General features: G+C 45.2%; 51 protein-coding genes, 3 tRNA genes, 2 rRNA genes and 1 other annotated feature (1 of these 57 running past the window's edge). Of the genes, 38 read left to right on the forward strand and 18 right to left on the reverse strand.

Annotated elements, in window-relative coordinates; genetic code table 11:
- The 3 genes from ACOMA8_RS12015 to ACOMA8_RS12025 form a co-directional block, all read left to right on the forward strand.
- Window positions 1-124: ribosomal RNA gene (locus ACOMA8_RS12015) — 23S ribosomal RNA — on the forward strand; the annotation flags it as partial.
- An 86-nt stretch (window positions 125-210) separates the two neighbouring features.
- Window positions 211-326: ribosomal RNA gene (gene rrf / locus ACOMA8_RS12020) — 5S ribosomal RNA — on the forward strand.
- 12 nt (window positions 327-338) lie between these two features.
- A tRNA-Asn gene (locus ACOMA8_RS12025) sits at window positions 339-412 on the forward strand.
- 193 nt (window positions 413-605) lie between these two features.
- Here the strand turns inward: ACOMA8_RS12025 and ACOMA8_RS12030 are convergent.
- The 3 genes from ACOMA8_RS12030 to ACOMA8_RS12040 all read right to left on the reverse strand — a co-directional run bounded on the left by ACOMA8_RS12030 (window position 606) and on the right by ACOMA8_RS12040 (window position 2822).
- The gene (locus ACOMA8_RS12030) at window positions 606-1073 is read right to left on the reverse strand and encodes a GNAT family N-acetyltransferase (protein ID WP_421371033.1); all 468 of its coding nucleotides are present in this window, start codon (window positions 1071-1073) and stop codon (window positions 606-608) included.
- A 19-nt stretch (window positions 1074-1092) separates the two neighbouring features.
- Window positions 1093-1752, reverse strand: coding sequence for a flavin reductase family protein (locus tag ACOMA8_RS12035; protein WP_421371035.1), 660 nt, complete (start codon window positions 1750-1752; stop codon window positions 1093-1095).
- Window positions 1753-1847: 95 nt separating this feature from the next.
- Window positions 1848-2822, reverse strand: coding sequence for a ring-cleaving dioxygenase (locus ACOMA8_RS12040; RefSeq protein ID WP_421371037.1), 975 nt, complete (start codon window positions 2820-2822; stop codon window positions 1848-1850).
- Window positions 2823-3038: 216 nt separating this feature from the next.
- On the opposite strand from ACOMA8_RS12040, the gene ACOMA8_RS12045 reads away from it, so the two are divergent.
- Entirely contained in the window at window positions 3039-3692 is a 654-nt protein-coding gene (locus ACOMA8_RS12045) for an HAD hydrolase-like protein (protein WP_421371040.1), read from the forward strand.
- Between the two features lie 251 nt (window positions 3693-3943).
- Window positions 3944-4016: transfer RNA gene (locus ACOMA8_RS12050), tRNA-Thr, on the forward strand.
- Between the two features lie 214 nt (window positions 4017-4230).
- On the opposite strand, the gene ACOMA8_RS12055 is transcribed toward ACOMA8_RS12050, so the two are convergent.
- Window positions 4231-5415: a serine hydrolase domain-containing protein gene (locus tag ACOMA8_RS12055; protein ID WP_421371043.1), complete on the reverse strand. Its 1185-nt coding sequence runs from the start codon at window positions 5413-5415 to the stop codon at window positions 4231-4233.
- Between the two features lie 315 nt (window positions 5416-5730).
- On the opposite strand from ACOMA8_RS12055, the gene ACOMA8_RS12060 reads away from it, so the two are divergent.
- Window positions 5731-5804 (forward strand) — tRNA-Asn (locus ACOMA8_RS12060).
- Between the two features lie 147 nt (window positions 5805-5951).
- Here the strand turns inward: ACOMA8_RS12060 and ACOMA8_RS12065 are convergent.
- The 6 genes from ACOMA8_RS12065 to ACOMA8_RS12090 form a co-directional block, all read right to left on the reverse strand.
- On the reverse strand, window positions 5952-6200 hold the full coding sequence (locus ACOMA8_RS12065) for a hypothetical protein (RefSeq protein ID WP_161899288.1): 249 nt from the start codon (window positions 6198-6200) through the stop codon (window positions 5952-5954).
- 90 nt (window positions 6201-6290) lie between these two features.
- Window positions 6291-7709: a hypothetical protein gene (locus ACOMA8_RS12070; RefSeq protein WP_421371045.1), complete on the reverse strand. Its 1419-nt coding sequence runs from the start codon at window positions 7707-7709 to the stop codon at window positions 6291-6293.
- 38 nt (window positions 7710-7747) lie between these two features.
- Entirely contained in the window at window positions 7748-8515 is a 768-nt protein-coding gene (locus ACOMA8_RS12075) for an ABC transporter permease (RefSeq protein ID WP_421371047.1), read from the reverse strand.
- Window positions 8512-9438 carry an ABC transporter ATP-binding protein gene (locus tag ACOMA8_RS12080; RefSeq protein WP_421371049.1) on the reverse strand — a complete coding sequence of 309 codons (927 nt, stop codon included), beginning with the start codon at window positions 9436-9438 and terminating at the stop codon, window positions 8512-8514. The genes ACOMA8_RS12075 and ACOMA8_RS12080 overlap by 4 nt, the downstream gene beginning before the upstream one ends.
- A complete protein-coding gene (locus ACOMA8_RS12085) occupies window positions 9435-9641 on the reverse strand; it encodes a PLD nuclease N-terminal domain-containing protein (protein WP_161899292.1) in 207 nt (68 codons plus the stop codon). Before ACOMA8_RS12085 ends, ACOMA8_RS12080 begins: the two co-directional genes overlap by 4 nt.
- 51 nt (window positions 9642-9692) lie before the next feature.
- Entirely contained in the window at window positions 9693-10088 is a 396-nt protein-coding gene (locus tag ACOMA8_RS12090) for a GntR family transcriptional regulator (RefSeq protein ID WP_421371052.1), read from the reverse strand.
- Between the two features lie 356 nt (window positions 10089-10444).
- Here ACOMA8_RS12090 and ACOMA8_RS12095 point away from each other — a divergent pair, with 356 nt between their 5' ends.
- The 5 genes from ACOMA8_RS12095 (at window position 10445) to ACOMA8_RS12115 (ending at window position 16836) form a co-directional block, all read left to right on the forward strand.
- Window positions 10445-11773, forward strand: coding sequence for a C1 family peptidase (locus tag ACOMA8_RS12095; RefSeq protein WP_421371054.1), 1329 nt, complete (start codon window positions 10445-10447; stop codon window positions 11771-11773).
- 548 nt (window positions 11774-12321) lie between these two features.
- On the forward strand, window positions 12322-13710 hold the full coding sequence (locus ACOMA8_RS12100) for an L-cystine transporter (protein WP_161899295.1): 1389 nt from the start codon (window positions 12322-12324) through the stop codon (window positions 13708-13710).
- Window positions 13711-14312: 602 nt separating this feature from the next.
- Window positions 14313-15104, forward strand: a complete 792-nt coding sequence (locus tag ACOMA8_RS12105; RefSeq protein WP_421371056.1) for a tyrosine-protein phosphatase — start codon at window positions 14313-14315, stop codon at window positions 15102-15104.
- Window positions 15105-15181: 77 nt separating this feature from the next.
- Window positions 15182-16015 (forward strand): fructosamine kinase family protein, encoded by an 834-nt coding sequence (locus tag ACOMA8_RS12110; protein ID WP_421371058.1) that lies wholly within the window; start codon window positions 15182-15184, stop codon window positions 16013-16015.
- Between the two features lie 65 nt (window positions 16016-16080).
- The gene (locus ACOMA8_RS12115; protein WP_421371060.1) at window positions 16081-16836 is read left to right on the forward strand and encodes an acyl-[acyl-carrier-protein] thioesterase; all 756 of its coding nucleotides are present in this window, start codon (window positions 16081-16083) and stop codon (window positions 16834-16836) included.
- A 273-nt stretch (window positions 16837-17109) separates the two neighbouring features.
- Here the strand turns inward: ACOMA8_RS12115 and ACOMA8_RS12120 are convergent, their stop codons facing one another.
- Entirely contained in the window at window positions 17110-18078 is a 969-nt protein-coding gene (locus ACOMA8_RS12120) for an asparaginase (protein ID WP_161899299.1), read from the reverse strand.
- A gap of 189 nt (window positions 18079-18267) precedes the next feature.
- On the opposite strand from ACOMA8_RS12120, the gene ACOMA8_RS12125 reads away from it, so the two are divergent.
- Together ACOMA8_RS12125 and ACOMA8_RS12130 are read left to right on the forward strand one after the other, a co-directional pair.
- Window positions 18268-19104, forward strand: coding sequence for a Cof-type HAD-IIB family hydrolase (locus tag ACOMA8_RS12125; protein ID WP_421371062.1), 837 nt, complete (start codon window positions 18268-18270; stop codon window positions 19102-19104).
- Between the two features lie 25 nt (window positions 19105-19129).
- Window positions 19130-19660, forward strand: coding sequence for a pyrophosphohydrolase domain-containing protein (locus tag ACOMA8_RS12130; RefSeq protein ID WP_421371064.1), 531 nt, complete (start codon window positions 19130-19132; stop codon window positions 19658-19660).
- A 142-nt stretch (window positions 19661-19802) separates the two neighbouring features.
- Here the strand turns inward: ACOMA8_RS12130 and ACOMA8_RS12135 are convergent, their stop codons facing one another.
- The gene (locus ACOMA8_RS12135) at window positions 19803-21152 is read right to left on the reverse strand and encodes an aspartate kinase (protein ID WP_161899301.1); all 1350 of its coding nucleotides are present in this window, start codon (window positions 21150-21152) and stop codon (window positions 19803-19805) included.
- Between the two features lie 417 nt (window positions 21153-21569).
- Here ACOMA8_RS12135 and ezrA point away from each other — a divergent pair, with 417 nt between their 5' ends.
- From ezrA to ACOMA8_RS12205, 14 genes are all read left to right on the forward strand, one after another.
- Window positions 21570-23291: a septation ring formation regulator EzrA gene (gene ezrA / locus ACOMA8_RS12140; protein ID WP_161899302.1), complete on the forward strand. Its 1722-nt coding sequence runs from the start codon at window positions 21570-21572 to the stop codon at window positions 23289-23291.
- A 290-nt stretch (window positions 23292-23581) separates the two neighbouring features.
- The gene (locus ACOMA8_RS12145) at window positions 23582-24724 is read left to right on the forward strand and encodes a cysteine desulfurase family protein (RefSeq protein WP_421371067.1); all 1143 of its coding nucleotides are present in this window, start codon (window positions 23582-23584) and stop codon (window positions 24722-24724) included.
- Between the two features lie 76 nt (window positions 24725-24800).
- On the forward strand, window positions 24801-26018 hold the full coding sequence (gene thiI, locus ACOMA8_RS12150; protein ID WP_161899865.1) for a tRNA uracil 4-sulfurtransferase ThiI: 1218 nt from the start codon (window positions 24801-24803) through the stop codon (window positions 26016-26018).
- 259 nt (window positions 26019-26277) lie between these two features.
- Complete coding sequence (locus ACOMA8_RS12155) at window positions 26278-26937, forward strand: redox-sensing transcriptional repressor Rex (RefSeq protein ID WP_421371069.1); 660 nt, start codon at window positions 26278-26280, stop codon at window positions 26935-26937.
- A gap of 39 nt (window positions 26938-26976) precedes the next feature.
- Window positions 26977-27204: a binding site (T-box leader), on the forward strand.
- Window positions 27205-27304: 100 nt separating this feature from the next.
- On the forward strand, window positions 27305-29944 hold the full coding sequence (locus tag ACOMA8_RS12160; protein ID WP_421371071.1) for a valine--tRNA ligase: 2640 nt from the start codon (window positions 27305-27307) through the stop codon (window positions 29942-29944).
- Window positions 29945-30424: 480 nt separating this feature from the next.
- Window positions 30425-30745 carry a PadR family transcriptional regulator gene (locus ACOMA8_RS12165; RefSeq protein WP_161899306.1) on the forward strand — a complete coding sequence of 107 codons (321 nt, stop codon included), beginning with the start codon at window positions 30425-30427 and terminating at the stop codon, window positions 30743-30745.
- Window positions 30738-31337 carry a DUF1700 domain-containing protein gene (locus ACOMA8_RS12170; protein ID WP_421371074.1) on the forward strand — a complete coding sequence of 200 codons (600 nt, stop codon included), beginning with the start codon at window positions 30738-30740 and terminating at the stop codon, window positions 31335-31337. The genes ACOMA8_RS12165 and ACOMA8_RS12170 overlap by 8 nt, the downstream gene beginning before the upstream one ends.
- A complete protein-coding gene (locus ACOMA8_RS12175) occupies window positions 31327-31476 on the forward strand; it encodes a hypothetical protein (protein ID WP_161899308.1) in 150 nt (49 codons plus the stop codon). Before ACOMA8_RS12170 ends, ACOMA8_RS12175 begins: the two co-directional genes overlap by 11 nt.
- A gap of 272 nt (window positions 31477-31748) precedes the next feature.
- Window positions 31749-33074, forward strand: coding sequence for a bifunctional folylpolyglutamate synthase/dihydrofolate synthase (locus tag ACOMA8_RS12180; protein WP_421371076.1), 1326 nt, complete (start codon window positions 31749-31751; stop codon window positions 33072-33074).
- A complete protein-coding gene (locus tag ACOMA8_RS12185; protein WP_421371078.1) occupies window positions 33064-33726 on the forward strand; it encodes an HAD family hydrolase in 663 nt (220 codons plus the stop codon). The genes ACOMA8_RS12180 and ACOMA8_RS12185 overlap by 11 nt, the downstream gene beginning before the upstream one ends.
- A 118-nt stretch (window positions 33727-33844) precedes the next feature.
- Complete coding sequence (gene radC / locus ACOMA8_RS12190) at window positions 33845-34531, forward strand: RadC family protein (RefSeq protein ID WP_421371080.1); 687 nt, start codon at window positions 33845-33847, stop codon at window positions 34529-34531.
- A gap of 238 nt (window positions 34532-34769) precedes the next feature.
- Window positions 34770-34970, forward strand: coding sequence for a cold-shock protein (locus ACOMA8_RS12195; RefSeq protein WP_161899312.1), 201 nt, complete (start codon window positions 34770-34772; stop codon window positions 34968-34970).
- A gap of 130 nt (window positions 34971-35100) precedes the next feature.
- Window positions 35101-35754, forward strand: coding sequence for an ABC transporter ATP-binding protein (locus ACOMA8_RS12200; protein WP_421371083.1), 654 nt, complete (start codon window positions 35101-35103; stop codon window positions 35752-35754).
- Window positions 35735-36499 (forward strand): ABC transporter permease, encoded by a 765-nt coding sequence (locus ACOMA8_RS12205; protein WP_421371085.1) that lies wholly within the window; start codon window positions 35735-35737, stop codon window positions 36497-36499. The genes ACOMA8_RS12200 and ACOMA8_RS12205 overlap by 20 nt, the downstream gene beginning before the upstream one ends.
- Before the next feature lie 363 nt (window positions 36500-36862).
- Here the strand turns inward: ACOMA8_RS12205 and rnjA are convergent, their stop codons facing one another.
- Both rnjA and ACOMA8_RS12215 read right to left on the reverse strand, forming a co-directional pair.
- Window positions 36863-38536 carry a ribonuclease J1 gene (rnjA, locus tag ACOMA8_RS12210; RefSeq protein WP_421371088.1) on the reverse strand — a complete coding sequence of 558 codons (1674 nt, stop codon included), beginning with the start codon at window positions 38534-38536 and terminating at the stop codon, window positions 36863-36865.
- Between the two features lie 3 nt (window positions 38537-38539).
- Window positions 38540-38752 (reverse strand): DNA-directed RNA polymerase subunit epsilon, encoded by a 213-nt coding sequence (locus ACOMA8_RS12215; protein WP_161899316.1) that lies wholly within the window; start codon window positions 38750-38752, stop codon window positions 38540-38542.
- A 697-nt stretch (window positions 38753-39449) separates the two neighbouring features.
- Here ACOMA8_RS12215 and ACOMA8_RS12220 point away from each other — a divergent pair.
- Window positions 39450-41183, forward strand: a complete 1734-nt coding sequence (locus tag ACOMA8_RS12220; protein WP_161899317.1) for an ABC transporter ATP-binding protein — start codon at window positions 39450-39452, stop codon at window positions 41181-41183.
- Window positions 41180-42943, forward strand: coding sequence for an ABC transporter ATP-binding protein (locus tag ACOMA8_RS12225; protein WP_421371091.1), 1764 nt, complete (start codon window positions 41180-41182; stop codon window positions 42941-42943). The genes ACOMA8_RS12220 and ACOMA8_RS12225 overlap by 4 nt, the downstream gene beginning before the upstream one ends.
- A 234-nt stretch (window positions 42944-43177) precedes the next feature.
- On the opposite strand, the gene ACOMA8_RS12230 is transcribed toward ACOMA8_RS12225, so the two are convergent.
- Entirely contained in the window at window positions 43178-43897 is a 720-nt protein-coding gene (locus ACOMA8_RS12230; protein ID WP_161899319.1) for a GntR family transcriptional regulator, read from the reverse strand.
- 413 nt (window positions 43898-44310) lie between these two features.
- Here ACOMA8_RS12230 and ACOMA8_RS12235 point away from each other — a divergent pair, with 413 nt between their 5' ends.
- Entirely contained in the window at window positions 44311-45705 is a 1395-nt protein-coding gene (locus tag ACOMA8_RS12235) for a glycoside hydrolase family 1 protein (RefSeq protein ID WP_421371093.1), read from the forward strand.
- Window positions 45706-45957: 252 nt separating this feature from the next.
- Window positions 45958-46446: a gamma carbonic anhydrase family protein gene (locus ACOMA8_RS12240; RefSeq protein ID WP_421371095.1), complete on the forward strand. Its 489-nt coding sequence runs from the start codon at window positions 45958-45960 to the stop codon at window positions 46444-46446.
- A 289-nt stretch (window positions 46447-46735) separates the two neighbouring features.
- Here ACOMA8_RS12240 and clpP read toward each other — a convergent pair whose 3' ends face one another.
- Window positions 46736-47332, reverse strand: coding sequence for an ATP-dependent Clp endopeptidase proteolytic subunit ClpP (clpP, locus tag ACOMA8_RS12245; RefSeq protein ID WP_161899322.1), 597 nt, complete (start codon window positions 47330-47332; stop codon window positions 46736-46738).
- 372 nt (window positions 47333-47704) lie between these two features.
- Here clpP and ACOMA8_RS12250 point away from each other — a divergent pair, with 372 nt between their 5' ends.
- The 5 genes from ACOMA8_RS12250 (at window position 47705) to ACOMA8_RS12270 (ending at window position 52614) form a co-directional block, all read left to right on the forward strand.
- Entirely contained in the window at window positions 47705-48217 is a 513-nt protein-coding gene (locus ACOMA8_RS12250) for a hypothetical protein (protein ID WP_161899866.1), read from the forward strand.
- Between the two features lie 174 nt (window positions 48218-48391).
- Window positions 48392-49135 (forward strand): glycerophosphodiester phosphodiesterase, encoded by a 744-nt coding sequence (locus ACOMA8_RS12255; protein WP_421371097.1) that lies wholly within the window; start codon window positions 48392-48394, stop codon window positions 49133-49135.
- Window positions 49132-50049 carry a tRNA (adenosine(37)-N6)-dimethylallyltransferase MiaA gene (miaA, locus tag ACOMA8_RS12260; protein ID WP_421371100.1) on the forward strand — a complete coding sequence of 306 codons (918 nt, stop codon included), beginning with the start codon at window positions 49132-49134 and terminating at the stop codon, window positions 50047-50049. Before ACOMA8_RS12255 ends, miaA begins: the two co-directional genes overlap by 4 nt.
- A 1-nt stretch (window position 50050) precedes the next feature.
- Window positions 50051-51277, forward strand: coding sequence for a GTPase HflX (gene hflX, locus ACOMA8_RS12265; RefSeq protein WP_421371102.1), 1227 nt, complete (start codon window positions 50051-50053; stop codon window positions 51275-51277).
- Window positions 51278-51357: 80 nt separating this feature from the next.
- Window positions 51358-52614 (forward strand): methionine gamma-lyase family protein, encoded by a 1257-nt coding sequence (locus ACOMA8_RS12270; protein WP_421371104.1) that lies wholly within the window; start codon window positions 51358-51360, stop codon window positions 52612-52614.
- 365 nt (window positions 52615-52979) lie between these two features.
- On the opposite strand, the gene glnA is transcribed toward ACOMA8_RS12270, so the two are convergent.
- Complete coding sequence (gene glnA / locus ACOMA8_RS12275; RefSeq protein WP_161899327.1) at window positions 52980-54320, reverse strand: type I glutamate--ammonia ligase; 1341 nt, start codon at window positions 54318-54320, stop codon at window positions 52980-52982.
- Window positions 54321-54364: 44 nt separating this feature from the next.
- The gene (locus ACOMA8_RS12280) at window positions 54365-54742 is read right to left on the reverse strand and encodes a MerR family transcriptional regulator (protein ID WP_161899328.1); all 378 of its coding nucleotides are present in this window, start codon (window positions 54740-54742) and stop codon (window positions 54365-54367) included.
- 445 nt (window positions 54743-55187) lie between these two features.
- Between ACOMA8_RS12280 and ACOMA8_RS12285 the strand changes: the two genes are divergently transcribed.
- Both ACOMA8_RS12285 and ACOMA8_RS12290 read left to right on the forward strand, forming a co-directional pair.
- Window positions 55188-56048, forward strand: a complete 861-nt coding sequence (locus tag ACOMA8_RS12285) for a metallophosphoesterase family protein (RefSeq protein ID WP_421371107.1) — start codon at window positions 55188-55190, stop codon at window positions 56046-56048.
- A gap of 285 nt (window positions 56049-56333) precedes the next feature.
- Window positions 56334-57671, forward strand: the 5' portion of a protein-coding gene (locus tag ACOMA8_RS12290; protein WP_161899330.1) for a CTP synthase. 273 nt of this gene lie beyond the right edge of the window; only the first 1338 of its 1611 coding nucleotides appear in the window; it begins with the start codon at window positions 56334-56336; the stop codon falls past the right edge of the window.

Here is a 57671-nt window from a genome sequence, read left to right on the forward strand (position 1 = left end):
GATGAGATTTCCCATTCTTTTAAAGAAGTAAGATCCCTGAGAGATGATCAGGTAGATAGGTCAGAAGTGGAAGGCCAGTGATGGTTGGAGCGGACTGATACTAATCGATCGAGGACTTAACCAAGAGAAAAGGAAGTAAGGTTTACGGTTTATGATGAGACTTCAAATCCAGTTTTGAGTGGGCAATGATTGAACACTCAGTAAGAATAGTGTGGTGGCGATAGCGGGAAGGATACACCTGTACCCATGTCGAACACAGAAGTTAAGCTTCTTAGCGCCGATTGTAGTGCCGGGTTGCCCGGTGTGAGAGTAGGACGTCGCCACGCTGTTTGTAATTTTCCGGCATAGCTCAGTTGGTAGTAGCGCATGACTGTTAATCATGATGTCGTAGGTTCGAGTCCTACTGCCGGAGTACTTTTAAGACAGTATAGGTACTGTCTTTTTTTTTATCTAAAATACGATTCAAAGGCTCTTTGTCAAATGGTGTTGATAGCTTCAAATCAAACTAGTAAAAAAGCTCAAGCAAGAGAAATTCTGGCTTGAGCTCTTTTTTTGCTCGTGCTTAAATGACAAGTAATAGGACTAGGACACAAGCTGACGAGATACTAGTACCGGTCTGTCCGCAGCAATACATAGATTCTTTCGCCGTTTTCAGGATCATAACGGCCACTGTCTTGAAAACCATGCTGTCGATAAAGAGCTGCGGCATTTGAATTTTCTTCATGGAGGCTGAGAAGAATTTTAGAGACGGGAAATTCAGAAAAGAGAAATGTCGTCAATAATTTTAGAAAGCTACTTCCAAGGCCCTTACCTTGAAAGTGATAATCTAACATAAAACGATCCAGCCAGACACTATGTTCACCGGCATCGTAAGCACCTACCATTGCAAATCCCACCGCAATGTCTCCGTTAAATAATGCCAAAGGACGCCACATCAAAGAATGGTCGTAAGCTGCTTCCAGTAAGGACTGCTGGTTACTCTCAATGAAATGGGATTGCTGAGGGGCAACTGTCAAGGCAGCAACTTCCCGCCAGTTGGTTTGATTAACAGGGTGAATCTTCAATTGGTTCATGGGTGTGACATCTCCTAGCTTAATCCGGGCGTCTCAACGTTTCTAAGAGGCCCAAGTGGCTGTAATCATTGCCGGCCAACCGAGCGACTGGCGCCAGCTTTTCTGTCAAAATATATTCTCGCTTAGCATCAAAGACAGTTTCATCGAAATAGAAATCAGTGACTTCTAAATAAAAGATATCAGTCATAGGCAGGTCACTGCGATCGGTTAGGAGCTGGTGTTGAAATGGGCGGACATTGAACCGAATCTTTGCATTTTCCACTGCCAGTGGAGCATCTTTTTCCTGAAGTAGTTGCAGCTCGTCGGGCAGCAACTCCAGCTCGCTATCTGTAAAAGAGAGGGAAGCCGCGGTTTGATTCATAGCCGACAATAGCTCCGGTGTCACGATGTGGATCACACCGGCTGTAGGCGCTGTTTCGTTTTTCGTTTCTTGAGCAGCTAGGAGATTACGGGCGGTATCTTTTGGTGTACCGTCTGGTCGGCGATTGACAGATAACATGACTAAGGGAATCCGACTACTGAGTATCGTAAAGAAACTAAACGGGGCCAAATTTGTCACACGGGTTTCGAGATTGTGGGTGCTGATCCAGGCAATGGGACGTGGGGCAATCGCTCCGGTGAGAAATTTGTAAGCCTGCTTCTGGCTGAGTTGGTCGGCGGAATAATGGTAATGGGACATAGCGATTCATCCTTTCAAATAGGCAAGACTACCTTTTCTCTATCATACACAAAAACAAGCCCCGCTGCGAAAGTAGGGCTTGTTGGAAGTGAATATTATTGCCGCTTTTGGTTGGCGTCAGAAGTGTCGAACTCGCGGACGTATTCTTCAATCTCTTGCCGCTTAGGTTCTAAGAATGGTGGCAAAGAGAGAATTTCGCCGGCAGTTTCGTAGGTTTCGTCTTGTAAGAAGCCAGGGCCATCCGTAGCTAATTCAAAGAGAACGTTAGGTGCTGCCATGAAATATTCTGATTCGAAGTAGAAGCGTTCCACAAAACCGGAGTTTGGAAATTCTAAATCGTTGATGCGTTTGATCCACCATTCCAGCGCTTCTTTGTCAGCCACTCGCAGTGCCAAGTGATGAACGTTGCCGTAACCTTCACCAGCATCTGGAGACTGGTCGTCGTGGATTACGATGATTGATGCGCCATTGCCGCCTTCACCGATTTCATACAAGGTCATGTCACCGTCTTCAGCTGTCTTTTCAAAGCCTAGTACATTGACCAACACTAAATTCATATGGTCAAAATTGCGGACGCTGACAAAAGCCGGCCCTAAGCCGATGATTGCTTTATCTGCTGGTACATTGCTGTTTTTCCATGGGGTTCCACCAGCAACGCCGATATTTTTTTCATCTGAGATCAATTGATAGCGTTGATTGTCGAAGTCTTCAAATTCCAAATATTTTTTGCCAAAACGTTCTTGAATGTCACCATGTTGAATAGCATGGGTGGTAAAGCGGTCAGCCCACCACGCCAAAGCAGCATCATCGGCCACTCGAAAAGAAGTTCGGGAAATGGTATTGGTGCCTTTTGTACCCTTAGGAACATGAGGGAAGTCAAAGAAAGTCATGTCCGTGCCGGCCGAACCCAAATCATCGGTGAAATACAGATGATACGTTTCGATATCGTCTTGATTGACTGTTTTTTTGATCATCCGTAGTCCTAAGATATCAGTAAAGAAGCGGTAAATCTTTTTCGCACTGGATGTCATTGCAGTAACGTGATGTAATCCTCTAATTTGTGTGTCCATTTTTATTTCCTCCTGAATGACAGTCGCCGCAACAAAATAGCAACGAAAGTTCAAATTTTAAGTGGTCCAACGAGTTAGTTGTTAATCGATACCTTACTAAAAGTAAGTATAAAGGTTTTTGTTTTTCTTAGCAAGAGTTCTGCTTTTAGCGACAAATTCACGTTATAATGGATGTAACTGACGATCGCAACGACGGGATCGATAGGAGGAAATAAGATGAAGTCACTTTTTTTTGATCTGGATGGAACAATCGTAGACTCCTCTGAAGGAATTTTCGCATCTGTCCGCTACGCAATGGCCAAAATGCAGCTGGAGCCTTTGACAGATGAACAGCTACGGAGTTTTATTGGTCCGCCCCTGAGTAAATCATTTGAAAAATTAGGCTTGTCACCAGAAAGCGCGGCTGAAGGAGTCGCTTATTATCGGGAAAATTATCGCGCTGGCGGGATTTTCCAAGCTCAGGTCTACGACGGCATTGCAACCTTATTGGCACAATTGGGTCGTGATCCGGAAATCAGCGTATACCTAGCGACTTCGAAACCGGAAGTATTTGCAAAGCAGATTTTAGAGCATTTTCAATTGGCAGCTCACTTTGACGGGATCTATGGTGCCGATATGGCAGGAGAACGAGTGGTAAAAGAGGCTGTGTTGGCTTATGCCTTAGCAGCTGCTGGTACAAAAGATAAAAAGCAAGCTTGGATGATTGGAGACCGGGAACACGATATGATTGGCGGCGCCTTGAATGGTGTGACACCGGTGGGAGTCTTGTGGGGCTTTGGCGATCAGCAAGAGTTGGCGACAGCCGGGGCAAAATATCTGGTAGAAACCCCTTTGGCGCTGGCAGACTTAATCACTACTGAATTGAACTAGCTTAGCAGAGGTATTAAGTGAAAAAGGGTGAAGAAGTCTGCTATGACGGGCTTTTTCTCCCTGTTAAAAGGGTAGCAAGAATTTTTAGTGATTTTTTACGTTTTCCACTTCAAAAGTGTTGACTTCATTGTCGGGATACCTTATAATTTCATTTGTGCTCGTCATTAGAATAACAAGATAATTGACGTGACTGCTTGTGGTGATGTGTCATTACCTACAAATTTTATTTTTTTAATCTGTTTTTATAACATGCCGCTTTAGCTCAGCTGGTAGAGCACTTCCATGGTAAGGAAGGGGTCAACGGTTCAAGTCCGTTAAGTGGCTTTCAGGTTTTCCAAGCACTCGTTTGGAAAACCTTTTTTTGTGGTGGCATTTTGGAAGTTGTCGCAGGCGTGTTCTTTTGCCAAATGCCATCCTTTGATCTTAAAAAAGGCGAATATCCAGTTAATCAAGTAGAGAATAAAACAGGAAAGATTGTAAAACGTAAAAACTGCAGCTAGCTGTCATTTAGATGATGACGCGCTGCAGCTTTTTTGTCTTAAAAGGCGGCATTCGTTCCTGTGATTCCGTCAAATAAATGAGTGATCAACTGTGTGTAGGGTTCAGGCTGATTGCTGTTGGTTAAAAGAATCACCCCACTTTTGGCATCTGGTGTTAGAAGCACCATAGCTCGTTGGCCTTGCTCACTACCATGGGCACGGATGTGGTCCGGATAAATATAGGAGCCACTGCGATAGGCAGGCTCGTTGTTGGCAGCCCAAAGATTTGCCAGTACCTTTTTGTCTACCACCTGACCTGCAAGTAATTGATGGAAATACCAATAGAGGTCGCGAATGTCCATGGAGACATTGCCGGTTCCCAGTTCATGGGCAAAGCTAGCAGGGGTTTCATTGATTTCTTCGGCATAAGGATCACCCTCGGCTTGCTTATAAGAATGAGTTCGCAGGGGGTCTTTCGGCCAGTTTTCGTAAAAACCGGTAGAGGTTAGACCCAATTGCTGCTGATAAGCTTTTTGAAACAATGTCTGATAATCGGTTTGATAAAGCTGTTCCAAAATTCCTGCCAGTATTATGAAATTCACCGGAGAATAAAAGTAATGTCCTTGATTCTTTAAGGTGGTGTGGGTTTTGACAAAAGCGATCAGGTCACTGTCAGTTGTGACGAAATCAGGTATTGTCGGTAGTCTCAAGCCGGAAGTCATTTCTAAAAGGTTGCGGATGGTAATGGTCTCAGCTGCCGGAAGCTCAGGATAAAAGTCACTGAGGGCCGTGTGAAAAGTCAGTTTGCCGGCTGCAATCGCCTGCATAATCAGGGAACCGGTAAAGCTTTTTTGAATGGAACCAATCTGATAGTGAGACTGGGGTGTATTGGGTTGTTGTGTTTGAGCATCGGCCAGACCGTAGCCTTTATTCAATAGGATCCGACCGTTTTTGATGAGTAAGACACTGCCAATAAAGCCGGTCTCGCTAATCTTTTGGTCCCATTCGTCTGCTCCCTCCGTGACAACCGTTTTTTGCAAAGAGGCGTAATCGTCGGCAGAAGGCGCCTCTATCAACTGTGTTAAAGCAGTCGCCTTGGAAACAGGAAGGACGGTTTCTGACTGAAAGAGGCCTAAAATTTTATCTGTCCAGGAGTTATTGGTTAAAATGATAAGAGCACCTGCCACTAGTAGGCAGCTAAAAAGCAAAACGAGATGGTGTTTTCGTGGTTTTGCGTGGCGCATTGGCATAAGCTCACCTGATTTCTTCGTATTCGGCCGTATTTAGAACAAGACGGAAAAAAACAGTCCTGTGTTCAACTGTTTCTTAGTAGCGAGTACTTTGTCACTGGCTGCTATTATTCTACTCAGTTGGCGCCTTTTTACAAGTGATAGCTGTCTGAGGAAACGAACAGTTTTGCAAGGTCTTGGTAGGGGCAGACGCTTTGCCTTTTCTCTTGAAAAAATGCTTAAAAAAGTATTGTCAAAAGGCGGAGAACTTGATACTATATTTGTAACGGTTGGCTGGCATTTCGTTGGCTAAACCTTATTGTTTAATCTTCCGGCATAGCTCAGTTGGTAGTAGCGCATGACTGTTAATCATGATGTCGTAGGTTCGAGTCCTACTGCCGGAGTCTAAAAAACCTTTCGCATATGCGAAAGGTTTTTTTGCTGTCTTCAGGGGCTGCAGCTGATGGCTATCAAAAAAAGAAAAAAAGCACCACTTTTTGATAGCCAAATTAATAGCTAAAAAGTAGTGCTTTTTATCAGTATAAATAGCGTCAACTGTTGAAATCAGTGACCATGCGTTCAATCTCGGCAAGTAAGTCTGCCAATGCTGGAACATTGGCAGTGGATTTCGAGCTTTTATCACCTTTTTCGATGATGACCGCTTCTGCCAGTCCATCTGCGCGCTTGGGCATCTTCAATGCGGTCAACTCGTCGTAATCTCGAATTTTGTAGCCGCCTTCGCCTTCTTGAACTACGAAAATCTCGCCACCATCAGCTAACCATTCCTTGATTTTATCCATTAGGAAACATCTCTTTTCCAAAAATTTAGCGGATCATCATCCTCTAAAACAAGTCTAGCACCGGCAAGATAAAAAGAAAAATGATAACGCTTATTTTTCAGAGCTGCTTGCAGGAAGTTCCTTCAATTTGGTTTGAAGGGTAGTAAAAAGGGCCTTTGTCTGTGCAGGTTCTTTGAAGGTGAAGTAATAGTCTTTTTCCCTAGTGACCAGATGGAGTAACGGTTGAGAACGATTGTCGAGATAAAAGACGGCCTGTTTTCCATCGACTGTGAAACGGCCGATTTGATAATAAGCACCACCATAGCCATTGGTACGGTGGATACTGGCGACTCTATCCGAAATTTTATCGATGAGCTCTGCTTTTTGGATTGCTTCAATGGGAATCTGTGAACTGCCGGAAAGTGGTGCTGACAGATACACGTCACCATTATTTATTTCCCCTGTAAAGGGTTCATGACTAAAGTCCAATAGATAAGTGGGAAGCAAGGTCATGACCATCGCTCCGAGGACCAAAAGACCAATGAGCCCCACGAGGACTTTGCCAATTGGCCGACCCAGATTCATAGAGATGTTCAAACCGATGCGATCAGCTACCATCAAGCGGTGATCAGCCGGGTTGATATAAACTCCAAAACGCCAGTAGCGATCTTCACCAGCATAGCGGAAGTCTTCTGTCTGGGCTAATAGTGCGTCTTGCTTTTTTCGCAGTCCCAACAAGTGAGCGATACACAAGAAGATACTGCCAAAAATGGTTAAGAAGGAGACAATCGCTAAAAGAATGGCTCCTAGTCCGGATAGCTGTGGGCCGATAATCGACAAAAGAAAGATGGCCACAAATCCATAGGAAATTCCAACAGCCACTTGAGACCAACTACGTTTTGTCAGGTCATTGTAGCGACGGTTCAAGTCAGAATCATCTGTGGGTGCCATTACCGGTAGCCGCTTGACAGAGTACCAGCAACCAACTGCGAGCAGCCAACTAAAGATAGCAACGAGATTCATCATTAAATTGACGTCAAAATCAGTGCTGAATTGCCAAATTGTAAATCCCAACGTTACTATTAGTGGCGGAATCAACCAGGCAAAACCCACCATTTGTTTGTTTTTGGCTACGGTTAGGCGGGTATCCACCATGATTGGTTCTACTGGAATCCGCCAGCCAAGTTGTGCTTTGAGCAGCGCCATTTTACGAATATACCGGATCTCAATTCCATAAAAAACCGTCAAAGGCACCAGCATCAGCAGCCAAAAGAAGGTCATTATCAAGGAATCGTAGGTGAAAATGAGTATCGTCAGTGACAACAGCGAACTCACGGCGGCGGTTTTCCATAAGGCGCGCTTGTAGCTATTGATTATTGCCAGGGTTTCCGGCGCAGTTAATTTGTCGGTGGGCAGTGTATTTTCCAGGATTACATTTTTATGAGGCTTGCCGGCAATCCCGAGACTGAAGGCCATAATGACATACAGAAAAATTAAGACACCCACCAGAATGAAGTTGACAAAAGCCATAATTATACCTACTTTCTCAAGGGGTTAAAAAGAGCGTTTCAGAGCTGTCGACGACTAAAGACTCGGTTAGCTGATCCGATAGCGACTAGTATTAACAACAGTGCCAGCAAGATTGCCGGCCAACTGTGAATGATTTTGGCACTTCCTGTCAGCCATTCCAAGTTGCGGCTACCCAGTGTGAAGGGATCGTAGTCTTTAATCTTTTGAAAAATCCCCAGCAACATGGAGCTGCCTAAAACCAATGCCATCAACAGTAAGCTTTGCATACTGCTGGCGGCAATGGCGGAGGCTGTTATCATTAAGCTGAGGAAAAGAACGCCGTAAAGCCATAGCAATAGACAACTGGTCAAGATATGAAGCTGGCCACTGTCAGGAAAGAAGTAGCCAGTGTAGCCCCAACTGACCAAAAATGAGCCCCAAAAGCCCGATGTCCAAATGCTCAAAAGATACATGGTCTTCCCTAAGACGACAGCGGTCCGATTCATTCCTTTGGTCAATAAATTTACTAATGTGCCTCGTTCAACTTCCCCACACAATGTATCCGCGTGAAACAAAACCATTGCTAGAAGTCCGAATTGCAGACTGTTTTTGAAAAACTGTGTCCAGGCGTCAGCAGCGCTGGGAGCCGGCAACTGTAAAGCCATTCCTGCCGGCAGTGCGGCCCTCATGATTTCCGGCGTTAGTTTGGCCAAGGTGGGAGACATCAGTCCGGTAGCGACAAAGACAATCAACAATACCAAAATGCGTTTGCGACGCCATGCTTCAAAAAATTCTTTCTTCAGTTGAATGCCGGTTTGTCTGATCATGAGTTAGCCACCACCTTTAAGAAAATCTGTTCCAAGTCTGGCTCAACCAGACGAAAACTACGAGGCAAAAGGGCCAGTTGCTCGATGAGATTCAATAGCTTACGACCCTCTGTCTCCGGCTGAGAAACACTAATTGTCAGACTTTCACCAGAGGTTTTAACGCTGCCGGGAAGGTCTGTTTGTACTTGTAAAGCAACCGCCAATTTTTCGCAAGCGCTGACTTCAGTAAAAATCACTTCATATTGAAAGGCACCATAAGATTGCTTTATCTCATCTAATGGACCAGCCAATTGAATCTGACCCTTATGAAGTAGGGCCACATGATCGCAGATCGCTTCCACGTCATTTAGGATGTGGGTAGAAAAGAGGACAGTGGTTTTTTGTCTCAGTCCGGCAAAGATATCCAAAAAAGCACGACGGCCAATGGGATCTAGAGCAGAAGTGGGTTCGTCGCAGATCAAGATGGCTGGTTCATTTAATAAGGCTTGGGCCAATCCCAGCCGCTGCTTCATTCCCCGAGAATAGCCGCCAATCTTCTTGTTGACATTGCTGAGACCCACCAACTGTAGAAGCTCTTTGGTGCGCTTTGAAATTTGCTGAGGATCCATGCCGGTAATTTCACCGCAAAGCCGCAAGTATTCGGTGGCTCGCATATAAGAATAAAAGCTGGGAACATCCGGCAGATAACCGATGTTTCGATTGGTACTAGAACCACCCATTCGGACGGGTTCTCCCAATATCGTGATCTTGCCGCTGTCAGGAGGCAACAGTCCTAAAAGCAGTTTCATGGTGGTAGTTTTGCCGGCGCCGTTTTCGCCAACGAAACCAAATATGCTACCTTGAGGAACGGTAAGATTCAACCCTTCCAAGATTGTTTTTTGACCAAAGCTTTTGGTGACGTCCCTCAATGTGATGGCGTTCATTCCTCTACCCCTTTTCCGAACGCGAAGTAGCAGATTGGGCCGATAAACGAGATTAGGCCACAGACCAGCACCCACAACAGCTTGTTGCCGAAACGATAGTGGGGGTGCCGCAAAACATCAACAATGGCAAAGATAGCCAGGCCCACCTGCAGGATAATCAGTGGAATCAGCACTGGTAAATATTGATTCAGATCAATCGTCATGATTTTTTTCTCCTTTAGTAACGCAAAACGTGTCGTGTTTGGTTGATAAAACTAATCGGTTTGCTGTTCATTTGTCTTTTCAAAAGTCTGCCAGATATCAGCAATAGCGGCTTCTGCTTGCTCTTTTGGCAGCTGATGGACGTGAGCTTCTGCTAAAAGCAGTGCCAGTCGTTTTTGCCAATCCAAAAGAGCGACTTCAGGAAAAGGATCCGGCCGGGTGACAATCGAACCTTTTCGGCGGTCAGTTACCAGGTAGCCAGCCTCTTTCAATAAGTTGTAAGCTTTGGAAATCGTCATGGTGTTGACGCCCAACTCGTCTGCCAACTGCCGAACTGTGGGAAGCGTCTCACCAACGGCTAATTCCTGCCGCGCAATTCCCACAATAATTTGGTCACATAATTGCTGATAAATGGGGGTCTCGGAGCGGGTATCAATTTCAAGCAGCATAAGATCACCTCTTTGTATTATAAATATTAATACAAACAATACAAAAAGGCAAACACCAAAGCTGATTAGCCGACGTTGTTCAAATAAAAAAACAAAGACAGCTAGCGAAAGTTTTATGGTTCTCTTGGCGTAGTGATTCTTTTTATCTGAATAGAAAACAAGGATTCCGTTAGAGTCATGATGGTTTTTACAGAATTTTTGCACATTATTTGTTTTCAGAAAATCAAAGGAGTACAATGGTTTTCGTAAGTGTCTAAGCGTCGCTGGGAAGCGACACTTAGACCCAAGTAAAGAACGGCTGTCCCTGTCGTTAAGTCGACTGGCAGTCGTGTCTGATGAATGAAAGGATGAATCACATGTCAGAAATCACCAAAGAAATGACAACCAAATTCGCGGCGGATTTCAATGCCAACAACAAACACAACGCCTTGGCTCGCGGGGTCATCAAAAACGGCATCACCGCTTCCGCAGAAAACTTCGAGACACAAGTCAACAATGTTCCAGTTTTCTCCCTGGATCTTGCTACTGGTAAAGTTGCCAATCAAAAGCAATCCGGCCGTTGCTGGATGTTTGCGGCATTGAACACTTTCCGCCACAAAATGCTCAACAGTTTCAAACTGAAGGATTTTGAATTGTCTCAAAACTATACATTCTTCTGGGACAAGTATGAAAAAGCCAACTACTTCTATGAAAATATCTTAGCAACGGCAGATCAAGAGATGACAAGCCGTAAAGTGGCGTTTTTGTTGCAAACACCGCAACAAGATGGCGGCCAATGGGATATGATTGTTTCCATCTTCCAAAAATACGGTGTGGTTCCGAAAACGGTTATGCCAGAAAGCAGCAACTCGTCTAATTCTCGCGATTTGAACAACTATTTGAACAAATTGTTACGCAAAGATGCCGTTACTTTGCGAACAATGGTTGCTGAAGGCCAGGCAGCTGATGCCATTCAGGCAGCTAAAGGGGATATGTTGCAAAACGTCTACAACTTCTTGGCTATGTCTTTGGGAACTCCGCCGACTGAATTCGACTTTGAATACCGGGACGAAGACAAAAACTACCATATCGACCAAAACCTGACACCACAAAGCTTCTATGAAAAATACGTCGGTGTTGATCTGAATGACTACGTGTCAATCATCAATGCGCCAACCGCTGACAAGCCATACGACAAATCCTACACAGTAGAAATGTTGGGCAATGTCGTTGGGGGCAAAGATGTTAAATATCTGAATGTGGATATGTCAACCTTTAAAAAATTGGCTATTGCACAATTGGAAGCTGGCGAGTCTGTCTGGTTTGGTTGTGATGTGGGTCAATCTTCCACACGGGAATCAGGGATCATGGCTTTAGATGCCTATGATGTGAATGACTTGTTTGACATTGACTTTACGATGACTAAAGCACAACGTCTGGATTTTGGCGAAAGCTTGATGACTCACGCAATGGTCTTAACTGGTGTAGACATTGTGGATGGCAAATCCACAAAATGGAAAGTTGAAAACAGTTGGGGTGAAAAAGTCGGCGATAACGGCTTCTTCGTCGCGTCAGACGACTGGATGGATCAATACACCTATCAAATCGTCGTTCGCAAAGAGTTCCTGACTGCTGATCAATTGGCAGCTTTTGAAGCTGAACCAACTGTTTTGGCTCCATGGGACCCAATGGGAGCATTGGCATAAGCTTGTTCGTTGCCATTACTTGAAAAATATCGTAAATAAAAAAACAGAGAGGCAGGCCAAAAGCTGGCAGCTTCTCTGTTTTTTTTGCAGAATTGGCCGATGACTCTCAAGATAACCACCAGGATTAGCGATTCAAATCTTACTGATTTTTAGCAGCGGCTTTGGCTGAGATTGGTTAGCTATTCATTAGGGCTACTATTGAAAATGAGTGTAGGAAAATAGCGAGCTGTGGCTGTGTAAGGGGAAAATCAGATTTTGACAAAAAAGGAAAATCAGATAGTTCTCCTTTTTCATAAAAATTTCCGAGTTTCTTGAAAAGACATTTCTTAACTCTTTCGCTATAATAAGGTCGTCACTGATAATAAGTAAGTTATCAGAGTGAACTGTTGAAGAATGGTCACTGGGAACCTTTACTTCCTTTGACGGACTTGTCATTTAACAAATCCGGCTAGCGCCAGTTCTCTAAAAGCCTGTTCGTGGTCCTCCGCCCCGAGAGCAAGACGCGCTTTTTGTGTGGGCAAAATGCTGGAAAAAGAAAGGTTGATTCTATGACAACTCTGCTCATTGTACTTATTCTAGCCGTCTTTGTGGCGGCGCTGTATGGCTTTTATCGTATGCAGCAAAAACATTTGAAATTCTCCACTCGAGTATTTACGGCGCTTTTTGCCGGGATTATCTTCGGGGGGGCACTGCAGCTGATCTTCGGGACGGAAGACAAAGTTGTGACCGGTTCTTTGGAATGGATGAAGATTGTCGGCAACGGCTATGTTGCCTTTTTACAAATGCTGGTGATGCCGTTAGTCTTTGTTTCCATCGTTTGTGCCTTCACTCGGATGAAAGAAAGCAATCAGCTGGGCAAGATCAGTTTCACGGTTTTGGCTGTCTTGCTTAGTACTACAGCCATTGCCGCATTGATTGGGATTGGTTCGACGATGCTTTTTGGTTTGGACGGTGCTTCTTTCACTCAGGGATCAGCGGAAACCGCCCGCATCGCAGAATTGGCAGAACGCCAGACGGAAGTCGCTTCTCTGTCGATTCCAGAACAGATTTTGTCTTTCATTCCTAAAAATGTCTTCGCTGACTTGGCTGGGACACGACCGACTAGTACGATTGGTGTCGTGATTTTTGCAGCCTTTGTTGGGGTCGCCTATCTGGGGGTAAAACGAAAAGCACCAAAAGAAGCCCAAACATTTTCTGATTTGATGGATAGCCTCTACAAAATTGTGATGCGCATTGTGACTTTGGTGTTGCGTCTGACGCCTTATGGGGTGTTTGCTTTAATGACCAACGTCTTGGCATCTAGCAATTTCAAGGCAATTGTCAATTTGGGGAAATTTATTCTGGCTTCTTATTCAGCATTGATTGTAGTACTGCTAGTCCATCTGTTACTGTTGGCTTTTGTTAAAGTTAGCCCGATTACTTACTTGAAAAAAGCGCTGCCGGTACTGAGTTTTGCTTTTACCTCCCGTTCATCAGCCGGTGCGATGCCGTTGAACATCGAAACCCAGACGAAAGCATTTGGCGTGGATGATGCCACGGCCAATTTTTCTGCTAGTTTTGGGATTTCCATTGGTCAAAATGGTTGTGCCGGGGTTTACCCAGCTATGCTGGCGACTATCGTAGCACCAACTGCCGGAGTCAATGTCTTTAGTCTGGAATTCATCTTGATGTTGATCGCCATCGTCACCATCAGTTCCTTCGGGGTGGCCGGTGTAGGGGGCGGCGCGACTTTTGCCTCTCTGATTGTTTTAGGTGCCATGAACTTGCCAATTGCAATCGTTGGGTTGGTGATTTCCGTTGAACCATTGATCGACATGGCCCGCACAGCAATCAATGTTTCTGATAGCATGGTAGCAGGAATTGTGACCAGCGCGCGTATCAAAGGGCTGGATCGCAACGTGTTGGAAGATCCAAATGCAGTAATTGACGCACAATAAGCTATTAAAAAAAACAGCTGAAAAGCAATGGTCGTAAATCAGAATTCATTCTGATTTCTGGACCACAGCTTTTCGGCTGTTTTTTTAGGCAGAAGATTGACTGAAACTCGGAGCATCACTAAAAAAGCAGTTGCTGGCAAGTTTCAACTATTCTTTTCATGGAATGTCGGATCCGCTTCGTCGAGGATCTGAAACGTCAAATCGATTAAGTACAACAGGCAGCAGGTTAAAAGCCCGATTAACAGATAAAACATCATCATCATCTCCAAGTCGTTTGTTATAGCCGACAGCTGAAACAAAAACGGACTGACCATTTTATGATTATATTATACCTTGTTTTTTTTATTTGTGAACGGCATTCCTTCACTTTCGTAAGCTTCAAAGAAAAAAGCGTAAATAATAAGAATGTTTCGTCGTTTTCAGATAAAAAGGTTACAATCCTAAGACGGTTTTACGAGTTTCTGCTATACTCAGTAGTAACGAGGGCTTGTATCTTGGAAAAAAGTCGTTTACAAAAAGTAGATAATTACAAGGTTTGCTGGTTACGGTCTTTGTACCAACGGCCCCAAAGCACAGAACGAATAGAAGGTGGAGGTCGTAACATGGTAGAACGATTGATTCGGCTGCAAGGTGCAGCAAATGTCCGGGATCTAGGAGGCTATCGCAATCGAGAAGGAGTAGCCGTGCGCTATAAAAAAGCAATCCGCTCGGCAGCAATTTCTGATTTAACTGCGGCAGATGCTGAGCAACTAGCGGCTTATGGCATTGTAAAAGTGGTTGATTTCCGTTCCATTGCTGAACAATCCAGGGAACCAGATGTCAAAATTCCTCATACCGAAAACATCTTTTTACCGATCTTTAAAGAAGATGAAACCAAGGTGTCGGCAGCTCCCCGTACATTGATGGAACAGATTCAAGCAGGGCAGGATGCTGCACAGCAGATGCAAAAAGTATATCGACATTTTATTGAAGAAGATTATTCACGGGCTTCTTATCACCGTTTTATCGAAATTCTGCTGGAAAATGACGCTCCCGAGGCGGGCGTTTTGTTTCACTGCACTGCTGGAAAAGATCGTACTGGTTTTGGCGCGGCGCTGATTCTCGCTATCTTAGAGGTTGATCAAGACAGCATCATGGAAAACTACCTGGAAACCAACAGCAACATGGTGCAAAAAACCAGCGATATGCTGAAACAAGCCCAAGCAGCGGGAGCGCCAGAAGCAATGCTTGCTGGCATCAAAGAGTTGATGCGAGCCGATCAAAGCTATCTGGCAGAAAGCTTCAAAGCAATTACTAAAAATTATGGCGACATGTCCGGCTTTTTGAAAAATGGGTTGCAGTTGTCCGCAAGTGATTTGTCAGACTTTCGCAAACTCTACACAGATTTTGCGTGAAGCTCGTGTTTGTTGAAAGCCGTGGTTTTTTGAGGCAATTGTGTCGCAAACAAGCAGCTAAAGGGGGTAGATGACCGATGGGAACAACAGAAGTTATGACAAAGCTCGGATTGAAGGGTCAAGTTCTGCCTATCAGCGGTGGAGATGTCAATCAGAGTTTTCGAATCAATACCGAAGAGGGCAGTTTTTTCCTGAAATACCACCCAAATGTCAATGCAGAGTTCTTTCAGGCAGAGGTTCATGGGCTCAAAGAGATTTTTGATTTCGTGCGGGTACCTAAAATCTATGACTTTGGTGAAGTTCCTTCTGGCGCCTACTTGTTAATGGAGTGGATTGAGCCTGGGGAAGGGGATCATCGGGAGTTGGCGGCTTCGTTGGCAGACTTACACAAACAGAGTGCCCAGCAGTTTGGATTTTACGAGGATAATTTCATCGGGATCTTACCGCAAGTCAATGCCAAGACGGGGAGTTGGGTGGATTTCTTTTTGACCTGTCGCTTGGATGTCCAAGTAGAATTAGCCAAATTGCACAATGTTTGGAATGTAGAGCGGGAAGCTGGCTACTTGAAGCTTAAAGAATACATTTGGAATCATTGGCGAGATCACGATTTTATGCCGAGCCTGCTTCACGGTGACTGTTGGAGCGGCAATGTCTTTTTTGCGGCAAACGGCCAGCCAATTTTTATAGATCCAGCAGTTTCTTACGGGGATCGGGAGATGGATATTGCCATGAGTCAGCTCTTCGGTGGATTTAAGGCGGAGTTTCTGGAAACCTATCAAGACCTGTTTCCACTACCTTCAGGCTGGCAAGAACGCCAACCAATCTACCAGTTGTATTATCTACTGGCGCATTTAAACCAGTTTGGCGAAAGCTACGGTGCCCAAGTGGATCAGATTCTAGCAGCATTTTAATAAAATCACAGCGGGCAGCGGTTAGGCAGCAAGCCACCGCCTGCCTGTTTTTTGGGGGAATTATTTTGGCAGTCAAATATGCAACAACACATGAAGTCGCCTACTACGAGTGCGATGTCAACGGGACGATGACTTTTCCGGCCATGATCTCTGCATCCATCAAAGTCTCTGAAGAGCAAAGCGATAGTCTTAATCGTGGAACAAAATTTGTCCACAGTTTCGGATTGACTTGGATCTTGACCAACTATCAGCTGGAAATTACTCGCCTGCCACGAGTGGGTGAAGTGTTGACGATTGCTACGATGGCGATGGAGTACAACAAGTATTTCTGTTATCGTCATTTTTGGATTGAGGATGCTTTTGGCAACGAATTGGTGAAAATCGAAGCGGTCTTTGCATTGATGGATATCAAAAATCGAAAAATGGCCAGTGTGCCGGAAGAAATTATTGCGCCCTATGAAAGTGAAAAAGTGAAACGCATCCGCCGTTACCCGAAAATTGAAAAGATCCAAACGGGGACCTATCTGCCTTACCGGGTGCGTTTTTACGATATCGATAGCAACCATCACGTCAACAATGCTGTTTATTTCAACTGGATGATTGATGTGTTGGGGAGGGACTTTTTGACTACGCATGTTCCAGTGTACGTAATCGTCCGCTATGATAAAGAAGTAGAATATGGCAATGAGATTACCAGTCATTTCGAAATTCTGCCGCCAACAAAGGACAGTGATGGCTTGATTGTGACGCGCCACGAAATCCGTTTGGGAGAGGACCTTTGTTGTGAAGCCAACATCAAATGGCAGAAAAAAATGTCGTAAAAGTGCGGGAATCTGACAAGCTTTCTGTCAACCTCTTCTAAAGCGGACACTACCAAATATGAGCCGCAAGCCAAAAGAGACACGTAGCTTCCACTGTTTATTAATGGAAGTTGCGTGTCTCTTGTTTGTTGAATATGTCATGCGTTTTTTGCAGGTACGGTCACGTTTTTTTACGGAGAAAGCCCCAAGGAGTGCATCCAATATACTTTGTTTAAGCTTTGAAATAGTTGGCATTGCTCGGTGTTACAGCCTTGCTTTTTGTAAAATTGCAGCTTAGTTTTCCATGAAAGTCATCAATTCTTCACGGCTCAAGTGGCGGTTATGGGCAATCAGCAATTTAATACGAGCTTTTTGAGAGTTGAGGCTGTTGGAGAAGATGATGCCCATTTCCTGTAGTTGGCGTCCGCCGCCGGTATAGCTATAGACGGGTTCGGCCACCCCGTTGAAGCAGCGGGACACTAAAACTATCGGCAGCCCACGATCTAACATCTGTTGTAGAGGTGGGAGCGTATCCGGAGGCAGATTGCCAGCTCCCAGGGCTTCAATCACCAAGCCGTCGATACTGCTTTGAGCTAAAGCCGTAAACAGTTCCCCATGCATCCCAGCATAAGCTTTGATGATAGGAATCAAGCCGTCTACGCGATCCACATCCCAATGAGGTGCGGGTAGTAGTTCTTGCATGAAGAGAATGCGACTTTTAGTCACCAGACCAATAGGCCCCAAAGTTGGTGTGCGGAAAGTCGCAACATTGGTAGTGTGAGTCTTCGTCACGTAACGAGCAGAGTGAATTTCGTCATTCATCACCACCATGACACCTTTATCCACTGCTTTATCGCAGGCAGCGACCCGAATGGCACTTTCAAAATTGTAAAGACCATCACTGCCTAGTTCGTTGGAAGAGCGCATGGCTCCGGTGACTACGATAGGAAGCAGATTACCAATAGTGGTATCCAAAAAGAAGGCTGTCTCTTCCAGCGTATCGGTTCCGTGGGTGATGACTATACTGTCAAAACCAGCAATTTTGGCAATCTGGATTCGTTCTTTGAGTTGAAGCATGTGTTCCGGCGTGATCTGAGGGCTGGGGAGATTAAAGATATCTTCCACTACCAACTCGACATCTAGAGGAAGTGCCACCGACGCATCCATTAGCGGATTTGCTACATCTGGTGTGACCCCGCCAGTCAAGGCATCTTCTTTCATGGCAATGGTGCCGCCGGTATGAAGAACCAGTATTTTTTTCATTGAGCCACCTACTTTGAAAATAATTTTAGTAAAACCAGCGGATTTTCGACCCGTTGTTTATTTCGAAGCCATTGTATCATGATACCTGAAATCCCCCAAGCAACAAAAAACGCCGACGCATCACTTACCATTTTCCCGTGGTTTTGATATGATAAAGTCATTGAAGTCATAAGAAAGGGAGGAAGACGCATGATTAAAGCAATCTTTTTTGATATCGATGGGACACTGCTTTCAGCTGGCGGTCATGTGCTTCCTAGCACCAAAAAAGCAATCCGTGCAGCGCAAGAACGGGGAATATTGGTGGGAGTTGCCACCGGTCGTGACCCTGCTAAAGTGGGGCGTTTATTAAAATGCCTGCCATTGGATATGTATGTTACCTATAACGGCCAGTTAGTTTATACCAACGAAGACCTTGTTTACTCGCGAACTTTTGAGCGAGAAGCTTTGGAGCAAATCGTCAGCTACGCCGATCAAAACAGTCGGTCCGTGAATTTTGGCTTGAGAGAACAAGTCATCGGCAGTCGCTTGATGAAATTGGGCCAGTCGGTAATCGGCCAGCGCTTGATCCGCTTTTTGCCCCGCAGTTTGCCCGTCGGATTCATGAAAGGGGCGCTGCAAAAAATTCATTTTTTGCGTTCGGACTTGCATTATCGGCGGATGGGAATTTTGGATCAACCGGTGTACCAATGCATGATGTTCAGCCCTGTTGCTGGAGATCGGCGCTTGGCGGCGGCATTGCCAGGCTGTGATTTATTGCGTTCCAATACTTTTTCAGTGGATATCGTGCCAAAGGGAGGTTCCAAATTAGCGGGAATCCAGCATGTGTTGACAGAAAAAGGCATCGATACCAAAGAGGTGATGGCTTTTGGCGATCACCTCAATGACATTGACATGCTAAAGGGTGTAGGAATTGGGGTAGCAATGGGAAACGGCCAGCAACAAGCCAAAGCTGCGGCAGATTACGTCACTGGCTCCAATAATTCCGATGGGATTGCCCAAGCTCTTAGACACTATCGAATCATATGATTGCTTGCTAAAGGAGAAATAACTAATGACTGAGACAAAAAATAAGACACCTTATGAAATGGTGGCGGCTTTTCATGATATTTTTGATCCTAGAAAGTCCCCACAACCCACGGCTTTTGATTTTCAAGAAGCTCTTTTTCGCGCGGATTTCAAAGTCGAAGAACTGGTCGAATTCTTATATGCCGCAGCCGCTGGCGATCACCGGCGCTTTGACCAACAAGTGGAGGCACTCCATGAGGCAATTGATCGCGCACAGGCGAAGGTTTTACAAAAAAATGAGCCAGTGACCGATGCCTTGGTGGCTCAAACGGATGCATTGACGGATTTGTTATACCTGACTTATGGGAGCTTTGCTTTGATGGGGGTCGATCCCCAGCCGATTATGGCCATCGTGCATGAGGCAAATATGGGCAAGCTGTTTCCTGACGGCAAGCCTCATTATGATCCTGTCACGAACAAAGTAATGAAACCGGCAAACTGGGCTGAAGAATTCGCGCCGGAAGCCAAAATCAAAGAAGAATTGCAGCGCCAACTTCGACAAGGACAAGAAAATTGATCAAAGGTACGGCTAAATTCAAGTCTGACCTGCTAAACTTCTTTTAAACTGTTAAACAAAGTCGAAAAAACCGTGCTGTCTGAAGTCCCGCCAACTGCCATATTTTGGCAACTGGCTATGTCTTAGACAGCACGGTTTTTGTTTAGTCAAAAAAGGTGTAATACAAGGTGCGGATAGCCAATTTCTCTTGGTCTTTATGGATGCCGAACATGATGCTGACTTCAGAAGAGCCTTGATTAATCATTTCCAAGTTGATTCGTTTGCGAGCCAGTGCGGCAGTACTTTCTGATGTGACCCCGACTCGTTGACGCATTCCTTCACCCACCACCATGATCATGGAAAGATCATGGGTGATGCGCAGTTCATCTGGATCAATTTCATAAGCAATCTTACGCATCAGCTGTTCTTGCAGCTCATTGTCTAACTGATTGCTGCGAATGACAATTGAGATGTCATCAATTCCAGAAGGCATGTGTTCATAGCCGATACCAAACTCTTCTAAAATTGTCAGTACACGGCGGGTAAAGCCAATTTCTCGGTTCATCAGGTATTTGCTGATGTAAATCATGCTGAAACCTTCATCACTGGCAATCCCGATGACTGGCTTTTCATGCTGATCGCGCTTGGGAATAATCTTGGTTCCCTTACAGTTGGGATTGTTGGTATTTTTGATAACCACTGGAATCTTCGCACGATAAGAAGGCATTAGCGCCTCATCATGGAAGACCGTAAAGCCGGCATAAGCCAGTTCTCGCATTTCCCGATAGGTCAGTTCTTTGATGATTTCAGGATGATGAACATAGCCGGGATGGGCGGAGTAGATTCCGTCAACATCCGTGAAGTTTTCATAGAGATCCGCCTTCACACCGGCGGCGACAATCGAGCCACTGATATCTGACCCCCCGCGAGAGAAGGTACAAATATTGCCTTCTTCGGTGTAGCCGAAAAAGCCGGGAATCACCAGGACAGCTTCTGAGTCGGCCCATTTATAGATTTTTTTGTATGCCTTGTAGAGGACCCGGGCGTTGCCGGGTTCGTCAGAAACTAAAATTCCCAGCTCTTTAGGATTGATATAGCGAGCATTGACGCCTTCTGCCTGCAAGATTCCGGCAATCAGCTTGGCATTGTTGTCCTCTCCTCGGCTTAAAATATGATCGTAAAGATGAGGATTATTTTCAATAGGCAGCTGATTCACTGCCTCCAGATCAAGCCGAATCGCAGCCAGGTGTTCTTCATCGACTTCAAAGGCCTCACCAATCTCCAGATAGCGGGAGAAGATCTCCTCAATAACTGGTGAGAGACTTTTATGGGCCAATTTTCTTTCATATAATTGAATCAACAGATCAGTCACTTTAGTGTCAGAACTGTTCCGCTTCCCCGGTGCGGAAACCACAACAAAACGCCGGGTTGGATCATCTTTGACGATAGCCACAACTTTGCGAACCTGTGCACTGGAAGCAAGCGAACTGCCTCCGAATTTGATAACCTTCATGTTGACCTACCCCTTTTGTGTAAAGTGAGGCATCCACCCTCCGATGCCTTCATGACAGAAACCTAAGTATTGTTTTTAGAGTACAAAAATCTGCCACAAATTGCAAGGTGTTTCCAATTGAATTGTCAGAAAAATGGAAAATTTACTGAAAGACTTTATAAAAACTGCTGTAAATCTTTTAAAAGTTTCTAGCGCAAAGGAAAATTTCCATAGCGTTTATGAAAATTAAGCGTTGCAAAAAAATGTAAAGTTTTTTATGATAGCTAGTGCTAGTGTTGGGGCTTTGTGCTATAATCTAGCGTAGATGCCTTTTAGGGTATTTTCCATATATACAGTGTTTTTCACTACTTTTTTCATATAAAATAAGCCTGCTTAAAGGCATAATACCAGATATTTTGAATGCGGAGGAGACCAGCAATGTCTACACAAGTTATCATCGGGATCATCATCGCCATCGTCGTCGTGGCAGCCATCTTATATGGTGTCGGTTTTGTGATGAGGAAAAAGAATCAGGATAAGCTTCATGAGTTGGAAAAACGGCGGGAAGCACTCTTCGATCTGCCGGTCCTGGAAGAAGTCGACGATGTGAAAAAGATGCATCTGGTAGGACAAAGCCAAAACACCTTCCGCGAATGGAATCAAAAATGGACGGATATCTCCACTTCTTCTTTTGCGGAATTGGAAAGCCGCATTTTCGAGGTAGAGAGCCTAAATGAAACTTTCCGTTTTATGAAAGCCAAAGCGGCTATTGTGGATGCCGAAGAAACTATGAACGAAATGGAAACCGAAGTCGAGCAAGTCAGAAACGGCTTGAAAGAATTGCGGGAATCAGAGGAACGCAATTCATTGGAAGTCCAAAAAGCGCTGGATGTCTACGAAGAGTTGAAAAAGACATTGCGGGAAAACGGAGAGGAATATGGTCCAGCCTATTCCGAACTGCAAAAACAACTGAAAAATATCGAGATCGAATTTACCCAATTCGTAACACTGAATACTTCCGGCGATCCGGTTGAAGCTCGGGAAGTACTGGAACAAGCCGAACAGCACACCTATGAGTTGGAAGATACGATGAAGCGTATCCCGGCAGCCTATGAAGAATTGAACAAAACTTTCCCGGATCAGCTCAAAGAAATCCAAGAAGGTTACAAAAAACTGTTGTCAGACAACTACGTCTTTCCAGAAGAGAACTTCCAAACTGAAATTGACCGCGTGAAAAAGCGCGTTGAAAAATCAATGGGAGATCTGGAAAAAACCGAAGTTCAAACGGTGGAAGTTGCCAATCGCGACACGGCCAGTGCGATTGATTCACTGTACACAGTCATGGAACGAGAAATGGATGCCCGCAAATACGTGCACAAAAATCGTCCTGTTGTAGAAGAATACATTCAACATGCCAATAAGAACAATCATCAGCTGATGATTGAGATTGACCATACCTCTCAAAGTTATACGTTGAATCACAACGAATTGGGCAAGGTTCGTGGTTTCCAACAAGAAATCGACGAGCTAAACCGTCAGAAAAATGTAATCCATCCAAAACTGGATAACCACGAATTGCCATTTTCTGATGCGCAAACTTTCTATAAAGATGCCTACAAGATATTAGATGATGTGGAAGGCCAACAAGTAGAGATTGACAATGGCTTGCGAGAACTGCGACAAGGGGAACAAGCTGCTCAGAAAAAAATCGAGCAGTATGAATTCCGCTTACGCAACTTAAAACGCTATGTGGAAAAACAACGCTTGCCAGGCTTGCCAGGAGATTATCTAGAAGGGTTCTTCATGGCCACCGACCGCGTGGAAGACTTAAGCAAAGCCTTGAATAAGATTCGGGTCAACATGGTAGAGGTCAACAAATTGGTGGCTGATTGCGAAAGCGACATCAAGGCACTAGAAACCAAAACCAACGATTTGGTGGATGCAGCAGCATTGACTGAACAAATGATGCAATACGCGAATCGTTACCGTCATTCTCATCCTGAGATCAAAGCGGCCATCGATCGTAGCCTGAGCTTATTTAGTAAAGAATACAAGTACCAAGCTGCTTTGGATGAAATTGGTCAAGCCTTGGAACGAGTAGAACCGGGTGCCTTCAAACGTATCGAAAGCTTCTACTTCAATAACCGCGACTTGGTTTAAGTCACAACCTCTCAATAACCAAAGACCTTCCGAACTTTCACGGAAGGTCTTTTTCTATCGAAAGCTTTTAAAACTACGGATAGGACGGTTAAAAGTTTTTACAGAGGGGCTGTTCTATTCTGCCGACAGAACGATCACAAAATGCACATTGACGCGTTGTTAAAGTTTTAAGACCGAGTAAGGTCCCTTGAAAGGCAGGATAACAACGTATATAATGAGAAAGAATTTTTGCCTGCCGCTGCTCAGTACTTTTAGTTGAGCCCAGGGTAGGAACAGAGAGGACCGTAATTATGATATATTTTGACAACAGTGCCACTACCGCTATTCATCCATTGGCACTGGATGCTTACGTAAAAACCAGCCAGAAAATTATGGGTAATCCTTCCAGTCTGCATGATCTGGGGACACAGGCGAATCGTTTGATGCAGCAGGCTCGCAAGCAAATTGCCGGTATTTTGGCAGTATCACCTCACGAAATCTGGTTTACTTCCGGTGGAACAGAAGGCGATAACTGGGTGCTGAAGGGAACGGCTCTTGCTAAAAAGTCTTTTGGCAATCATCTAATTATCTCTGCTGTTGAACATCCGGCAGTTTCTGAGACCGCTCAACAGCTGGCAGAATTAGGCTTTGAAGTGAGCATTGCACCAGTGAACAAAGAAGGCTTCGTTGATGTGGACCAGCTGGCAGCACTTATTCGCAAAGAGACGATTTTAGTCTCGGTGATGGCAGTAAACAATGAAGTTGGGATGATTCAACCCATCCAAGCAATCAGCGAGCTGCTGAAGAATTATCCGAAAATCCATTTCCATGTGGATGCGGTTCAAGCGATTGCCAAGGTTCCTCAAGAACTCTGGCTAACGGAGCGAGTGGACTTTGCGACTTTTTCCGCCCATAAATTTCATGGACCACGAGGCGTTGGTTTTATCTATTGGCGAGAAGGCCGCAAACTAGCGCCACTTATGACCGGTGGTGGACAAGAAGAAAATCATCGCAGTGGAACCGAAAATGTTGCTGGAATTGTGGCGATGGCCAAAGCGCTACGTCTCGCTGTTGAAAAAAAAGCGGAACGACCTGCACATGTAGCAAAGTTGAAAGAATACCTGACCGAAGAACTACAGAAGTTTGCGAAGGTCACCGTCTTCAGTGGGGCAGAAAACTTCGCGCCTCATATTCTGTGTTTTGCTCTACAAGGAATTCGAGGCGAGGTCATGGTTCATGCTTTGGAAGAAAAGCAAATCTACATTTCCACCACCAGCGCTTGTTCTTCCCGCAGTAAGACCGAAAGCAGCACGCTTCACGCCATGAATGTAGCCGGCAATTTGGCAACCTCTGCTGTACGGGTCAGTTTGGACGAAAGCAATACCATGGCAGAAGTGGAACAGTTTTTGATTATCTTCAACCAGCTGTACCGCAAATTTTCAAAAATCAACTGAGACACAGCAAAGACCAGGCTGCTGTTTGATAGAAGCAGCTGTTCAATAGACAAGTAAAGGGGAAACGATAGTGAATTTGAATTATACCGAAATCATGGTGCGTTATGGCGAGCTTTCCACCAAAGGAAAGAACCGCAGAAGCTTCATCATGCGTCTGGCAGAAAATGTCAAAGGGGCATTGGCTGCTCATTCTGAAATCATTGTTCGGGCAGACCGTGACCGGATGCACCTGTATTTGAATGGGGCGGATGCGGCACCTATCATTGAAAAGCTGAAGAAAGTCTTTGGTATCCAAAACTTTTCTCCTAGTATCCGGGTGGAAAAAGAACTTGATGTAATCATCACTGCGGTGCAAGAGCTGATGAAGGAAATTTATACCGGTAGCGAGACCTTCAAAATTACTGCAAAACGCAGCGACCATGGCTTTGTGCAAAACTCTGATGAATTGAACCAAACACTGGGGGCAGCTGTTTTTCGGGCAATCCCCGGAATCAAAGCGCAAATGAAAAAGCCAGACATCAACTTGCGGGTAGAGATTCGGGAGAACGGTGCTTACTTGTCCTATGAAACTATCCAAGGTGCTGGTGGGTTGCCAGTAGGAACCAGCGGCCGAGGCATGCTGATGCTCTCTGGCGGTATCGATTCCCCCGTAGCCGGCTACTTGGCAATGAAACGAGGCGTCGAGATTGAAGCTGTTCATTTTGCTTCGCCGCCTTATACCAGTGAGCAAGCCCTGCAAAAGGCCAAAGATCTGACAGTCAAATTGACCCCCTATGTGGGCAAAATTCAATTTATTGAAGTCCCTTTCACAGAGATTCAAGAAGAAATCAAACGCAGTGTCCCCCAAGGCTATTGGATGACCTTGACTCGTCGTTTCATGCTGCGGATCACAGATGCTATTCGTGAACAACGGCGCGGCCTAGTGGTTATCAACGGCGAATCTTTAGGCCAGGTTGCTTCTCAGACCCTGCAGTCGATGGTGGCTATTAACGAAGTGACCAGTACACCAATCATTCGTCCGGTGGTAACGATGGACAAATTGGAAATCATTGAAATCGCACAAGAAATCGACACTTTCCAATTAGCCATTCAGCCTTTTGAGGATTGCTGTACCATCTTTGCACCACCGCAGCCAAAAACACGACCAAAATTGGAAAAAGTCCATTACTACGAAGCACGTTTGGATGTTGAAGGGATGATTGCCCGTTCTTTGGCCGGTTTGAAAATTGAAGAAATTAGCCCTGACCAGGCAGCCGCTTCCCAAGCAGAAGCGGAATTTGCCGATTTGCTGTAAGGAAAGAAAGCTGTCCGGAGCGGGCGGCTTTTTTCTTATGAAATCAGTTGGGAGCGGGCAGCTGTCACCAATACAGCTAGTTTGATTGCTTGGAATAATTTCACAAATCTTCCGCTAATAATCAAAGGTGGTTATTGTGCAGGAGCGCATGAGATAAAAATGACAAATCATCTTTGTGAAGAAACTAAAAAACGTTGCGTATCTGTGGCTGTCGTGATACACTAACTATGTGAAAAAACGAACAAAGGAGCTTCCACCAATGGATGAACTCAATTTAAAAAATGTACCTAAAGCAACGGCAAAACGACTGCCATTGTATTTGCGGTATCTTAATATGCTGCAAGATTCCGGTGTCACTCGGATAAAATCAAAAGAATTCAGCGAGATCACCCAAGTACCCTCTGCCACGATTCGGCGGGACTTTTCCCATCTGGGGGAATTAGGACGTAGTGGCTATGGTTATGATGTCAGCTATTTGATTGAAGTATTTAACCGCATTTTGGATACCAATGAAGAAAAACGGATTGCTCTTGTGGGTTATGGAAATTTGGGTAAGGCGTTAGCTAATAATAATTTTCGCCGCAACTCCAATTTAAATATTGTTGCAATTTTTGATAACAACCCTGAGTTGGTAGGGACCGAAGTAGATGGGCATTATGTGTATCCCATCGAAGCCCTGCAAGAAAAAGTGGCGCAAGAGTGCATCACAGTAGCCATTTCAACTGTACCCAGCCAGTTTTCCCAAAGTGCGATTGATCAGATTGTGGCTGCCGGCATTACCGCTATCTTGAATTTTGCGCCAGACCGGGTGGATGTTCCCCAAAATGTCCATGTTCAATACATTGATTTGACAACTGAACTGCAGACCTTGATTTTCTTCGATCAAAATTATCAGAGCAAGATGGCGGAAAAAGTCTGAGACGCGGTTTGACTTTCAGAAAGTTCCATTGTAGAATGACCTCAGACATGGAACAAGAGGAGTAACCGCAACTTTGCTGCTTCAGAGATGGGATTCAAGGCTGAGAAATCCCTGCGGCAAGACGGTGAAGGTAGCTTGGGAGTCATCATTTCTGAAGAATGCTTTTTTGCGAAGTAGGAAGTGACGTTTTGTGCCCGTTAACGCACGTCAAAGTGGCAGAGAAATTTCTCTGCAAATTAGGTGGTACCGCGCATTCGCGCCCTAAGATGATTCGTCATCTGAGGGCGCTTTTTTTATTTGCCGACCGCCTGCCCACGCTCGTCAGCGTGTAATCCCTTGATTCCAACTAAGAAACGGAGGAACTGTTATGACTGAAAATTTGTCGACAAAGTACAATCCCCAGGAAGTAGAAGCTGGCCGTTACCAAAACTGGCTGGACCAGGATCTTTTCAAACCTAGCGGTGACCAAAATGCCGAACCCTATTCCATCGTAATTCCACCGCCAAATGTTACCGGTAAACTTCATTTGGGCCACGCGTGGGATACCACCCTGCAAGATATGATTATCCGTCAAAAACGGATGCAAGGTTTTGATACCCTCTGGCTGCCGGGAATGGACCATGCCGGGATCGCTACCCAAGCCAAAGTAGAAGAAAAGTTGCGAGAACAAGGAGTTTCTCGCTACGATCTGGGACGAGAAAAATTCGTTGAACAAGTTTGGGACTGGAAAGAAGAATATGCCGGTCATATTCGGGAACAATGGGCGAAAATGGGCCTGTCGTTGGATTACAGCCGTGAGCGCTTTACGCTGGATGATGGGTTGTCCGAAGCAGTCCGCAAAGTTTTTGTAGGCCTGTATGAAAAAGACTTGATCTACCGTGGCGAATATATCATTAACTGGGATCCACAAGCGCGGACTGCCCTTTCTGATATCGAGGTTATCCACAAAGATGTCGAAGGCGCTTTTTATCACATGACCTATCCGTTGGCCGATGGTAGCGGGGTGGTTGAGATTGCTACGACTCGTCCTGAAACTATGTTAGGAGATACGGCAGTTGCGGTACATCCAGCCGATGAACGCTACCAAGAGTTGATTGGGAAAAACGTCATCTTGCCATTGGTAGACAAAGAGATTCCGATTATTGCTGATGAATATGTGGACATGGACTTTGGAACCGGGGTTGTGAAGATTACGCCAGCCCATGACCCCAATGACTTTGAAGTGGGTAATCGCCACGACCTGCCACGGGTCAACGTAATGAATGACGACGGCTCCATGAACGATCTGGCGGGTAAATATGCCGGCATGGATCGCTTTGCTGCTCGTAAATTGGTTGTCAAGGATCTGGAAGAAATTGGCTGTCTTGTGAAGATTGAAAAGATGACCCACAGTGTCGGTCATTCTGAACGAACCGGTGTGGTAGTGGAACCACGACTGTCTACTCAGTGGTTTGTCCGCATGGAACCGCTGGCTAAAAAAGCCATGGCCAACCAGGAAACGGATAACAAAGTAGAATTCTTCCCACCTCGCTTCAATCAAACCTTCCTGCAATGGATGGAAAATGTCCACGACTGGGTAATTTCTCGCCAACTGTGGTGGGGCCATCGAATTCCTGCCTGGTATAACAAGACCACCGGTGAAATGTACGTAGGGATGGAAGAGCCGGCTGATCCGGAAAATTGGGAACAAGATCCTGACGTGTTGGATACATGGTTCAGCTCGGCGCTGTGGCCGTTTTCAACAATGGGTTGGCCGGATGAAGAAGCCGCCGATTACAAACGCTATTTCCCTACCAATACTCTGGTCACAGGTTACGACATCATTTTCTTCTGGGTAAGTCGAATGATTTTCCAAAGTCTGGAATTTACCGGCGAACGTCCGTTTGAGAATGTTTTGATGCACGGGTTGATTCGTGACGAACAAGGCCGGAAAATGAGTAAATCATTGGGCAACGGGATTGATCCGATGGAAGTGATCGACAAATACGGCGCAGATGCCTTGCGTTGGTTCTTATCCAACGGCTCTGCACCAGGTCAAGATGTTCGTTTCAGCTACGAAAAAATGGATGCTGCATGGAACTTTATCAACAAGATCTGGAACGCTTCTCGTTTTGTTTTGATGAATGTCGAGGATCTCAGCTATGAAGAAATTGATCTCACTGGGCAAAAGACAGTGGCGGATCGCTGGATCTTGACCCGTCTTAATGAAACGGTGGCTAAAGTGACGGATTTGTTTGACCGCTTTGAATTTGGGGAAGCTGGTCGCCAATTGTACAACTTTATCTGGGACGATTTCTGTGACTGGTATATTGAAATGAGTAAGGAAATCTTGTACGGAGAAGATGAAGCGGCTAAGAAAACCAACCAAAGTGTGTTGGTCTATACATTGGATCAGATCCTGCGATTGCTGCATCCAATCATGCCATTTGTGACTGAAGAAATCTGGAGCAAGCTGCCACATCAAGGCACATCCCTTGTAGTAGCAGATTACCCGGTAGTTCATCCGGAGTTTGATGATGAAAATGCGGTAAAAGGGATGGCGACACTGATTGAATTGATTCGCTCGGTTCGTAACATTCGGGCAGAAGTGAACACCCCGCTGTCCAAACCAATTACGTTATTGATCCAAACCGCTGATCCGGAAATCGACAAATTCTTAACCGAAAACCAGAACTATATTGAACGCTTCTGTAATCCGGAAGAATTGGTTATCTCAGGCTCTCTAGAAGCGCCGGAACTTGCGATGTCCGCTGTTTTGACCGGCGCTACTATCTACTTGCCACTGGCGGGGTTGATCAACATTGAAGAAGAAATCACGCGTCTGGAAAAAGAATTGGACAAGTGGACCAAAGAAGTCAAACGGGTTCAAGGAAAATTAGCTAACGAACGCTTTGTTGCCAATGCTCCGGAAGCGGTCGTGGCCGAAGAACGGGCCAAAGAAAAAGACTATTTGGAAAAACAACAAGCAGTGACAGATCGGATTGCACAACTAAAAACAATCGGTTAATGAACTGTTAGAAAAAGGGTGAAGCACTAACAATCATCAAATCACCCGCTTCTGAACTGAATACGACAAATGTGAGCCAGTAAAAAAACGGCTATCTTTCATTAAATTTGATTGGAGGATAGTCGTTTTTTTTCCGACATTTTAAAGCTGGAGGATGCTGGAGTTCATCGTTTTAAAATCAGCATTCTTTTACGCTGCTCTTTGCAGCGACGAGAGGATAGTGTGCTTTCTTTGGTCGTCACGAATGCTTGGTTGGTATTTGGCTCCTGCGTTTTGGGGTGCTGAGAATCGTAACTTTCTTTCTTGAAATTTTTTTAATGAAATAGTGAAAAAAATACTCTAAAAGCAAAAAATCAGACTATAGGCTGATTTTCGTCTATACTATGTATTGTATAGTATGAGTGTAAACAAGGTATAGGTTCAAATGGCTGCATCACCAGGGAAAATAATCATAGCAAGAAAAAGAATGGAGGGGATCGGTTGGACAGTCAGTTGAAGCGCGGCTTGTTGGAATACTGTGTGTTGGCTTTTTTGCTGCAAGAGGATTCTTACGGCTATGAGATTGTTAAAAATATCAGTCCGATTATTCATATCAGTGAGTCCACTTTGTATCCCATTTTAAAACGTCTGGAAGCCCAAAAGTTAGTAACTACCTACAAGCAGGAGTACAACGGGCGGCTGCGAAAATATTATCGTATCAGTAGCAAAGGGCGGGACAATCTACGGATTTTTTATAAAGGAAAAGACAATGTTATCGCAATCTATGAGTATATCGGGAGGAGTTTGAGGGAAAATGGATAGAAAACAGTTCTTGGCAGCGTTGATGGTGTATTTGCCGGCGGGGATAAATGATATTGAAAAATCAGAGTTTCTCGATTATTACGATGAAATGATTCGGGAGTTTGTGGCGGATGGCTATACAGAAGAAGAAGCGACTGCCATGGTAGGAGATCCTGAAGAAATTGTTGCCAATGGGGAATTTTCAAAGGCTTATATGAAGGACAATGCCGCATCAAAAGGCCGGATCAATCTGGGAATTCTTTTACTTTTGGTTTTGGGCTTTCCGCTGTGGGGGAGCATATTGTTAGCCGCAGTTTGTCTGCTGCTTTCAGGTTATATTTTGTTATGGACGCCGCTAATCGTGACAGGTAGTTTCACAGTTGCCGGGCTTTTGGGCGGGCTGGCTTCCATGTTATTGAGTCTAGTGGCGGTACAAGATGGTCTGGCAGTTGCACTGATGCAATTTGGCAGTGGTATGGTGCTGGTGGGCATTGGTTTGATTTGCGGAGTACTGACTATCAAATGCAGCGGTTGGATTTTGGCAGTTAGCAAACGAAAAACAATGGCAATTTGGAATGGGTTGCAAAAGGGGGTCACAAGATATGGCTACTAAGAAAATTTTGCAGATTGGCGGCGCGTTTATTTTGATTGGGCTGGTGCTGATGATTGGCGCTGTGTTGCTGGTGGGTGGTGACTTGAATCCCCTGATCTCCGGAGAATGGCATTGGTACCGCACCATTCATTTCGGCTGATTCGCAGGGGTGTTGAAAGAATTGTCATGGTTTTGTCAAGCTAATGTTCCAGAATAGCCTTAAAACCCGCAGAGGTCTGTTTTAGAGCAGCTATCTGCGGGTTTATTGTTTTTTCAGATCAAACGCTCTTTTTGACGAATATTTTACCAGGACAGCGTTCCCACGAAAAACCGGATAAGACAGGGGTTCAGGCTTTTGTTATAATGGGGATGTTCAGCAATCAGGGCGACCCGTACGAAAAAGTCGGGTACGTAAAAATGAGGTGCGGGAAAATGGTAAAAACAGGAAACGAAGCAATCGCATGGATCCACAGTCGGCTGCCTTTTGGCTCACGGCCGGGGCTGGAGCGGGTCAATGGACTTTTAGAACTTGTCGGCCATCCGGAAGACAAAGTTCCGACGATCCACATTGCCGGCACCAATGGCAAGGGCTCGACAGTCAGCTACCTGCGGGAAATGCTGCAAGAAGCGGGAATTACAGTGGGGACATACACGTCGCCTTATATCGAATCCTTCAATGAACGAATCGCAATTGATGGCAAACATATCTCTGATGAGGAACTGGTAACGCTGGTGAATAAGTATCAGCCACTTGTCTCTCAGTTAGATGCCAAAGAAGAAGTCAAAGGAATCACCGAGTTTGAAACACTAACGGCCATGGCGCTGGACTACTTTTTGGAAAAAGAGGTGGATGTGGCAATTATCGAAGTTGGCCTTGGTGGCTTGTTGGATTCTACAAATGTAGTGAAGCCGTTGCTGTGTGGAATTACCACTATTGGGATGGATCACACGGAAATCTTAGGGGACACGTTAGAGGCTATCGCTTACCAAAAAGCAGGAATCATCAAACCAGGTATTCCGGTGGTGACTGGGAACATTCCCGTCAATGCTCTGCAAGTGATTCAACAAACCGCGGCTGAAAAGCGGGCACCGATTTATCGCTATGAAAAGGAATATCATGTCAACTATAAACACCCTGCTGATGAGTGGGGAGAAGTGTTCGATTTTCTCAATGAGCGAGGCAAACTCACGAATTTGAAAACGGCTCTCATCGGTCGCCACCAACCAGAGAATGCCGGTATGGCTATCCAGTTGTTCGAATGCTACTGCCAAATCAAAGGCATTCCCATTGAGGAAAAAGCGATTCGTAACGGGTTGAAAAAGACCCACTGGCCAGCTCGAATGGAGCGTCTTAGTAAAGAACCGCTGATTTTGCTGGACGGAGCCCACAACACACATGCAATGCGCCGCCTCGTGGAAACGATGAAAAAAGAATTCAAGGAGTATAAGGTCAGCATTTTATTTTCGGCATTGTCTACCAAAAATGTCGATGAGATGTTGGCGCTGCTTCTAGAAATTCCCAATGCTAAGATTTATGTGACTACCTTTGATTATCCTAAGGCACTGGAGCTGGATGACAAGTTTGAAAATACTGCGGACAAGCGTGTGACCATTGTTTCGTTGTGGCAGTTTGGCTTGGGAGAAATCTTAGAGAAAATGACCGATGAAGACCTGCTGCTAGTGACTGGTTCATTGTACTTTGTCTCAGATGTTCGCTCACTACTGCTGGAGATGGGAGGAGACGGACATGCAGACTAAAGGAATCATTTTTGATATGGATGGGTTGATTTTTGACACGGAGGCACTGGTGTATAAAAGCAGTCAGCAAGCTGCCGATTCATTGGCAATGGCTTACGACAAACAAACATATCTTCGCTATTTGGGAATCAGTGATGAAGAGTTTGTGGAAAAGATTCACGCAGATTTTGATGAACAGTACGGTGCTGAAATCATCAGTGAATTTGTTCGGCGGGCCTACGCCAATTCTGAAGCCATGTTTTCAGCTGGTTTGGTGGAATTGAAACCAGGGGTAAGAGAACTGTTGGCCTATCTGGATGAACAAGGAATCACCCGCATCCTCGCTTCTAGCAACAATCGACCAGCGATTAACCGCTTATTGGCGCAGGCTGAGTTGGCAGAGGAGTTTCCTGTTGTTGTCTCGGCAAATGATGTGAGCCGGGCCAAGCCTGATCCGGAAATTTTCTTATTGGCAGCTGAAAAATTGGCTTTGCCCAGAGAAAATCTGTTGGTACTGGAAGACTCCAAACACGGCGTCAATGCGGCATTTGCTGCTGATATTCCGGTGATCATGGTACCGGATCTTTTGGGTCCAGATGATGCACTGACTGCTAAAACTGCGGCAGTACTGCCGGATCTTTTGGCGGTACGAGACTGGCTCAAACACAACTGAAATTAGGACTCTTTTGCGTATGTTCTTTTGAAGAGACTGCACTGCTGTGGCGGTTTTTTTCAACAGTTGTCGGTGAAAAAACGGCAGCTGCTATTCCTGCGCAAAGGAGTTTTTTTGTATGACTCAAGGATTTCAAACAATCCCTAAAAGCAGCCGTCCTCGGGAACGACTGCTGACATATGGTGCAGAAAGCCTGTCAGATCAGGAACTTCTGGCAATCTTACTGCGTACAGGCACACCGCAGTTAAATGTAATGGAGTTAGCTGCCCAAGTTTTGTCTGAGTTTCCCTCGTTATTTGATCTGAAGCTGGCCAGCCTGGCTGAGTTGCAACGGATCAATGGTGTGGGTCAAGTCAAAGCGTTAGAACTTTTGGCCATGATTGAATTGGGCGGGCGAATCCAAAAAGCCCTACAGCCGAAACTGGGACAAGTCCGCACCAGCATGGATCTGGCTTTCACGTTGATGGAAGATATGAAAGACTACCAGCAAGAGCACCTGTTGTGTCTTTATTTGAATACCAAAAACGAAATCATTAAAAAAGAGACCCTCTTCATCGGTTCCCTTAATCAATCTGTCGCTCATCCGCGAGAGATCTTTCGTGGCGCGGTTCGGGTGTCAGCGGCTCGTCTGATTGCTGTCCACAATCACCCCAGTGGCAATCCCGCACCAAGTGAGAATGATCTGCAATTTACACGGCGTTTGAAAGCTTGTGGCGAGATGATGGGAATCGAATTGCTGGATCACCTCATCATCGGTCATGACAGCTATGTCAGTCTGCGGGAAGAAGGTCTTTGGGAGAAGTAAAGGGATTTTTTCTCATTTATTGACTGTTATTGTCAGACCCGAACGTTTGCGCTAGAAATCATAGGGGAAAGAATACCACAGGCTTGCAAATATCTAATGAGACGTGTAGAATGAGTATGTAATTTTGTTTGCTCCATAGAAGTGCTTAACACCTGTTAACGTTATACCTCTATCGTATGCAAGGCAATGTTACACTAAATTTTATTTGTGCTGATGCACGAGAGAGGATGTATTTAACATGGAACACGGAACAGTTAAATGGTTCAACGCAGAAAAAGGCTTCGGATTTATTTCACGTGAAGACGGCAGCGACGTATTCGTTCACTTCTCAGCTATCCAAGGCGACGGCTTCAAAACTTTGGAAGAAGGCCAAGCAGTATCTTTCGACGTTGAAGATTCAGACCGCGGCCCTCAAGCAACAAACGTTACAAAAGACTAATATCTGACGAACGTACCGGGCATCCTTCGAGGGTGTCCGGTTTTTTCTTTGTTCTAAATTCCAGTAGCACCAAATTAGCTGCCTGACAGAAGTGAGGTTTGCTATACTGGAAAAGAGAGGAAGTGGCAGCATGTCCGTTTTGGAAGTACAGCAGATGAGTTATAAGTCAGGAGCAAATCAGATTCTCACAGAAATCAGCTTTGCTGTTCCACAAGGGGAATATCTGGCAATCTCGGGCCCGTCAGGAGGAGGCAAGAGCACGTTATTAAAAGTGATTGCCAGCTTATTGACACCGACCAGCGGCAAGATTTTATTTAAGGATAAAGACCAGAACGAGTATCCGGTGACTGACTATCGCCGGCAGGTTTCTTATTGTTTTCAGCAGCCGACACTGTTTGGAAAAACTGTCCGCGACAATACCGAATTTCCTTTTACCATTCGCAATCAAGTTTTTTCGGAGGATAAAGTTCGTGAGCTGCTTCAATTGGTGGACTTGCCGGTGTCATTTCTGGATAAACCAATCATTGAACTTTCCGGTGGAGAACGGCAACGAGTGGCGCTGATTCGCAATCTGATGTTTTTGCCGGAGATTCTGCTTTTAGATGAGGTAACAGTAGGCCTGGATGAAGAAAGTAAAGGTATTGTCCAAGCGCTGGTGCAAAACGTGCACAAGCAGGGCGTGACCATCCTGCAGGTTAGTCATGATGAAGAGGATCTGCAACAGGCAGCTCGGGTTTTGAAAATGGAAGGGGGACATTTGAAGTATGAATCAATTGGCCGTTAACGATTTGTCATTGGTATTTGCTTTTTTACTGGTTTTGATTGCTGTTGGAATTAGTTATAAGGAAAAATTGCAGCTGTCAAAAGACATTTTTTACAGTATTTTTCGAGCCGTCCTCCAATTGGTGATTGTAGGTTATGTATTGAAATATATTTTCCAGCTGGACAATCTATTTTTGACAGCTGGCATGAGCCTGTTCATCGTCTTCAATGCCGCTTGGAATGCCCACAAACGCAATCCAAACCGCCAGAAGAAATATTGGACCTCCTTGTTGGCGATTTTTGTCAGCACTTATGTCACTTTAGGCGTGTTGGTGGCCGCCGGAGCGATTAAGTTCGTTCCTTCTCAGATTATTCCTATCAGTGGCATGATTGCTTCCAATTCAATGGTAGCAATCGGGTTATGTTACCGCAATCTAGCCAGCCAGTTTCGTGATCAACGACAACCAGTATTGGAAAAATTAGCCTTGGGGGCAGATGCCAAAGCAGCCTCTTTACCTATCCTGCGAGAAAGTATCAAAACCGCCATGCAACCAACCATTGATTCTGCGAAAACAGTGGGACTGGTGAGTCTACCAGGGATGATGTCAGGATTGATTTTTGCCGGCGTTGACCCGGTTCATGCTATCAAATACCAAATCATGGTGACCTTCATGCTGTTGTCTACCACTAGTCTGGGAGCTATTATTGCGGGGTATACGGCCTATCGAAATTACTTCAACGACCGTTTGCAGCTGCTGGATATGTAATTGCTGCCTGCTCTTTTGGAACTTGACGATTTTCAGTTCAACTGTTGCCAGGTTAAAAGCCGATTGATCAGCAGAGGCTAGACTAAAAACAGGCTCTGACAGCAATTATTTCTCAGTGGACAGTGGTGAATGCTTGCATCTTAGTCTTAGAAGGAACCTTGCCATACCCATAGAGAAAAAAATGAATGACACTGACTTTTCTTGATGAAATCAAGCTTAGTCAGTGTTTGAAATGTTTAGTAATGAAAAGCCAAGGCCCTTCCACTGTTTTTAATGGAAGGGCCTTGGCTTTTGAAATCTCACGTTTGGTAATGCTCGCTTTGAGGATGGTGACAGGTTGTGATCACCGTTCTTTTCATATTCTTATTCAGGTGCCATGATCATTGAGAGAATCATCGGATGGCGCTCAGTCTTTTCAAATAGGAAAGGCTGGAGCGCATTGCTCATGGCTTCTTTCAATTTGTGCTCATTGACATCTTTTTGATTCAAAGCTTCTCGCAAGGCTCTGAACAAAAGGGTTTGGGCTTCATAAATCATGTCGCCGGATTCTCGCATATAGACAAAACCGCGAGAAAGAATATCTGGGCCAGCTAAGACTTCTTTTTTATCCAAGTCGACTGTGGCAACGGCCAAAACCAAACCTTCTTCTGATAAAATGCGACGATCTCGCAAGACCACGTTGCCGATGTCCCCAATGCCACTGCCATCGATGTACACATCGCCGCCATTGAAATGACCGGCAATTCGAGCGCTATCCGCAGTCAATGCCAACATGTCGCCATTTTCCATGATGAAGCAGTTTTCTTTTGGTACACCAGTATCTTGTGCCAAGCCGGCGTGAATTTTCAGCATCCGATATTCACCGTGGATGGGGACAAAGAATTTTGGCTTAATCAGACGCAGCATCAGTTTTTGTTCCTGTTGGCCACCGTGGCCAGAAGTATGGACATTGTTCAATTTACCGTGAATCACTTGCGCACCAGCTTCCATCAACAAGTTGATGAGATGGTTGACGCTTGTAGTATTCCCTGGAATTGGTGAGCTGGAAAAAATCACTGTATCATCCGGCTGAATCGAAATTTGCCGGTGGGTTCCGTTGGCGATTCGGCTCAAAGCAGCCATCGGTTCACCTTGGGAGCCGGTACAGAGGATCATCACTTTGTTGGCAGGCAAACGGTTAATCTCGCCAGCATCAACGAAAGTTCCTTCAGGGACATTGATATACCCGAGTTTCTGGCCGTTTACGATAGCATTTTCCATACTGCGTCCAAAGACCGCAATCTTACGTCCGCAGGCAACCGCCGCATCCGCAGCTTGTTGAAGACGAAAAATATTTGAAGCAAAGCTGGCAAAGATAATCCGTCCATCAATTTTTTCAAAGATCTTTTGGATGGATTGGCCGATTACTTTTTCCGACTGGGTAAAGGTGGGAATCTCTGCGTTGGTACTGTCAGACAAGAGACACAAAACGCCTTCTTCGCCAATCTTAGCCATTCGATGCAAGTTGGCAGGTTCGCCAACTGGAGTAAAATCAAATTTGAAGTCCCCCGTGTGCACGATATTGCCAGAAGGTGTTTTGACAACCACACCCAGCGCGTCCGGAATCGAGTGGGTAGTGCGGAAAAAGCTGACTGATGTCTTACGGAAGCGCAGGATAGTGTCTTCGTTGATTTCATGCAGTTCGGCATCCCGCAAAAGACCGTGTTCGTCCAGCTTGTTGCGAATAAGGGCCATGGCAAGCGGGCCGGCATAGATTGGAATATTGACTTGCTTTAGCAAGTAAGGAACACCACCGATATGGTCTTCGTGACCATGGGTGATAACCAGTGCTTTGACTTTATTGATATTTTGTACGATGTAACTATAATCTGGGATTACATAATCAATCCCTAACAAATCGTCTTCTGGAAACATAATCCCAGCATCGATAATGATGATCTCATCTTGGAATTGAACCCCATAACAGTTCTTCCCGATTTCACCTAAACCGCCGACGCCGAATACGCCGGTTTCATTATTTTTTAAATTGACTTTCATAGATTAAAACTCCGTCAATTTGAAGTCGGCATTTTCTTTTTCATATTCCAAGTGGTTGCCGTCCAACTCTTGAATGAATTCGATATTGTATGGGGTATTTTTTTCGACTTCTGCCCGCGCATCTACTTCGCTGTTGGCTTCAATGTAAAGGGAATGTGTTTGTTCCCGTTTTGGATTGCGGACCTTGGTTTCTTGATAATAAACTTTGTAAATCATGTGTTAGTCTCCTTTGTAATAAATGTGTGAAAACAGGGTGAAACGGTGCACGAAAAAACACGAAGGGCAACCTCCGTCGATCACTATGCTTTTTACAGACAACTTGTGAGTAAAAAGAGAAGGCCTTGTCTTTGCCTTTCCGCATGTTCGAATGATTCTTCTACCGTCCATGTATGTCACCATACGTCAATTACCAATATTCTAGCACAGAATTTTTGATAAGTATAGAAACAGACCGGCGTGTAAGGGTTTCCCACTGAAAAAAAGCCGGATGTTTGGGTTCTCTTAAAATTTTGCCTGTGATATAGTAGAAGTAATTGCGACGGGAGAGAAGGTTGCAGCGGGCAAAGGCTGGCTGTAACGATTCTTGACACAGTCCTTCAATTTTCGAGCCAGGCTGTCGACTTCGGGTTTTTGACGAGGCGGCAGCCGGCTTTCTGTCGCCCGAAATGTCATGGGAAAAGATCGCGGTGTGGTGGCCGCTCACTCTTCTTTCGTTGACTTGAAGAACTGTTTGACACTGTAGGTCACAGCGTCACGAGATACAGCGGGATTTTACGTGCCTTCCGCAACAGTTGCGATTGTTGAAACAGCTGATCGTTTCATGGTTGTGAAGGTGTGAAGTCGGGTATCTGATTTTTAAAGGCCCCACCAGCTAAGCTAGTGAGGGTATCAGAAAAGAATAGGAGGTTTTTATTTGAAATTGATGTGGCACTATACGATGCGCTACAAGAAGCTACTGCTTTTTGATTTTATCTGCGTATTCGGCTTTATTTTGATCGAGTTGGGGCTACCAACAATCTTGGCACGCATGATTGACCAGGCCATTCCTGCTGGAAGTACCAGTGATGTGAATCGCTTGGGAATTTTGATGGCAGTGGTGGTGGTTATTGGGGTAATCATGAATATTCTTTTGGGGTATTTCACGACTCGAATCACGACCAATATCACAGCGGATATCCGAGATGATCTGTTTGCCAAAACACAAGGTTATTCACATCGAGAATACGAAACGATTGGCGTTTCTTCTTTGATCACACGAGTAACCAACGATGCCTATCAGATCATGCTTTTCATGCAGAATATTTTGCGGATGGGCTTTATGACACCAATGATGTTTGCCGTTAGTCTGTACATGATTTTTCGGACCAGCCCGTCACTGAGCTGGTATGTTCTGTTGGCTTTGCCGGCACTGCTCGTGGCAGTCGTGGCAATCGCTAAAATTTCCGATCCTTTGTCCACGCGGCAACAAAAAAATCTCGACAAAATCAATGGTATTTTGCGGGAGAATCTTTCTGGTTTGCGGGTAATCCGCGCCTTCGTTAATGAAAAATTTGAAGAAAAACGCTTTGACAAGGTCAACACCGCCTATACGGAAAGCTCAACGAGTCTCTTCAAATTGATGGCTGTGGCGCAGCCGGGTTTCACTTTTTTGTTCAATATCGTCATGGTCTTGATCATCTGGAACGGAACCAAACAAATTGATGCCGGTCAACTACAAATCGGTGATTTAATTGCTTTTATCGAGTATATTTTCCACGCCTTGTTCAGCTTTATGCTGTTTGCCTCAGTCTTTATGATGTATCCGCGGGCCGCAGTTTCTGCTCGCCGGATTCAAGAAGCCTTGGATGCGACTTCGGAAATTCATGAAAATGCCCAGCCGGTGACTGAGACCGCACAAAAGGGTTATGTGGAATTTCAAAACGTCACCTTCGCCTATCCCGGGCATGCAGAAAGTCCTGTGATTCGTAACGTGAGTTTTACAGCCAAACCTGGTGAAACCGTGGCTTTTATCGGAAGTACCGGTTCTGGTAAATCAACACTGATTCAATTGATTCCACGTTTTTACGATGTCAGTGATGGCCGTGTATTGGTAGACGGTGTGGACACTCGAGATTTCAGCTTGGCAGCTTTGCGTCAAAAAATCGGTTATATTCCGCAAAAAGCATTGCTGTTCTCCGGTACCATTGCTGAAAACCTGCGTTATGGTAAAGAGGATGCGACAGTTGCACAAATGCAGCGAGCTGCAGATATCGCACAAGCAGCCGATTTCATCGCCGAACAACCAGATGGCTTTGATGCCCGTTTGTCAGAAGGCGGCACCAACTTTTCCGGAGGTCAAAAACAACGTCTGGCTATTGCCAGGGCTATCATTCGCGAACCGGAAATCTATATCTTCGATGACAGCTTTTCGGCATTGGATTACCAAACAGATGCAAAATTGCGGGCGCGACTGAAAAAAGAAACAACTGAGTCTACTGTCCTAATCGTGGCGCAGCGGGTGGGGACCATCATGCACGCCGATAAGATTATCGTGTTGAATGAAGGGGATGTCGTAGGAATGGGCACCCATCAGGAACTCCTGAAAAGCTGCCAGATTTATTATGACATCGCTGCTTCACAACTCTCAGAGGAGGAATTAGCCCAATGAAATCATTTTCTTCTTTGAAACGTTTATTCGTCTATTTGAAACCTTATCGTCGCAATTTTGCGTTGGTCATGTTTTTTACCGTGGTAACAGTGGCTGCCAATGCGGCACTCCCTTATGTCGCCGGCTTGCCCACTACCGAAATTGCCAATAATATTGCTAACGGAGAATCCTTGAATTTCAACTATGTAATTAAATGCTTAATTGCGATTGCTGCAGTCGGGTTGACCTATTGTGCCGCGCAATTAATTGCCGGTATCTTGATGGCTGGTGTCGTGCAAAGTGCTATGTACGATCTGCGGACAGACATCGATACTAAGATCAATCGTCTGCCAGTCTCTTATTTTGACCGCAATCAACAGGGAAATATCTTGTCTCGTGTCACCAACGATGTAGATGCAGTGTCTGGGGCCATGCAGCAGACATTGACGGGGATCGTTACAGCTGTTTTAGGTATTTTGACCGCAGTTGTGATGATGTTTTACATTAACTGGAAAATGGCACTGGTAGCGATTTTAATGATTCCGGCTTCCTTTTTGATTTCTCGTGGAATCATCAAGATCTCGCAAAAATATTTCCAAAGTATGCAAAATGCGCTGGGAGATCTCAACGGTTTTGTACAAGAAAACATGACCGGCTTTGCAGTGTTAAAAGTCTATGGTCGTGAAAAGCAAACGCTGGAAAATTTCAAAAAAGTCAATTACTCCGTGAGAAATTACGGCTTTAAAGCGTCATTTATCTCAGGCTTGATGATGCCGTTGGTGTCATTGACAGCTTATATCGCCTATATTGCCATGGCTGTGATGGGTGGGCACTATGTTATCGCAGGTGTGATTGCAGTCGGGCAGTTGCAGGCTTTCATCCAATATATTTGGCAAGTCAGCCAGCCGCTGGGAAATATCACTCAGCTGTCTTCTGTTTTGCAAGCTGCTTCGGCCGCTTCACGCCGGGTTTTTGAAATTCTCGATGAACCAGAAGAAGGGGTCAATCAAGAAAATCTGCCGTTGCCGGTACCGGTGGAAGGCAATGTTACTTTTGAAAATGTGGCCTTCAGCTATGATCCGAAAAATCCATTGATTACGGATTTGAGTTTTGAAGTCAAAGCTGGTCAAACCGTAGCAGTGGTTGGTCCGACAGGTGCTGGTAAGACGACACTAATCAATCTTTTGATGCGCTTTTATGATGTAGACGCTGGTGCTATCAAAATTGATGGGGTCGACACTAAGCTGATGACTCGTAGCGACGTTCGCTCTGTTTTTGGGATGGTCTTACAGGATGCCTGGCTGTATGAAGGCACCATCGCGGACAATATTCGTTTCGGTAAGCTGGAAGCAACCGATTATGAAGTGGTGGATGCCGCCAAAACAGCCAATGTCGATCACTTTATCCGCACGATGCCCGATGGTTATGAAATGAAAATCAATGCAGAAGGCGACAACGTTTCATTAGGTCAAAAGCAGCTGTTGACGATTGCGCGGGCAGTGATTTCCGATCCCAAAATCTTGATTTTAGACGAGGCTACCAGCTCGGTGGATACCCGTTTGGAAGCCCTGATTCAAAAAGCAATGGACAAGGTAATGGAGGGGCGGACGAGCTTTGTGATTGCCCACCGCTTGTCGACGATTCGAGACGCAGATTTGATTTTGGTAATGAATCATGGATCCATCATTGAAAAGGGGAACCATGAGACCTTGTTGGCACAAGATGGCTTTTACAGCAAACTCTATCAAAGTCAATTCGCCGAAGAGGGCGAGTACGAATAATCTTGCTCACCTAATGAGTGTCGGAAAAAGACTTCAATTGTAACCAAAAATAAACTGGGATTATGACAGCTCTTCTGTCACCGTCCTGCGAAGCACCGACTAACTATGAGCCGCAAATAAAAGACAAGTCACCTCCATTAGCAAACAGTGGAGGTGACTTGTCTTTTTGTTGTTTACGATAGCGAACGATTCACTAGTTGCCATTCAGAAAACTTTAAATAAGCGATTGATCCATTAGCTTCCTTTCATATCCAAAAAAGAATAGTCACGGACATCATAGCGATTACGGCTACGGGAATACTCGAATGGTTTGCCGTCTTGCTGATAAACGATTTGGCTGATCTCAAGAATCGGATCTTCCGGCTGCGCCTGCAAATACAGTTTGTCGTAATCACTGGGCTTATCGGCACGGATTGTTCGGTAAGCACCACTAATGCGCAGCCCTAATTGCTGACGGATATAATGATAAATCGAGTGCTCAAGAATTTCTTTTTTCATTCCAGGTACCAGATTCAGAGGCATATAGGTATGCTCAAGAACAAAGGGCTGATCCTCCACAAGACGTAAGCGCAGGATTTTATACACCGGTTCTTCTTCTGTCAATCGCAGCTTTTCCTGGACGGTTTCATCGGGAAATTCTACGCCAAATTCAATGACTTGACTGGTGAGTTGCCGATTTCCATGGGCCATTTCCCAGCTGAGTCCTTCATATTCAGATAATGTCGAAGTATCTCTTGTGGTAAAAGGATGGTCCAGCACAGTGGTACCGACGCCTTTTTTGGAGGCAACCAGTCCTTCCATCATCAGGACTTCAACTGCTTTTTGAACGGTCATTCGGCTGACATTGAACTCTGTCACTAGCTCAGTCTGCTTCGGTAAAAAAGAACCGGCGGGGTAATCCCCACTTTTGATCCGAGTTCTAAGAGTATTTGCAATGTCTTCATATTTTGCCATATTCGCCACCTCCCATCGATTATACTCAAGTTTTCATTGAACGACAAATTAAAGACAGTCATATGCTGTATCAAGTCTATCCATTTTACGATAATGGCTGGAGGTAGCAGATAGCTGGTTTAGACGGTTGCCTACCAATGGGTGATGTGAGAAAGATGTTCCAGGAGAACTGCTGACACAAAAAGCTGAGCAATCACGATTTCCGACTGTTGCTAAAGGGTGGCGAATTGAAAAGGAATTAAAGTTCGTATGACTAGACATATATTTAAAATGATTGATTTTTATTGGAGGGTAGATTACTATTGGGAGGAAGAACAGCAGTGAGACGTGAAAGCTGCATGGCGTCTGGTTGCTGTTGGTGGACAAAGCTGAGTGACAGTTGTCCGAAAATGATTGAAGGGTAGGTTTTAAGGATGGATTATACATTTCCAAAAGACTTTTGGTGGGGATCTTCTGCCAGTGGTCCGCAAACAGAAGGGCGCTTTGCAGGAGACGGCAAAGGAGACAATATTTGGGATTATTGGTATCAACAAGAACCCGAGAAATTTTTCGACGGTGTCGGTCCAGACGTGGCATCTCAAGTATATACAAAATATCAAGAAGACATTGCATTGATGAAAGAAATCGGGCATAACTCATTTCGAACCTCGATTCAGTGGAGCCGACTGATTCCAGCTGGGACCGGTGCAGTCAATCCGGAAGCAGTCAAATTTTATAACGCGTATATCGATGAACTGATAGCCAACGACATCGAACCGTTTATAAATCTCTATCATTTCGATATGCCGATGCCGTTGCAAGAAAAAGGTGGTTGGTTGAATCGGGAAACAGTGACAGCTTATGTGTCATTTGCCAAAACTTGCTTTGAACTGTTTGGCGATCGCGTGAAAAAATGGTTCACCCATAATGAGCCTATCGTGCCGGTTGAAGGCGGCTATCTCTATCAATTTCACTATCCCAATATTGTCGATATGAAAAAAGCGATTACTGTCGGCTATCATGAAACACTGGCAAGTGCCAAAGCTATCGCAGCTTATCACGACATGAATTTAGGCGGGGAGATTGGCATCATTTTGAATCTGACCCCCAGCTATCCCCGAGACCCGCAAAATCCCGAAGATGTGCAAGCAGCAATTATGGCCGATGCCTTCTTCAACCGTTCTTTTTTGGATCCTGCTGTCAAAGGGGAATTTCCGGCGGAACTGGTGACAGTGGTCAAAGAGCTGGGGATGCTTCCTGAGATCAAAGACGGGGATTTGGAGACAATTCGCCAAAACACCGTCGATCTTTTGGGAATCAACTATTATCAGCCGCGGCGAGTGAAGGCCAAAGAAACACCTAAAGATCCACAAGCAGCGCCGATGCCGGATGACTATTTCGACAATTATGAAATGCCTGGTCGCAAAATGAATCCTTACCGCGGCTGGGAAATCTATGAAAAAGGCATTTACGATATTTTGACCAATACACGGGAAAACTATGGCAACATTCCTTGTTTTATCTCGGAAAACGGCATGGGAGTAGAAGGGGAAGCCCGCTTCAAAAATGCTGACGGGGTGATTGAAGACGATTACCGTATTGACTTCATCAAAGACCACCTGCGTTATGTTCACCAAGCAATCGAGGAAGGCACAGACTGCCGCGGGTTCCATATGTGGACTTGCATGGACAACTGGTCATGGACAAATGCCTACAAAAATCGTTACGGCTTTATTTCTGTGGATCTGAATCACGAAGGAGCGCGCAAAATCAAAAAATCAGGGCGCTGGTTCAAGACTGTGGCTGATCAGAATGGCTTTGACGACTGAGAGAAAAGTTCAGGGTCTGGTTTTAACGGAAAAAGATTGATCAATTTTTAAATACAATAGCAAAGCTCGCTGTGTAACCGTAGCATTCGCTCCTTTTTAGAATCTCTTGTAAAAAATTGCTATAATCAAATGAGCAATAGCCGGCAGCTGACTTTGATGAGGATTACTTTTTTCCGGCTTTTTTTAAGCGGGGGAAATACAAAGCAATTTCAGCTAGCAAGCGCTTGGTTCAAATGAAAAGGAGCAAAGAAGATGAAACCATTTATCGCAAGAAATGCTGTCGTCGTGGGAGATGTGACACTGGGAGAAGATGTGACGGTCTGGTATAACGCCGTGATTCGCGGAGATGCCAACAAAATCAGTATTGGCGCACGTACGAATATCCAAGACGGGACCGTTATTCATGTAGATCATGATGCGCCGACTGAGATTGCAGAAGATGTGACAGTCGGACATCAATGTATGCTCCACGGCTGTCGTATCGAAAGCGGCGCCTTGATTGGAATGAGTACGGTTGTTTTAAACCATGCTGTAATTGGGGAGAACAGCTTGATTGGTGCCGGCTCTCTTGTCACGCAAGGAACGGTTATTCCCCCCAATGTTTTGGCATTTGGTAGGCCAGCCAAAGTAATTCGCCCCTTGACCCCTGAAGAATTGGCAAAAAATCGTCAAAACATTCACCATTATATCGAAATGGGAACCGCTCATCGCAACGGTGAATTTCCCTTCACAAGAAGCTAAGAGCATTTTCTTAGCGTAGTTATCAAAATAGCAGGGAGACTCGTTTCTCACTTTCTTTTTTGTGGCAGGGGAGTTTTTGCCGCCCGCTGCTATTGATTTTTAATGAAGTCAGCTGAGATGAAGCAGTTTTTTCTATGAAACAGAGCATAGGCAAATTTTTTTGTAATGAAAAGACGGCAATCTTCCAAAAACTAAATGGAAGATTGCCGTCTTTTGTCTGAAGCACAGGTCTGGTCATATTCGGTTCGTAGAAGGGAACATGACTGATACGCCTTCGTTTTTGAGTTGATTATTTGTTCAAGCTCTTGGAAGATTCCATGATTTCGTCGATCAAGCCGTAATCTTTAGCTTGTTGCGCAGTCATGTAGTTGTCTCGGTCCGTATCTTTTTCGATAACGTCCAAAGGTTGACCAGTGCGTTCTGCCAAGATAGCGTTCAAGCGTTCACGAGTTTGCAGGATGTGACGAGCTGCAATTTCGATTTCTGTTGCTTGACCTTGCGCGCCCCCTAGTGGTTGGTGAATCATGATTTCAGCGTTTGGCAAGGCAAAGCGTTTGCCTTTAGTACCAGCAGTCAACAGGAAAGAACCCATTGATGCGGCCATACCCATCACGATGGTCACAACGTCAGCTTTGACGAAGTTCATGGTGTCATAAATAGCCATACCAGCTGTTACGCTACCACCAGGTGAGTTGATATACAAGTAGATATCTTTTTCGGAGTCTTGGGCATCCAAGAACAGCAGTTGGGCGATGATTGAGTTTGCCAAATCGTCAGTGACTTGGCCGCTCAACATAATGATACGGTCTTTCAATAGACGAGAGTAGATGTCATAAGCTCTTTCGCCGCGGGATGATTGTTCGATTACTGTAGGGATCAAATTCATAATAAGGTATCCTCCTTCAAATTATCTGCCAAAGATAGCTGTCACAAACTCTTTTTTGAAAAGCTGTGATAGCAAGGTTCGGCACGTTTCTTCACCAATAAGTGTAGCACAAAATACGAAGAGCTACTAAACATATGTGTGACGGATCACAGGCGCAAAATCAGCTACCTGCAACCTCTGACATGTAGTATACACTTATGGTCAAAAATGGTCAAACGAAAAACTTCCTGCGGATTGTCCTTTCATTTGGCGGTTTTTGTACCTTTTATGCTACAATAAAAATAACGAATGATAAAAGCGAAAAGCAAGGAAGCTACCCGCTTTTTATCTGATGAACAGTTGATAAAGTGAGGGATTATTATGACACCGACGATGGTTACGGCACTGGCTGCTTTGGGAGGCGTACTGGTGGGGGCACTGGTAGTCACTGTCGCTTTCGATTTGCGGATCCGCTACGATGAACGCAAAGAAAAGCGCCGTCGCCAATTGGACCACAAAGTTAAGGAAATTGAGACGCTGTTGGTATTGAATAAAAAAATCCAGGAAATCTTACAAAAGCGCTCAGCAACAATGGCGGAATACGTTAGTTTTGATGGATTTGATGATGCCTATATTACAGTGGATGACTATGTCTATCTGCAATCTTTTTCGGCCCAAAACAACTTCTACTTGCCCAATTACATCATTGAAGAATTTTTCAAGCAGATTGGCCAGCGAAAAGTGATTTTAACACCAGAAGAAACGGTAAATATTGGTGGCTATGCTTACAAGGGTGGTCGAGTCTTGCTGGAACATTTTTCCGATACACTGATGGAGTTGGTGGACGAACGCAAAGCCCAGTTAAAGCAGCTATCCAATGAAGAACTGACTTATTTTTCCCATTGATTTGCAGTGATCGTCATCTTTTCTCATATGAAAGGTGGCGGTCACTTTTTCATAAACAATGAAGAACTGTCCCACAAAAGCAGTTGGAAAATGAATTGGGGTTTTCATAGCCCAGCAAGCTATCTGCAAAGTAGTAGGAAAGTGGTACAATGAGACAGATTGGAGTGAACTGTGATGACCCAAGTAGTTGCTCACCGGGGAGCGAGTGGGACCCGGCCAGAAAATACGCTGCCGGCTTTTGCCGAAGCAATTCGTGTTGAAGCAGATGTGATTGAACTGGATGTTCATCTGTCAAAAGACGGTCACCTGATTGTAATGCATGATGAAGAAGTCGACCGAACCACTGATGGCAAGGGGCTAATTAGAGAAAAAACATTGGCAGAACTGAAACGGCTGAATGCTGGGAGCTGGTTTTCGCCAACCTTCAAAGCGACAAGAATTCCGACTTTAAATGAGGTCTTGAACTTGTTGCTGATGCGCAACTATCGCGGTGCGCTGACCATCGAAATAAAAACCGACAAATTCCATTATCAAGGAATTGAAGAAAAAATCAGTGAACTGATGCAAAGCCGCCAATGGCCGTTTGAGCATTGGTACTGTAGTTTTAATCTGCTTTCTTTAGAGATGATTCATGAGCTGGAACCAGACGCGCAGCTGGATTTCATCATGGGGACTGCCGAAAACAAGCCGGCGCAAGCCTTGGAGCGTCCCTTTATTGAGGGGATTCATCCGAAGCTGGACTGGGCAGAGAACCATGCTTCTCAGATTAAGGATTTTCCAATAGCAGTGCGGCCATGGACCGTAGATACCGAAGCAAATATCCGTAAGTGCCTTTTAATGGGCGTGACTGGGATCATTACCAATTACCCGGAACGCTGTCGTCAGGTAATTGCGGCTTATCGACAGGAGAAACGATGAAAAAAGTATTAGCAATCGTCGGACCAACGGCTGTGGGCAAAACGGCCCTCAGCATCCGGCTGGCAAAAAAGTTTAATGGAGAAATCATCAGCGGCGATTCCATGCAAGTCTATCGCGGGCTGGACATTGGCACAGCTAAGGTGACAGAAGCTGAAGCCGAGAAAATTCCACATCATTTGATTGACATCTGTGACATTCAAGAGAGCTATTCCGTCGCGGCTTTTCAAAAAATGGGGCGGGTAGCAATTGAGGACCTCACGGCTCGCGGAAAGCTCCCCATCGTGGTGGGAGGCACGGGGTTGTACATCCAAGCTCTGCTCTATGACTTCAGCTTGGGAGGCAATCAGGAGAATCAGGATCCCCTGTTGCGGCAAAAATACGAGACCTATGGAACAACTCATGGCAGTCAAGCACTGTGGGAGCTTTTGGCTCAAAGAGATCCAGCGGCGGCAGCAAAAATCCATTTCAACAATCAGCGCAAAGTGGTGCGGGCGCTGGAAGTTCTTGAACAGACTGGCCGTAGTATTACGGCGCCGGAGGTTTTGCCGGAAAAGCTGTACGATTATTTTTTGGTAGGCTTGAATACCGAGCGAGAGCTTTTGTACCAGCGAATCAATCAACGGGTAGAATTAATGTTTGCTGCAGGTCTCAAGGAAGAAGCGGAGTTGTTGCGGGAATTTGCAGAAACGCAAGCTGCTAAAGGAATTGGGTATCGGGAGTTTTTCCCTTACTTTCAAGGGGAAAGTGATCTGGCAGCCGTCAAGGAGCAGATCAAACAAGATTCCCGTCGCTATGCTAAGCGGCAGCTGACTTGGTTTAGAAATCGGATGGCACCTCATTGGGTGGATCTGGTGCAAGAGCCGGAGTCGGTTGTAAAATTGGAAGAAGAGATCAAAGATTGGTTGGGGGTGTAACATGGAAGCAAAACAGGAACGCGTAATATTAGTCGGAGTCGAGACGGAAGAAACGTGGAAGAACTTCGGTGAATCAATGTTGGAGTTAAAAGGATTGACCAAAACTGCCAAAGGGGAAGTCTGCTTCTCGTTGATTCAAAAACGACCGCAAGTCGATCGCCAGACGGTTATCGGCAAAGGTAAATTACAAGAGTTGGCGCAGCTGGTAGAGGCCCATGAGGCTGATCTGGTCATTTTCAACCACGAACTGACTCCACGACAAGGGGCGTTGATCCAAGAAATCGTGGGGGTGCCGGTAATTGACCGAGTACAGCTAATCTTGGATATTTTTGCTATGCGTGCCCGTTCAAAAGAAGGAAAACTCCAAGTAGAGCTAGCGCAGTTGGAATACTTGTTGCCCCGACTGACCGGTCAGGGGAAAAATCTTTCTCGTTTAGGTGGGGGGATTGGGACAAGAGGACCTGGTGAAACCAAGCTCGAAACTGACCGGCGCCACATTCGCACCCGTATTACCATCATCAAACGCGAGCTTAAGGAAGTGGCTGCACACCGGGAACGGACGCGTCAAAAACGGCAAGGACAAGTATTTCAGATTGGTCTGATTGGCTACACCAATGCCGGAAAATCTACTATTTTAAACATCTTGACTAGCGCAGATACTTATGAAAAAGACGAGCTGTTTGCGACTTTGGACCCGTTGACGAAGCGCTGGCGGCTACCGGAGGGCTTTGAAGTAACTGTAACCGACACCGTAGGATTTATTCAGGATCTGCCGACGCAGTTGATTGATGCTTTTCATTCCACTTTGGAAGAAAGTCGCAACATGGATTTATTGTTGCATGTGGTGGATGCTAGTTCTGAAGATCGACCGCAACAAGAAGAAACGGTCATGAATTTGATGGAGGAACTGGATTTGCAGCACATTCCATTGCTGACAATCTATAATAAAGCAGATCGAATCATCAAAGATCAATTTGTGCCGACGATGTTTCCCAATGTCTTGATTTCGGCAAAGAGTAGTCTTGGCAAACAAGAGCTGACCGACGCTATTAAGCTGCGATTGATGGAGATATTGACCCCTTATGTTGCAACAATTCCACAAACAGAAGGCGGAAAGTTGAGTCGGTTAAAACGAGAAACCTTACTTTTACGGGAAGATTATGTGGAACAAGAAGAAGCCTATCACGTAAGAGGTTTTGCAGAAGACGGCAGCTGGGTACTGCGCTAGAGCACGAGTAAGCAGGATCCGTCTTTTTCTTGAGAAGAGATGGATCTTTTTTGAATCAAAAAAATCGGAGGAAGATAAACATGAGTTGGACCGCAGGATTTGCACCGGAATTAGTAGAGAAAATTGAGAAAGCAGACCGCAAGATTGCTGGTCGTTTAGAGGAGTTTCGTCAAATTGCATTGTCAAATCAGGCGAAAGTGTTGGCGGCCTTCACTCATCAACAAATTTCTGAGACCCATTTTATGCCCTCTACCGGCTATGGCCATGATGACATGGGACGAGATGCACTAGAAGCAGTCTATGCTGAAGTGTTTGCTACGGAAGCGGCACTGGTGCGTCCTCAAATTGTTTCAGGAACCCACGCCATCGCCACCGCTCTTTTTGGAAGTTTGCGTCCCGAAGAAAAGCTCGTCTATATTACCGGGACTCCGTATGATACCTTGTTGGAAGTCATTGGATTAGCGGGTAATGGAATCGGAACGCTGAAGGAATGGGGGATCGAGTATGATCAAGTTGAACTTGAGGCAGATGGCAGTGTCAGCTTCGCCGGAATCAAAGAAAAGTTGACGCCAGAAGTCAAGGTAGTCGGCATTCAACGCTCCCGCGGCTACGCCAGCCGTCCTTCCTTTACCATTGCCCAGATCAAAGAAATGTGTGATTACGTGAAGAGCATCGCTCCTGATGTGACCATTTTTGTAGATAACTGTTATGGGGAGTTTGCTGAACTGTTGGAACCTACCCAAGTTGGTGCGGATCTGATGGCTGGTTCCCTGATTAAAAATCCTGGCGGTGGCATCGCCAAAACCGGCGGCTACATCGTCGGCCGCAAAGACCTGGTAGAACGCTGTGCCTATCAGCTTTCAGCTCCTGGGATTGGGATTGAAGGTGGCGCTATGCTCAATACGGTTTTTGATATGTTGCAAGGTTTCTTTTTAGCCCCTCATGTGGTTAGTCAGGCAATCAGCGGTGCGGTCTTTACGGCTGCTCTTTTGGAAGAGTACGGGATTGATTCCACCCCTCGTTGGGATGACCCAAGGACTGACTTGATTCAGCTAGTGGATTTAAAAGAACAAGCCGCGATGGTTAAATTTGCCCAGGCGATTCAAGCCTTTTCGCCGGTGGATGCCTTCGTAGCGCCAATACCCTCTTACATGCCTGGGTACGAGGATGATATCATTATGGCAGCGGGCACCTTTATTCAAGGAGCTTCCATTGAGCTTTCCGCTGATGGCCCCATCCGCGAACCTTATTCTTTATATGTCCAAGGCGGCTTGACCTATGAGCATGTCAAAATCGCTGTTTCCAATGCGGTCAATCGGGTGTATCATGGTGAGTGAGCAACAATGAAGGAAACGTTTTGAGCTTTCTTATTCGCAGGCCCAACACAACAAAAGGATGGCGACACTTATCTTGTGATCCTTTTATAAAGAGAATATAAGCAAAGACGAAACCAAAAAGGCGAGACAGTGGCAATTGGCCTGTCACCACCCTCCGAAGCCGACAATATCAAACGCGAGACACAACAAAAATTACAGCACAGACTGTTCTTGATTTCATCATTGATGTTATAGCCTGTCTTTTTGTTATCAAAGCTACTGGTTTTAGCTGTCAAAAGCGTGCCTTATGAATAATGTTTCAACTGACAAACAAAGCGCCGTGAGCTTATCGCCCACAGCGCTTTGTTTCCTGTTAGATGATGAGTTTAGTACAATTCGAGGTACTGTTCCCGCTCCCATTCAGAAACGGTTTGTCGGAAGGAAGCCCATTCCAGACGTTTGGCTTCTTGGAAGTTGGAGAAGATATGGTCACCCAATGCTTCTTTCATCACGACGTCAGTGCGTAGTTCTTTGATGGCGTTATGAAGAGTAGAAGGCAGATCCTGGATTTGTGCTTCTTTGCGCTCTTCTTCGTTCATGATGTAGATGTTGCGGTCAACGGCTGGAGGAGGTGTTAGTTTGTTGTTGATTCCATCGAGACCGGCTGCTAAGAGAACGGCCATTGCCATATATGGATTAGCAGAAGGGTCAACAGAACGCAGCTCCAATCGAGTAGACAATCCACGAGATTCAGGCACACGGATCAATGGGGAACGGTTGCGACCAGACCAGGCAACATAGACCGGTGCTTCGTAGCCAGGAACCAGACGTTTGTAGGAGTTTACCAATGGGTTACAAACTGCAGTGTAAGCCCGGGCGTGTTTCATCAAGCCTCCTAAGAAGTGGTAGGCTGTTTCTGAAAGCTGCATTTCTCCTTTAGGATCGTAGAAGGCATTCTCGCTGCCTTTGAACATAGACATGTTGCAGTGCATTCCAGAGCCGTTGATGCCAAAAAGTGGTTTCGGCATGAAGGTTGCGTGTAGACCATGTTTGCGGGCGATTGTTTTGACTACCAGCTTGAAAGTTTGGATATTGTCACAGGCTTCAACGACATTGGCGTATTTGAAGTCAATTTCGTGCTGGCCAGGGGCAACTTCATGGTGGGAAGCTTCCACTTCAAAACCGAGACTTTCTAATTCCAAAACAATGTCACGGCGGCAATTTTCACCTAAGTCAGTCGGAGCAAAATCGAAATATCCCCCGGCATCGTTTAGATCTGTTGTAATGTTGCCATCTTCATCTAATTTGAACAAGAAGAATTCCGGCTCAGGACCCAAGTTAAAGGAAGTGAAGCCCAATGCTTCCATTTTGTGTAATTGGCGTTTCAGATTGCCGCGGGGATCGCCGGCAAATGGCGTGCCGTCTGGATTGTAGATGTCACAGATCAAACGAGCAACTTTGCCGTGGTCACTTTCCCAAGGGAAGATCATCCAAGTAGAAAGGTCGGGATACAAGTACATATCAGATTCTTCAATCCGAACAAAGCCTTCGATAGAGGAGCCGTCGAACATCATTTTGTTGTCCAGGACTTTTGCCAATTGGCTGACTGGGACTTCAACGTTTTTGATCGTTCCCATGATGTCAGTGAACATCAAGCGCAAGAAGCGTACATTTTCCTCCTGTGCGATACGAGTGATATCGTCGGTAGTGTAATTTGATTTTGGCATTTGATCCCATCCTTAAGTTAGTTTTTTTATTTCCACAACAGTGACTACATCCGCGGCCCCTGTTGGTATGGATTGTTTTGATTCAAACCGCCCTGTGAGAGCAGCTCGTCATAAAAGATTCGACGCACATCATTGTCAGTCAGTGGCTTTTTCGCCTTGGCTTGCTGTTCTTGCTTTTGTTTCATTTGATAGGCATGCTTGATTCCCGCCATATTCAGACCGTCTGTCAAGTAGTCTTTAATCTCCAACAGAGTATCAATATCATTGAGGGAATACATGCGGCGGTTGCCTTCACTGCGCTCCGGGTGGATTAAATCTTGCTCCTCGTAATAACGAATCTGGCGAGCAGATAAATCTGTCAGCTTCATCACTGTGCCAATGGGGAAGACTGAGAGGGAACGGCGTAATTCTTTTTCGCGCATGAGGGTGCTCCTTTCCTGCAAAAGGTCCAGACCAGGTCTGGCAAGTCTTAACGAAACCCTTGTTGATTCAAGCAGTTTTTTGAAGCACCAACAGTTAGGTTCGTTTAACTTGTGATAACTATACCAACCGAGAAAAAATCCGTCAATGGCATATGTCAGGTTTTCTAACATAACAATCAAAAAAATATTCTGAAATTTTAGAAATGTTGATTTGCCGGGGGTTTTGTAAAAAGTAAAAGCCGAACGTTTATAAACTTTTTTTGAGAAAAAGTGGTTGATCTGCTTGTATAAGCCGAAAATCGATTGAAAGGAGTCCTGATTTCAATTGTTTTCCGAAATAATCTGCGCTTTTGGTAGAGTTTCACTTCTTATGAAAGTAGGCTGTTGGTCTATGTTAAAATAAATGGAGAATGTAAGTAGAAGATTTTTGGATGGGGGAGTTCATTTGCAAAGAAAGATTGCGCTGCTTTCAGATGTGCACGGAACAGTGACCGCACTGCAGGCAGTTTGTGACGAATTGAAAAGAGAAGAAATTACGGATTGTTGGTATTTGGGCGATCTGTTTTTGCCAGGACCTGGCGGCAGTGAGCTGCTGGAGCTATTGGCATCTGTGGGAACTTCTATTATCTTACAGGGGAACTGGGATAGCAGCATTCGAGAAATTCTAAACGGAGAATTTGATCTCGATGACCCCACTGATATTTATTTTGGCAAATTAGTGGAGTATTTGTTAGCACAGAAAAATTCAGAAAAAATCGAGGCAATCACTGTGGCATCGCTGACGGAGACGATCACTGTCAATGGCTTGCGAATTTGCCTCGCTCACCATACGCCGACTTGTAATTATGGCCGTTTTTTGGAGCAAAGTGCTGCGTCTGAGAACTTCGATGAGGCTGTACCAACAGATTGTGACATTTATATTTATGGACACATCCATCATCAATTGCTGCGCTACACGTCTGCTGACCAAGCCGTCATTAATCCCGGCTCAATTGGGCAACCCTTCTTACGACACGCACCGCTGTGTCAGGATTTGCGGGCGCAATACGCAATCTTGACGATAACCGATGAACAAGGCTGGTCCGTGGAATTTCGCAAAACGCCTTACGATGTGGAAGCTGAGTTGGCCTTAGCGGAGCAGCGAAATTTACCTTATTTAAGAATTTATGAAGAACAACTTCACACGAGTAAGATTCGCACCCACGATGCAGCTTATCTGGCGCCAATCAATGAAGCAATGGGGTATCGCGAGCAAGTTGAAAAGCGCTTTACCAACCAGCTTGCTAAACAGAAACCCCTTACTTGAAATTCCTACCCTTGACTTTTTTTTCGCCAGCTTGTATTATCCTACTTGGGCACCCTTGAAGAGGGTACACAAACTGTGATTTCAAAGCTCCCTATTCAAACGGATAGGGAGCTTTTTAAGTTTTTTGAAACCCGGAAGAGCAGTCAACGGGTTTTAAAAGGCATTGCAGCAGTGCTTCCAATGAAAAGATAGGCTAATGATTTTTATGATTGTTGGCTAGTCTTTGGCAGTGCAGATGATCCTTAACGGGATTCATTACTACAATAGGAAGAAGGAGTAGTTTTAATGACGAAATACATCTTTGTAACAGGCGGCGTGGTATCCTCCATTGGTAAAGGAATCGTAGCAGCATCTTTGGGGCGACTCTTGAAAAACCGCGGATTGAAAGTGACCATCCAGAAATTCGATCCTTATATCAACGTCGATCCAGGTACGATGAGTCCTTATCAGCACGGAGAAGTCTTCGTGACTGACGACGGCGCTGAAACTGACTTGGACCTGGGGCATTATGAACGGTTCATCGACATCAATTTGAACAAGTATTCCAACGTGACTACCGGTAAGATCTACTCTGAAGTCCTGCGTAAAGAGCGTAAAGGAGAATACTTGGGAGCGACTGTTCAAGTTATTCCTCATATCACCAACGAAATCAAGGAAAAAATCATGCGGGCAGCCAAGTTGACTGACTCCGATATTATTATCACTGAGGTTGGCGGAACTGTTGGCGATATCGAATCACTGCCGTTTTTGGAAGCCTTGCGTCAGATGAAAGCAGATGTCGGTGCTGACAATGTGATGTACATTCACACAACACTGATTCCTTATTTGAAGGCTGCTGGTGAAATGAAGACCAAGCCAACACAGCACAGCGTCAAAGAACTGCGGGGCTTGGGAATTCAGCCAAACATCTTGGTGGTTCGGACAGAATTGCCAGTAGAACAAGGCACGAAAAATAAATTGGCACAATTTTGTGATGTGGCACCAGAAGCGGTTATTGAATCCCGCGATGTAGAAACACTGTACTCGATTCCTTTGGCACTGCAAGCTCAGAAAATGGACCAAATCGTTTGTGACCATTTGAAAATTGATGCACCAGTTGCGGACATGACTGAATGGCGGGCACTGGAAGAAAAGGTATTGAATTTGAAGAAAACTGTTCGCATTGCATTGGTAGGTAAATATGTGGAACTGCCAGATGCATATATCTCTGTGGTGGAATCATTGAAACACTCCGGCTTTGCTTTTGATTCTGACATCTGCATCGACTGGATCAAGGCTCAAGACGTGACTCGTGAAAATGTCGATGAATTATTGAAAGACGCAGATGGTATCTTGGTTCCCGGTGGCTTTGGCGATCGCGGGGTAGAAGGTAAGATCGAAGCGATTCGCTATGCTCGTGAAAACGACGTACCTTTCTTGGGAATCTGTCTGGGTATGCAAATGGCCTGTGTTGAATTTGCCCGTAACGTTGTCGGCTTAGAAGATGCTGCTTCAGCAGAAACAGATCCGAACACAGCCAACAACATCATCGACTTGATGGCGGATCAAGAAAATATCGAAAATCTTGGTGGTACCTTGCGCTTGGGACTGTACCCATGCAAGCTGAAAAAAGGTACACAGACA

It is taken from the genome of Enterococcus infantis (genome assembly GCF_049166715.1).
GTDB lineage: Bacteria > Bacillota > Bacilli > Lactobacillales > Enterococcaceae > Enterococcus_C > Enterococcus_C leclercqii.

Coding starts and splice junctions, on each gene's coding strand:
- ACOMA8_RS12030 (WP_421371033.1), bottom strand. CDS start 1,073: ATGAACCAATTGAAGATTCACCCTGTTAATCAAACCAACTGGCGGGAA.
- ACOMA8_RS12035 (WP_421371035.1), bottom strand. CDS start 1,752: ATGTCCCATTACCATTATTCCGCCGACCAACTCAGCCAGAAGCAGGCT.
- ACOMA8_RS12040 (WP_421371037.1), bottom strand. CDS start 2,822: ATGGACACACAAATTAGAGGATTACATCACGTTACTGCAATGACATCC.
- ACOMA8_RS12045 (WP_421371040.1), top strand. CDS start 3,039: ATGAAGTCACTTTTTTTTGATCTGGATGGAACAATCGTAGACTCCTCT.
- ACOMA8_RS12055 (WP_421371043.1), bottom strand. CDS start 5,415: ATGCGCCACGCAAAACCACGAAAACACCATCTCGTTTTGCTTTTTAGC.
- ACOMA8_RS12065 (WP_161899288.1), bottom strand. CDS start 6,200: ATGGATAAAATCAAGGAATGGTTAGCTGATGGTGGCGAGATTTTCGTA.
- ACOMA8_RS12070 (WP_421371045.1), bottom strand. CDS start 7,709: ATGGCTTTTGTCAACTTCATTCTGGTGGGTGTCTTAATTTTTCTGTAT.
- ACOMA8_RS12075 (WP_421371047.1), bottom strand. CDS start 8,515: ATGATCAGACAAACCGGCATTCAACTGAAGAAAGAATTTTTTGAAGCA.
- ACOMA8_RS12080 (WP_421371049.1), bottom strand. CDS start 9,438: ATGAACGCCATCACATTGAGGGACGTCACCAAAAGCTTTGGTCAAAAA.
- ACOMA8_RS12085 (WP_161899292.1), bottom strand. CDS start 9,641: ATGACGATTGATCTGAATCAATATTTACCAGTGCTGATTCCACTGATT.
- ACOMA8_RS12090 (WP_421371052.1), bottom strand. CDS start 10,088: ATGCTGCTTGAAATTGATACCCGCTCCGAGACCCCCATTTATCAGCAA.
- ACOMA8_RS12095 (WP_421371054.1), top strand. CDS start 10,445: ATGTCAGAAATCACCAAAGAAATGACAACCAAATTCGCGGCGGATTTC.
- ACOMA8_RS12100 (WP_161899295.1), top strand. CDS start 12,322: ATGACAACTCTGCTCATTGTACTTATTCTAGCCGTCTTTGTGGCGGCG.
- ACOMA8_RS12105 (WP_421371056.1), top strand. CDS start 14,313: ATGGTAGAACGATTGATTCGGCTGCAAGGTGCAGCAAATGTCCGGGAT.
- ACOMA8_RS12110 (WP_421371058.1), top strand. CDS start 15,182: ATGGGAACAACAGAAGTTATGACAAAGCTCGGATTGAAGGGTCAAGTT.
- ACOMA8_RS12120 (WP_161899299.1), bottom strand. CDS start 18,078: ATGAAAAAAATACTGGTTCTTCATACCGGCGGCACCATTGCCATGAAA.
- ACOMA8_RS12125 (WP_421371062.1), top strand. CDS start 18,268: ATGATTAAAGCAATCTTTTTTGATATCGATGGGACACTGCTTTCAGCT.
- ACOMA8_RS12130 (WP_421371064.1), top strand. CDS start 19,130: ATGACTGAGACAAAAAATAAGACACCTTATGAAATGGTGGCGGCTTTT.
- ACOMA8_RS12135 (WP_161899301.1), bottom strand. CDS start 21,152: ATGAAGGTTATCAAATTCGGAGGCAGTTCGCTTGCTTCCAGTGCACAG.
- ezrA (WP_161899302.1), top strand. CDS start 21,570: ATGTCTACACAAGTTATCATCGGGATCATCATCGCCATCGTCGTCGTG.
- ACOMA8_RS12145 (WP_421371067.1), top strand. CDS start 23,582: ATGATATATTTTGACAACAGTGCCACTACCGCTATTCATCCATTGGCA.
- ACOMA8_RS12155 (WP_421371069.1), top strand. CDS start 26,278: ATGGATGAACTCAATTTAAAAAATGTACCTAAAGCAACGGCAAAACGA.
- ACOMA8_RS12160 (WP_421371071.1), top strand. CDS start 27,305: ATGACTGAAAATTTGTCGACAAAGTACAATCCCCAGGAAGTAGAAGCT.
- ACOMA8_RS12170 (WP_421371074.1), top strand. CDS start 30,738: ATGGATAGAAAACAGTTCTTGGCAGCGTTGATGGTGTATTTGCCGGCG.
- ACOMA8_RS12175 (WP_161899308.1), top strand. CDS start 31,327: ATGGCTACTAAGAAAATTTTGCAGATTGGCGGCGCGTTTATTTTGATT.
- ACOMA8_RS12180 (WP_421371076.1), top strand. CDS start 31,749: ATGGTAAAAACAGGAAACGAAGCAATCGCATGGATCCACAGTCGGCTG.
- ACOMA8_RS12185 (WP_421371078.1), top strand. CDS start 33,064: ATGCAGACTAAAGGAATCATTTTTGATATGGATGGGTTGATTTTTGAC.
- radC (WP_421371080.1), top strand. CDS start 33,845: ATGACTCAAGGATTTCAAACAATCCCTAAAAGCAGCCGTCCTCGGGAA.
- ACOMA8_RS12195 (WP_161899312.1), top strand. CDS start 34,770: ATGGAACACGGAACAGTTAAATGGTTCAACGCAGAAAAAGGCTTCGGA.
- ACOMA8_RS12200 (WP_421371083.1), top strand. CDS start 35,101: ATGTCCGTTTTGGAAGTACAGCAGATGAGTTATAAGTCAGGAGCAAAT.
- ACOMA8_RS12205 (WP_421371085.1), top strand. CDS start 35,735: ATGAATCAATTGGCCGTTAACGATTTGTCATTGGTATTTGCTTTTTTA.
- rnjA (WP_421371088.1), bottom strand. CDS start 38,536: ATGAAAGTCAATTTAAAAAATAATGAAACCGGCGTATTCGGCGTCGGC.
- ACOMA8_RS12215 (WP_161899316.1), bottom strand. CDS start 38,752: ATGATTTACAAAGTTTATTATCAAGAAACCAAGGTCCGCAATCCAAAA.
- ACOMA8_RS12225 (WP_421371091.1), top strand. CDS start 41,180: ATGAAATCATTTTCTTCTTTGAAACGTTTATTCGTCTATTTGAAACCT.
- ACOMA8_RS12230 (WP_161899319.1), bottom strand. CDS start 43,897: ATGGCAAAATATGAAGACATTGCAAATACTCTTAGAACTCGGATCAAA.
- ACOMA8_RS12235 (WP_421371093.1), top strand. CDS start 44,311: ATGGATTATACATTTCCAAAAGACTTTTGGTGGGGATCTTCTGCCAGT.
- ACOMA8_RS12240 (WP_421371095.1), top strand. CDS start 45,958: ATGAAACCATTTATCGCAAGAAATGCTGTCGTCGTGGGAGATGTGACA.
- clpP (WP_161899322.1), bottom strand. CDS start 47,332: ATGAATTTGATCCCTACAGTAATCGAACAATCATCCCGCGGCGAAAGA.
- ACOMA8_RS12250 (WP_161899866.1), top strand. CDS start 47,705: ATGGTTACGGCACTGGCTGCTTTGGGAGGCGTACTGGTGGGGGCACTG.
- ACOMA8_RS12255 (WP_421371097.1), top strand. CDS start 48,392: ATGACCCAAGTAGTTGCTCACCGGGGAGCGAGTGGGACCCGGCCAGAA.
- miaA (WP_421371100.1), top strand. CDS start 49,132: ATGAAAAAAGTATTAGCAATCGTCGGACCAACGGCTGTGGGCAAAACG.
- hflX (WP_421371102.1), top strand. CDS start 50,051: ATGGAAGCAAAACAGGAACGCGTAATATTAGTCGGAGTCGAGACGGAA.
- ACOMA8_RS12270 (WP_421371104.1), top strand. CDS start 51,358: ATGAGTTGGACCGCAGGATTTGCACCGGAATTAGTAGAGAAAATTGAG.
- glnA (WP_161899327.1), bottom strand. CDS start 54,320: ATGCCAAAATCAAATTACACTACCGACGATATCACTCGTATCGCACAG.
- ACOMA8_RS12280 (WP_161899328.1), bottom strand. CDS start 54,742: ATGCGCGAAAAAGAATTACGCCGTTCCCTCTCAGTCTTCCCCATTGGC.